Source organism: Cognaticolwellia mytili (assembly GCF_002104475.1).
GTDB classification, from domain to species: Bacteria; Pseudomonadota; Gammaproteobacteria; order Enterobacterales; family Alteromonadaceae; genus Cognaticolwellia; species Cognaticolwellia mytili.
On the sequence record NZ_NBOF01000004.1, the window covers coordinates 288,358 to 346,028 of the forward strand.

The following is a 57,671-nucleotide window of genomic DNA, read 5'->3' on the forward strand; positions in this document are numbered from 1 at the left end:
AATGCTTTAGTGCTACACAGGAGGTTGTAGAGAGAATTCAGAGTAGGTTGTTTACTGATTTGAAATATAGCGTATTTAATAATTGTGAGCATTTGGTGAATGAGGTTCTTACTGGTCTCCCAACAAGCGAACAATTAAAAACATCGTTAACTGTATCACTGGTTGGAACGGCCGTAGTTGCATGTAAAGCTGCGAATCGTAATGCAACAACCCTAATAATCGCAGCGTTAGTATTTGGAGGGCTAGGACTTTATTTAGAGAAACAAAACCAGTTGTCTTCGTAATAAAATGAATAACGAATTTTGTGAGGTTTTGCTGAAACTACCAAAGTTTCATAATTCTAGGCAGTTATGATACAAGGTGTTGATTTTTCTTGGGTTTCCTCGTAAGTTATTGAAAGTCCAATCGTTAAAGGTGTGTGCATCACAGAGTGCATCATGCCTGGCTTTAATTATATTTAATTACTATTAATCAACTGCTTATTTTTCAAAGCTCATAATCGTGCCAGAGGATTGTTGCTTGGTTATTTTTATCCATAACTGTCTGTTTTTGTCTTTAGCTAGTTGTTTTTATCGTAAAAATAAAATTTTCGATGATTGTTTTATTCAGTTTAATACAAAGTTGTTTAGCTTTGTCTATCAAATCTGTACACATAAAAGTGTCCAGAAAAAATGAGTTTAACAAAAACGAAATTCAATAAGATATTTGATGGTTATCATGATAAAGCTTTTGAGCTTGTAGATCGAGACACTTTAAGTGTGCTCGTTTTTGTAAAGGAAACATTCATTAGCGGTTTGTTGCGCCCAGGCACTGTATGCCAGTTCAGAAGGGTGAATACCGTCTTTTGCTAGATACTCAGGCTTAAAGGGCAAGTCAAATTTCAGTATCGTATTCTTCTGTTCACACGCTAGCGCCGTTATCATTAACTCATTGAGTTTATTAGCTTGCTTACCTAAGAAGAAGTTCAAAGGGAAAGGGATTGCCTTAAACTTTTCCATTGGCGGTACACCGGAAAATATCACATTAGGAGCGCCGAATTTAGTTTTTAATATATGCGCGATCGTGGTTATATTTTTTGACCACTGTTTGGCTCGTGTTAAGCCAGTTACATCATTCACGCCAACAGAAATCAGTACATAGTTGAATTGTTGTGAAGGTAGTGCGTTAAGCTCGGCGATAAGGTCAGATGAAGTGAAACCGGTACGGGCAACTAATAACCAATTTACTCGGTGTTTTTCAGCAAGACTTGTAGTTAATTGCCCACTTATTGCTTGCGCTTGTTTTGTTACTCCAACGCCTGCTGCGGCAGAGTCCCCAACAATCAGTAAACGCAATTCACTTCCGTCACCACAATATCCTGAGCGTTCGCCGTCCGGCTCAGGTAAGCGCAGTACGGTTAACCTTACTGCAATGGCTTGCAGCAATAATAAAGGGAATATTAATGCTGTAACCATAACGTTGCAGAATAAGTTTAGCTTCAACTTTAAACTCAATCTCATTTGCCTAGCCTAATATAAATATTGTACCCGCTGACACTTTAGCTACTTTTATTCATAAAATGAAGCTTAGTGCTTATTCTTTGATATTTTGTACCAATTACTGCCTGTTGACTTTTGAATAGTGTGCAAAAGTGAAATATTTGAGTAGATCATCACGAGTCAATAATGCTGAGTTATTTGGCTTAACCCGTGTTGATATTATTTATAATACAGCGTTGTAATTTTTAGTGACTTGATCAATTAAGTTATTGTAACTGGGAATATTATTATGTGATTGGACAATAAAACAATGTGAATTTAAATCCAAGCTTGAAGCTAACAATGTTTAGGTGACGCTGATGTTATGGCAGAATAAGACGCTAAATGTGCAACTTAACAAAGAACACTTGTTGCTGCGATGTAGTATACGAATAACATTGAAAAGTACTTTGTATAAGAGCGAACTGATTTATTTTCATCTAATCGCTTGGGTTTCAGCATATAACAAATTGAAATTTTTAAATGTTGAAGTTGGAGATGTGTGTCGATGAATAAGCTACGTGCTAGGTTCAGTGTTTATATTCTGTTTCCACATGGACTATTGGGAATAGAATGCGATCAAAAAAGCCAATTAATTGAATGTTAATTGGCTTTAAATATTAAGTTTTATGTAGGCGTTAATATGTTCTTTTGTTACGACGTTTTATCGTAGTGAAACCTAGAGCTGCTAGCATTAAAAGCACTAAAGAAGAAGGCTCTGGTACATTAATTACAGCAGGTAAGTTCGATACATTCGTTACTGTTAAAGACGCATCACGTATATGTAATCTATGACCACCACCACCACCTACAACATAACCGATTTCAAGAGTTGTTGGCGAAGAGGGAGCAAGAGATAATGTATTGACGGCTATTAATTCAGCACGTGTGATAGTAACTGATTCACTGAGCAAACGATGGTTAGCCAGAAGGCCTGAAGAAAGCCAATCAAAATTGTTTAGGCGAAAATTTATTTGGCCTTTTCTATTGCCCCAACCTTGGTCATACCAATCAAGAGATAAGGTCAGGGAATAAAAATCATCAGTAACATTAACAGTAAACCAACTTTGGGTATTATTACTTACAATTGAGGAATTAACATCCAATATATCATAGTTTTCTATTAGACCAGCTTGTGCGTTATTGATAAAACCAATAAGCAAAATTAGTGGGCAGAGTATCTTCTTAAGTAAATGGTTCAATTTTATTCCTATTTATAACTTAGACAACATATACTGAACGTGCAAAGCATTAAGTATGCCAATATTTTATTTTTGTTGCAATTCATATCACTAAGTCATGTTGACAGGTCAACCAGGTATGAAGTGTTAAAAAATATGACAACGGAATTATGGTGACATTAACTGATTGATTTTTAAGTGAAAATTTGGTTTTATGCTTGTTTTTGTTGTTAAGGCAGAAAAATGACATTAGCGTGCATATAAAGTAATAAAACTTTGTATGGAAAGGGCATAAGGCTGTAGTTAAATTGTTTATAAACCGAATGTCATGGCTAGTTTGTTGAGAAGAGATTATAGGCTACGAGTGGTAGTTCCTAGCCTATACTTTTTATTTTTTAATCCACTTTCCTGAAGTGTTTTTGATAAAGTGCCCAGATTGAGTTTTTGCTAAGGCTTTTTTACCTGCTAACGCAGTAACTTGCTGTATGGTAATTTTGTTTTTACGCGCTAAATTAATATAAATGCTTTTGCGTTTTTTATTAACACTCTCCACCAAGCTTTTAGCTTCAGCACTTTCAACAACCATGCCTAAGTAACCATTTTGCATTTCACCAACTAGACCTTGTTTTTTTGCGTCGCCAAGTGAAATTGCCCAAGCTGAAAAAGTCATTGCTGAGACTAAAACAGCACAGGTTAGTTTTTTTATAAATTTTTTGGTTAAATTATTCATTACATCTCCTTAAAATACGTCGCTTTCGTCACTAAATATGTCGTCTAGTTCTTTATCTACTTTGACCTTTATTTCATGATCAATTTTTAAATTTAAATTAATCGTGATTGGCTCTTTTGCGCTAACTTCTATTTTATGTGTGCAGGCACTCATTATAAAAATAGCTAATACTGCGGTTAGTATTTTACTCATACTTACTCCTTATTTTTTTGTAAACCTTTGATAATACTTTCTTCAAAACGTTGTGTTATTGACAAGGATTCAAGTAATCCTAGCAAGTCGTAACTTAAATTCAAATTGAGATTAACATCGTTATCGATATCGGGATTGCGACCTTTTATTACTGTTTCCAAAAGCATATAACCGTCGTCCGCCATAGAAACCTCAGAAGAAAGCTGATGGTAGTGCAAATTTTGCAGTGCATCAAACGCCAATTGCAGCTGACTATTACTCGCTTTTAGCTCGGCTACCGCAGGGTTGTTAATGACCTGAATTAAGCCATTACTAATATTGTGTAGTTCACCGTCTACAATAATATATTTTTCACCATCAAATGTAACGGGTAGTTGTCCTGAAATATCCCCAGTAACAACAATACCTTGCTTCTTGTCTAATGCTAATACTTGCTCTAAGTCTATACTTTCAAGCTGAACGTTTACTGAATGGCCGTGCTCAAAAGGCCATTGTAATTTTGTAATGGAAAAACTGCCACCTAAAACATCTGCTTTAAGTTTACTGGCTGAAAACGCAAAGCTTTTATTAAAAGTCCAACTAGTATTAATGGAAAGCTTTGAAATTGGCGTTGCAGTTTCAATTAACTCAACGGTTAAGTTTTCTTCTGTATTAGGTGTCGTGGTTATTTTTCCGGCCAGTAAGGTGAAATGTTGTTGCCAATTCAGCTCTTGCAGCCAAATACCATCAATATCACCACTGAGCGATGTCACTGCGACAGAGGTACTAAGTGGTGTGTTTTTAATGTCATTAAAGTTTGTTATTTGGCCGGATACGCTGTAATCCAATAAGCCGTCAACTAGTTCAATTTTAGTTGGCAGCTGTATATTTAATGACAATAAATTAGTTAGTTGCAAACCCTTGGCAGCGACTTGTACTTTAGGCGCTAGCACAGGACCAGAAATGACAATAGTGCCAAGGTTAACGCCGTCAGCATTGGCAGTGGCATCAATTTTAATGTCATCGAGATTACCTTTAATTTCACTAACAAGTTCAAATGATTTTATTTGTAGTGTTTTTGGGACCTTGATTTGTGATGCTTGGCTGCGTGCTTTTACATTCATGCTAAGTATATTATTCTCTAGCAGTTGCAAATTTCCCTCAAGCGTTGATGACAACGTTTTCAGGCTAATTAACATATTGGATTTTTCGATTGCACTAAGGCTTGCCTGCACATACTCTTTTTTATTGTTAACTTCCTGCTTAGCTTTTGGTTTAGTTTTCGACTTAGCTTTGGACTTATTTTTTTGCTTGGCGTTCTTCGTTGCCAAAGTAATATTTTTCGCAGTAATGATGGAGTTTTTAGTTAAGTTAAGCGCTATTTTTTGTTCGCTCTTTTGTAGTCCCCCTTCTAAATGCACAGAAACGGGGGCAGTGGTAAATGACGCTATATCAGCTAATCTAATTTCGCTATCGACAATAAAGCTTTCTATCGCTAAGTCACTACTAGGCAGTGAGAAAGTCACCTTGTTAAGCTCAACAAGGTGAGCCCGTTCATCACCGCTAGCCTTAACTTTAACACCGCTAAGGCTTACTTGCTTGTTGTCTAGGCTAACCGCTGTGCTGTCTGCTAGCGTCAACTTGAGGTTACCCAAGGGGTTATCTTTAAGTATTGCTATTAATGTTGGAGATATTTCATGGTCTTCTAACATTGAAATAAGGTGGGTTTGGCTATAATCCAATGCAAGAGTATTTGCTTCTATAAAGCTTAGTGTTATTTCAATATTAGGGCTGCTTAACTTTTCGTTAGCAGACAACTGTAATTGACTCCTGAAATTCAATGTACTAGTTAGTTTGAATGGCCCACTATTATTTATGCCACTTTTTGAAATGATTGCTAGTTTAGCAATTCTATTATGTACACTAAGTTTATTATTTTGATATGTTATTACTGTATTGATATCACCCGATATTTCACTATTGCTTAAGGTATTTTGTAGCGTAGGCGCTAAAGGGAGTTGGTGTGTATTGAGGAATTTTTTCAGTAAATTTAGCTTGCCGCTTAAATCGATGGCGAAACCTTCTTCATATTTTATTTTTTTACTGTCGATATTACTATTGTCTAATTTAGCGTTAATAAACTCAATGTTATCGGCATTTCTTAACGAAAAATAAATCATATCGCCTATAGCTGACAAATTGGCTGTGTAACTGCTTACCTGGTGCTCTTGGTTAGATGTACTTGAACTACTGATTGCATTAAAAGGCAAGTATTCAAGTTGAGTTACATTGAGATTAACAGGTAACTTTAATTGACTAATTTGATTAATATAAGACTGTAATGTTGACGATATTTGACTGTTTTTGTTCGTCTTGTCGTTTTGATTAGCATTATTTTGGTTGGAAAATAGGTGCTCAGTGCCTATTATTTGAGCCTGCCTGATATCAACATCTGTTACTTTAAATGTTGACGAATATTGCCATTGCACTGTGGTTTCGAGTATTTCAATATCCGCTTTAGGGCTGTTTAAACATAATCTTTCGATCATGATGTTCATATTGCTAGCAAGGCTAAAGTCTAAGCAGGTGACTTTCATATCAACTAAACTTAATTGCTCTGTCGCTACACTGTTTATAAGTGTTATACGAGCGATATAAGCGGTGGTCAGAATAATGAGCGATAGTAAAACAGCAATTAAAAAAACTTTGAAAAATCGCACCTAGGCTCCCTTGCCTGACATACTTTGCATATTAGGCAAAGTTAATGAGAATAAGCTAATGGTTATAATATTTATGATAATTGATTTATAAAAAACGATAAAATCATACACGATAGAGTAGCTTAATTTTACTCTATCGAATATACCTAGTGGCTAATTGGTTGATAAGGTTATTTCAGTAGTGTTCTTATCTTACGCTATAGGAAGGGCTGAAATATAAACAAAGATTAATAACATCAAAACAATAGATTAAAGTTGTTGTATGAGCTTCTTGAACAACGTTATTATATCGGCAATTTTACAGTAACAAATATTAAGAGATAAGCATGTCTTCAGCTCCGCTAGATCGTATTACTATTGAACCTAATGTACCTGCAACATCATGTGTTGTTTGGCTTCATGGCTTAGGTGACTCAGGTGATGGCTTTGCACCGATTGTACCTGAATTAAAACTCCCCCAAAATCACGCTGTTCGCTTTGTTTTTCCGCATGCTCCTCAACAGGCTGTAACGATTAACCAAGGCTATGTAATGCGTTCGTGGTATGATATTAAAAGTATGGATTTGCATAGCCGTGCTGATATGGACGGCGTATTAGAATCGGAAGTTAAAGTTAAGGCTTTAATAAAAGAGCAAATAGACAGTGGTATCCCTGCCTGCAATATCATTTTAGCCGGTTTTAGCCAAGGTGGAGTCGTGGGGATGTTTACTGGTTTACGCTATCCGGAAAAGCTTGCTGGTATTATGGCGCTATCTTGTTATTTACCTAATGCTGATGCTTTGCCTGAGCAATTGAGTGAGGCCAATAGTGATACAGCTATTTTACAGCAGCATGGCGATAATGATGAAGTTGTGCCGCTGAGCGCAGGTAAAATGGCTAATAGTTTGTTGAAAAAGAAAAACTATCCTGTTAAATGGCAAACATACCCGATGGCGCATAGTGTTCATCCAACGCAAGTTCGTGATATAGCCACTTGGTTAGTAGCTCAGTTAAAGCTTGCTTAAGTCATAGGATTCATTTTGTTATAGGAAAATACTATGTCAGAAGTTAGCGTTAAATTAGTTTTTGAAAAAGAAAATAAAAATAGCATTCGATTCAAAGAAGCCTCAGAGCCAGGCAAAGCTGAAGTATTAGGCAGTGTGTATCTACAAAAATGGGTTGCAGGCAAGGCTAAAGCTATTGAAATAACAGTAAAAGTAGCTGATGAATAACTTCTTAGCTTGAGCTGAGCTTCCTTAATCCCCAAGCAGCTTGAATATGCGGAATCCTGCACTTTCAGGCAACCGGTGGTATTGCATAAAAGTATGTGAGTTTCTCGACTAGCCTACTTTTTATTTTGCTTACCCCGGGCTCGGGTTACTTTGATTTCAGCTAAGCTTTGTAAACACTAATAAGCGATTATTAGCAGGCATTTCATGATCTTTGTCTAGCGATAATCCAGCGTTTTTTGCCAATGTTGTTATTGCCTCAATATCACGAATACCACTTTCGCTATCGCGCTCTTTTAGCCACTCATTAAAGTTAGCGTTGCTTTTGCTAGTAAATTTTCCCTGATAATTAAATGGTCCATAAATACAACATTTCCCCGCAGTGGCTAAGTGTTGCGATACACCTTGGAAAAATGCTTGTACTAAAGGCCAACTAATAATATGTAAGGTATTTGCGCTGTAAATGGCGTCAACTTGTGTAATTGGCCAAGGATTATTTAAATCGAGTTCGATGGGAGTAAATAAATTAACTGATGGATATTCGTTCAGCCATTGATGTATACCTTGATGATTGTTAATAACGTCACTGGTTTGCCATGATAACCACGGCATATTTTCAGCAAAATGTACCGCATGTTGGCCAGTACCTGAGCCAACTTCTAATAAATTTCTACTATTTGTAAAACTATCTGCTAAGAACGGCAAAATAAAGGCTTTGTTATTCTCGCAGGCCTGTGAATAGGGTTTGTTCATACGTTAATTACTCTTGAATGTGGCTGTTTTGTTTATTTACTATCTTTTTGACTGTGCCTAAAAGGCAATTGTTTCTGGCATTGCTGTAGATAGTTACGCATTTGCTCTTGCTCTTGTAAACAATAGGCTTTAATTGCGGGCCTAAATGCTTCATGTTTAATCCAATGATAAGAAGTTGTTAATTTTGGTTCAAAACCGCGTTGAATCTTATGCTCTCCCTGAGTACCAGGGTGAAATAAGCTCAGACTATTTTCAATACAAAACTCGATGCCTTGGTAGTAACACAATTCGAAATGTAGATTGCTATAGGGCTTCGTGCAACCCCAATAACGACCGTACAAGCAGTCGTTATCATAAAAAAACCAAGCACATGCGACATCTTCTCCATTACAGTTGGCGACGATTAATAAGATATTATCTGGTAGCTGCTTAATGACGGCTTGAAAAAATTGCAAGGTTAAATGCGGTGTGTGACCACGCTTCAAATAAGTTAGCTGATAGGCTAAGTAAAAAAAGGCTAACTCTTTTTCATTAATATCAGCGCCTTTAATACGTCTAACGTTAATACCTTGCAGGCCAATAGAAAGGCGTTCTTTGCGAGTGTTTTTTCTTTTTCTGGCGGTAAAGCTAGCTAAAAAGTCATCAAAGTCTCGATAACCATTATTAAGCCAGTGAAATTGTACGGTATTACGTTGGTAGACATTTTCAGGACTGTGCTGTGGTGATTGTTCAAGCTGATCTTCAGCTTGGCAATATAATAAATGCCAACTATTAATCTCTGATTGCTGACAATGCTCGCTCAAATAGGGAAATAGATCATTAACCCTAAGGTTTTGAGATAATAATTTATCGCTAGTTACGGGGGTAAAAGGCGCGGTAGCAACTAATTTAGGGTAGTAGGGCACATTGTGTTGTTGATAAGCATCGGCCCATGCCCAGTCAAAAACATATTCACCCCAGGAATGTGATTTGATGTACATCGGTAATATAGCGTCAACTTTATTAGTCTTTTTGTTGTTATGATCACTATTTAATTGCAGGTGGTGAGGTTGCCAGCCTTTAGCTTTAGAAACTGAACTACTGCATTCCAAGCATTTGAAAAATTGATAACTTGAAAATACCGATGACTCTCTGTTTAGTCTTTGCCAATCCTGTTCATTAATATCAGCAATGCTGCTTGCAATTTCAATTTTCAAACGAGTTTTCTATTACTTAACCGAAGAGTAATTGAAGCTTAACAGATGATTTGGATAATTTTAGTGTTTATATTGTCTAACTTTTGCCTTTATACGTTCTTAGAGTTGCCATAGAAGCGGTAAATATTGAAACTTAAATATTTAATTAAAGCTTAGAGTAAAGGTTTTTAATTACTATAAAGCCACTGGTGATTGTCCAGCGGCTTTATTAGTTAATATGTTTTTAGAACGAGTGGCCTTATGCTCTACTGCATATTAATGTTACAGCATTAAAAGTCGTAATTTACTTTTACATATCCCCGACGACCAATGGTATCGTAAGTAAATACGTCAGTATTAGCGTCATTCGTTGAAGTTAAAAATGGTGGTTGTTTGTCAAAAATATTATCAATACCAGCTGAAAATATTAAATCGTTGGACATGGCATAGCTTGCTTGGATGTCATGGTAGAAGACACTCGGTACTGAACTACCGATAGGACCACCACCATTTTCATCGTCAGCTTTGCCGATATAGCGAATGCTATAGTTAAACTTATAGTCTTGCGTTGCTACTGATATTTGGATATTACTTTTCCATTTAGAAAAACTGCCGCGGTCAGCGGTTATTTTACCTAAAAGTACTTCAGTTTCTGCGCCATCAAAAGCGGTATTTTCATGGTTTAATAAACGCGTTACGTCCCAGTTTAGTGCTAATTGATAACTGTTATACTCAGTTTTATATTTTACATTAACGTCAATACCTGCAACCTTTTCATTAGCGGCATTCATTGGACGCTTTTCAATTTCTGTCACTTGATATGTATTCTCATCACGGACAATATTATTACAGTATTCAGCATAAGCAACGGGGTCTGAATAACATAAACGTAGCATGTTTGACCCAGCAACTGAATTAATGGCGTTGTCTATTTCAATATCAAAATAATCTACTGTAACGGCTAAATCGTCGGCATATGGGCTTTGCCATACAGCACCTAATGTTAAAGTATTTGCTCGTTCTGGCGCTACACTAGGGTTGCCACCGACGCTGGTTTTAACCGTTGAACCATCTTGTGTAAAATTAACCGGAACACCGGCAGCAACACAATTGTTTTTAATTGCACCTGTAGCGCCCGCACAGGGGTCAACAGTAATAAGGTTTTCAGTATTTGTGCCACCAAATAACTCTGTAATAGTGGGTGTTCTAAATGCTGAAGAGCGCACACCTCTAAGCATGAACGTGTCGTTAATACGCCATGTTAAGCCGAGTTTAAACGTTGTATCAGAGTCAAATGTTGAATAATCTGAATAACGTAATGCAACGTCAGCTGCTAAATTTTCTGCCCAAGTAGTATTGCGTGCAAGCGGTACTGCAAACTCAATATAAGCTTCTTTTACTTGATAAGCGCCGGAAATAGCGTCCTCATCGCCATTTTGCTGGGCAACGGTGTCGGGCTTACGCCAGCCTTTTTCGTCGCGTTGCTCGATACCTGCAGCAAAAGCTAAAGTTCCGGTATCAAGCTCCATTAGGTCTCCGGTTAATTGGCCAGTCCAAGCGCGTAATTCGTTACCGCCACTACCCTCTCGTCGATAAGTGACATAATCGATCACTTCTTGAGAAAGTTCTCCAATACCAAAGTAGTCACCACATGGAATCGCTGCATCAACCTCAGTGCTACATACTGAACTGTCTAATGTCTGTGCCACGCGAGCATCATTAAAGTCATAGCTCCAACCATCAGTACCAGTATTTCGGCCATAGCTATAACTTAGCTGCCACTGCCAATCGTTAGCTAATTCACCATTAAGCATAAAGTTTGTTTGTAAAGTATTGGTTTCTTGAAAGAATTCAGGATTGTTAACTTCAACATTACGACGATTTTTTAAGGTTAAATCTTGGCCTGTTGGGTTGTAAATAAAATCACTGGCAACGTTCACTTTTGCAAAGCCACGTGGAGTAACAATTTGGCTAGAGCGACGATTTGCATAAATAAGTTCGGTACTTAATTGCACATCTTCGTTTACTTCGTAGTTCAGCAAAGTTGCAATGTTAAAGCGTTTCATCGGGCTATATGAGTTTAATGACTCGAACCAATTATAACCGTGTTCGCTATTATTATAAGTTGAATAGCTATTACCGTCAGCCATCGGGTTTTGATTAAATTGTACTTCACTTCCGTCAGAAAGTGTTGCGCGGCCACCAATCGTTGAACCTGAATAGAAGCACTCGAGCTTGCCGTCAACTTCTGTTAATGGGCAAGAGTTACGTTCTGACTGTAGCGCATTGCCAGTGTTAACATAGTTGGCATTCACTACTATGTTACCGCGGTCAAAGTTACCACCTAAAGTTAAGTTTACTTCTTGGTTTTCCGCATCACCTTTATCGCTAGCCCCCGTTTTTATCGTCAACTGCGCACCAGAGAAATCGTCTTTAGTAATAATGTTAACGACGCCAGCAATAGCGTCTGCTCCATATATCGCTGAGGCGCCATCTTTTAAAACTTCAACGCGTTTGATTAAGTTAATAGGGATCATATTCAGATCTGGGCTATCGTTTGCACCAGTGCCGCCAGCAACAATACGGCGGCCATTTAATAATACTAAAGTACGTTTAATACCAAGCCCGCGTAAATTTATTTGTGCGGTTGCATAGCCGTTGCTGGTCCAATAAGCATTGGTTGCGTTGCCTGCGGGGCCAGCGGCGGCCGTCATTTCTTGTAACAATTCTTCTACGCTAGAAATTCCAGAAAAAGCAATTTGTTTGGCATCAATAACGGTAACTGGGCTAGCAGATTCAAGATCAACTTGTTTGATATGCGAGCCAGTGATCTCGATTCGTTCGGTGGTTTGGCTATCTATTTCTTCGGCATTAACGTTAAAAGCAGAGATAAAAGCGATCGAGCAGCAAACACTTAAATAAGATTTTTTTAATAACATGGATAAACTCTATGGTAACAAATAATAATTGCGGCAACTATATCCGAAAAGTTCAACTTTTTACTGCGACATAATGTCGCACTTGTTATTGATTTATAACGTTAATTGCCTTTATTTGATTTGAAATAAGTTATTGAGTCGGTTGATGGAATTAGCAGCAGAAATTATTAAAATAAATGCTTGTTAATATTTATTAATGCTGGCTAAAGCTGCGTTGAGTAATATGATTTCCCCCCGTATAATAATGACAAAACTTTTAAGGTAACCTGATATTATGTCAACAGTAAGTGTACTTAGTACTTTTATAAAGCAAATTAAAGAAATACAAACTTTTTGGGCATTACAAGATAAAAGTAGTGAAGATTGGGTTGTTCTTGATTCTGTTAACTTTGAAAATACTGAAGTTATGCCCCTTTGGTCAACTGAAGCTTTAGCTAAAAAACATTGTGTAGAAGAATGGGCTGACTATGTTCCGGCGGCTATTAGTGTTGCTGATTGGATGGAGTTTTGGGTCGAAGACTTACTTGAAGATGGAGTTATTATTGGACTTGATTGGCAAGAAAGTGCAGATTGTTTTGAATTAGAGTTACCTGAATTTACCCAAGCACTAGCAGAAATTGAAACATTATAATTTAGTTAAAGTTTAGTAACTGACGACAAATCCTGCTCCATAAGGTATTAGCAATGAGCCGATGTTAATGATTAGTCTTCATTATTTTCGGCTTATTTTAATTACTTTTTATTTACACTCTAGAAAACTTCCCACCCTTAATACTGTTTATAATTGATTATCTACGTATAAACTGCAGAAATTTTCGACGTTTTTAAATTAAATTTAATTAAATTTATTTAGAAATATTTAATTATTTCACTGTATTTTCATCAAGCTTTCCTGAACCATTATTATTTATATAATTTCCTGATATTCACACCTTGTTTTTTTATTTCTTTAAATTCAATTGACTAAGTTTTTTTTTGCGAGCGTTTATACATAATGTTTGCATCTGTTTTTTTATCGAATTGCTATGAACTGTTAAGAGCGGTTTATATTTCAAATATTTTTTTTTGATATATTTTTCGATGATTTCTAAATAAAGTGATGAAATTACTCAATAACTTGTCGGGTCAAATTAAGCAGTTACCATGAGTGTCTTGTCATATTATTTAGTAGACTAGTGACAAATTGGGCTAAAGTTAAACTTAACGTTTTAAAAGAACAGGAATAAACATGGTTAAAACAATATTGGAAAAAGGCTACGGCTTACTAAATTCGAGCAAAAAATTGGATTTTCTTGCACCGTTATTGATGCGTTTGTATTTAGTACCTATTTTTTGGATGGCGGGAACACATAAGATTGAAGGTTTTGACAATATTGTGCAGTGGTTTGGCAATGATGATTGGGGCTTAGGGCTACCATTCCCATTTCTTTTAGCCATTTTAGCTATTGGTGCTGAAGTTGTTGGTGCTATCGCTTTATTATTGGGTTTTGGCGTACGTTTGATGGCAGTTCCTATGATGTTTACGATGATTATAGCGATGACTTCAGTTCATGGACAATATGGTTGGCAAGCGATTGCAGATGCTAATGCCCCGTTTTCTACTGAACGTGTACAGGCATCGGTTGAGAAAAAAGAAATTATTATTTCTATTTTACAAGAGCATGGTAACTACGAGTGGCTAACTAGCAGCGGTAATATTACTATTTTAAATAATGGTATTGAGTTTGCTGCGACTTATTTCATTATGTTATTGGCATTATTTTTTATCGGCGGTGGACGCTATGTCAGCCTCGACTACTGGTTTAAACGAAAAGTATTGCCAAAGGCATAAGAACGTATCACTTGAAGTAGTATAAACAAGCGATACGGACACAACTAACTTACAAAGATAATAATTCAATAGAACAATCGGAGAATATGATGAACCACAACACTAAAACTAAATTTCAAGGTGCTGCTGTTGCACTTGCTGTAGCTGGCTTAATGGGCTGTTCAGCTGTTTCAGCTGATTCATCTAGTAAAACTGCTGCATCAGGTAGTAATACTGCTGAACTAGCACATTGTTACGGCGTTAATAAATGTAACGGTCACAATGACTGTAAAACTGCTGAAAATGCCTGTAAAGGCCAAGCTGCTTGTAAAGGTCATGGTTTTGTTGCTATGGATACCAAAACTTGTGGTGACATTGGTGGTAAAGTAAAGGACGATTGGCGTGGAGACGTTAACACAGCTGAATTAACACATTGTTACGGTGTTAATGTTTGTAAAGGCCACAATGACTGTAAAACGGCTGAAAATGCTTGTAAAGGTCAAGCTGCATGTAAAGGACATGGCTTTGTCGCTCTTTCAGCGCAAACTTGTGACGATGTTGGAGGCACAGTTGGCGAATAAGCAAACTGCCAGCAACATGGAAGGAGAGCATTCGCTCTCCTTTTCTAAAGCTTGTGTGCCTGATCATTTTCTAGGATTTGGCTTAGGTCTTAGAACTGAACATTTTCAAGATGTTATTGACAACAAACCGGCAATTGATTGGTTTGAAGTTGTGTCTGAAAACTTTATGGTTGATGGCGGTAAACCTAAACATTATTTACATAGTATTCGCGAACATTACCCTATGGTGATGCATGGCGTGTCTTTGTCGATAGGGTCAACTGATCCTATTAATTTTGATTATTTACGTAAGTTAAAAGTGCTGACCAATGAGCTACAACCAGAATGGATTTCAGATCATTTATGTTGGACAGGCGCCCATGAAAAAAATAGTCATGACTTACTGCCATTACCCTATAATGATGAAGCGTTAACACATGTTTGTCAGCGTATTGAGCAAGTGCAAGAGTTTCTAGGCCGACCAATATTACTTGAGAATGTTTCAAGCTATTTGACTTACAAAAGCTCTGAAATGACCGAATGGCAGTTTTTCAATGAAGTTGCTCGCCGCTCAGGCTGTGAAATATTATTAGATATCAATAATATTTATGTCAGTGCTCGTAATCATGATTTCAATGCTGAAGATTACCTTAATGGTATTACTAAGGAAAAAGTGAAACAGTTCCATCTGGCTGGGCATAGTGATTATGGTGATTACGTTATTGATACCCATGATCACCCTGTTGCGGATCCTGTTTGGCTGCTTTATCAAAAAGCGTTGCAACGTTTTGGCTGGATAAGCACCATGATAGAACGTGATGACAACATCCCACCATTAGCAGAATTATTAGCGGAAGTAGATACTGCGCGAGCGATTGCGACAAAAACCTTAGGCTCACTTACTTAATTCATAGATAATTTTGTTATCAACAGCAAAATAACGAGTACGTTTCTTGTAAGTGAGTGGTTGAGCCACTAAAAATAAAAAGATGAGTGAAAAATAACGTGAGCGAACTTTCATTACACACGCTACAGCAACAAATGATAAACTACTTAATTGATGATGAATTAACCATTACCCATCAAGTTGAAGAGCATGGTGGTATTAGCCGCGATGCCCGTTTACATATCTATAAAAACGCTTATCAAATGCGGTTAAAAGAAACTATTGATAACGATCATGAACAATTAGGTATTTACCTAGGTGATGACTTGTTTGATCAAATGGTTGATGGTTACATTAAAGCTTATCCATCCAATAACACCTCATTACGTAATTTTGCAGATGCGTTACCTGAGTTTCTAGCTAATCATGCACCATTTAATGGCTATCCATTAATCAGCGAATTAGCACACTTTGAACGTTTACTGATGGTGGCATTTGACGCCGCTGACACCGAACGTTTTACCCGAGAACTGCTAATAGAAATTCCGCATGAGCAATGGCCAACGTTAGTTTTTCGCTTTCATCCTAGTTTACAAATTTGTCACTTTAATTTTAACACTGTGGAAACTTGGCAAGCATTAAAGCAAGAAAAGGCACCACAACCTGCAACTAAAATAGCAAATACTTGGTTGTTGTGGCGAAATAAGCAGCGTTTAACTCAATTTAGATCAATCTCTCAAGTAGAATTTTCATTATTAGAAATGATACTAAAGGGGAGTGACTTCTCTAGCTTATGTGATTATTTACTCACGCAAAACCTCGAAGAAGACGTTAGCCAAGTTGCACTGAACTATTTATTAGCGTGGATTGACGACGGCATTTTAGCTAACCGCTAGAGATGTATTTTTCTAACGGTAGCAATTAACATTTATTTCTGACTTAAAATAGAACCAGTTGATTGCTTTTCCCCTTCAACAGATAATATTTCTTACGCTTTTCTTACAATTTCTCAACAAAGTATCTATTGCCCTTACGTGCAAATAAGCTTAATTTAACCTTAGATTTAAGTCGTTAGCTTTATGGCTTTAAGCGGAGACTAATTTAGTTTTGTTGTTTAAAAGTGACAGTATTAAAGAACCTTTGGGAAATAGTATTATTCAGATGAACAAACACATTTCAACCAATGTCTTGGTGACCGTGCTAATTACTGTATTGTCTGGTTGTGCCTCATTACAATTTGCTGACATTTTTCAAGGCTACACTAGTCAAATGAAGCCAGTAAAAGCGGCGCAGAGACAAGGTGAGTTTGTTAAGGCGCAAAGCATTTTGGGGCAACGCTCGGCAAGTAACGGCAGTTATGTACTTAGTTTACTTGAACGAGCACGTTTACAGTTTTTAGCGTCTGACTTTCAGGCCAGCCAAAAAAACTTTGCTCAAGCTTATGTGTTAATAGAGCAGCAACGAAATAAAGCAAAAATACAAATTAGTAAAGGCATAGAAAAACTTGGAGCAGTAGTTAGCAACGACAATGCTATTTCTTATCAAGTGCCTTACTACGAGCAAGGTATGTTACATAGTTACCAAGCGCTAAATTACTTATTTCAACATGACTTTGAAGGCGCATTAGTCGAAATTCGCCGAGCAAACCTGGTACAAGAAAATGCCTTGAAAGCTTATCAAGACGAAATTTACAAAGCTGAAAGTGAGTTGGCTAATTCAGGTATGAGCTCTGGTAGTTTGGATGGTACTTATCCTAGCATGGCTGAAAGCATTGGAGAGGTGAAAAATGGTTTCCAAAATGCTTTTACTTTTTACCTTTCAGGCATTTTATATGAAGCAAGCGGCGAGCTAAATGATGCATACATCGACTACAAACGAGCAATAGAAATATATCCGGAGAATCATTACTTACAGCAGGATGTTTTACGATTAGCAACAAAGCTAGGTATGCAAGATGACTTAGACGAATTTGAACAACGCTTTGGCTCATATCAATCAGAAAAATCTGAAAGTGAAGGGCAGGTGGTTATACTTTTCGAGCAAGACATTGTTAATAGTAAGCAAGACGTAGGCTTAAATTTACCCATTGGTAGAAGCAATAGAGGTTTAAAGTTTTTTAGTTTCTCTTTGCCTGTTTATCGCGGAGCATTGCCACAACACAGTAATTTAACGGTAAGTAATGCGGGTGAAAGCTACGAGTCAAACGAATTGGTGCGTATTCAATCGTTAGCGGCAAAAGATTTACAAGACCAATTACCGTCATTATTAACCCGACAAGTTGTTCGAGTTGTTGCCAAAGAGCAAATGAGACAAAAACTTAGCCGTGAAGCTGGTGATGTTGGCAATATATTAGCAAGTATTTATAACATCGCTTCTGAAAGAGCTGATACACGTAGTTGGTCAACCTTGCCAGATGAAGTTGATATTGTGCGAATGAATGTACCAACAGGCAAACAATTATTGCAAGTACAGGTGCATGGGCAAATGCAAAATATTGAAGTAAATGTGCAGCCAAATAGAATTACCTTAATCAATTTTTCTGCTATCGGTAACTATACTGGTTATCAGAGCATTAATTTATAAAACAATGAAATCCACACAGCAAAACTGTGGCGGTAAAGTGACTAAACCAGGAGGAAGCATGTTGAATAGCAAGAAGAGTAAAACAACGAGTCAAAAATTTGCATGTAGTTTAAGTGTGATACTACTCAGTGCTTTTGTTATTACCGGGTGTGCGAATAGCAAGCCTCCTGTGACATCAGGCACGGGAACAAGCCCAATGACCCACGGTGACGACTTTAATAAACACCTTGAAATACATAACGATGAACTTGCAGAACGTTTATATATTAGCGATGTAAAGTCACGTAAAAATAATGGCTTATTAGAAGTAAATTTAGAACTTATAAGCCGCTACGAAAAGTCGCAAAAATTGCAATATCATTTTAATTGGTTTGATAGTGACGGCTTTGTTATCGAATCAAGAAAAACATCCTGGAAGCCTTTAGATTTACATGGTTTACAGTCAACAACATTACGAGGTTTAGCACCTAATATAAATGTTAGTACGTTTAATGTTTATGTTCGTGAAATCCCTGAAAAAGCATACGAATATTAATAGTTAAGGAAAAGAATTATGAACAAACTAGCACTGATAACAACCCTAGGCTTAACACTAACGCTTGCCGTTGGTTGTGCTAATAAATCTGTTGTACGTTATGGCGATGCCACGGCAGTAGAAACGACAGATATTAACTTTGGTTCAACAGACTTACAAAAAGTTGCTGCTGAAATGACTGACTCATTATTGCTTTCACCAGTAGTAGGTACCTTAACGCAAAATAAACGCCCAGTGATGTTCGTTGAACGCCTGAAAAACAAAACTAGCGAGCATATTGATACGGAATCTATTACCGACTCTATTTCAACTAAATTATTACGCTCAGGCAAGTTCCGTTTTGTTGATATGGGCCGAGTAGAGGCGGCACGTGAACAGCTGAAATTTCAACATGAAGGGGGTATGGTTGATCCAAATAAAGCTTTACAGTTTGGCCGTCAAATTGGCGCACAATATATGTTGTACGGTAACTTATCGAGTATCGTAAAAAGTAATCAAGATAAATCAGACGTTTACTATAAATTTACTTTACGCTTAATGGACCTTGAAAGCGGCCTTGTTGAATGGGCTGACGAAACCGAAATTCGTAAAACTAAAGTGAAAGAATCTGTCGGTTGGTAAGCCTATTAAACTGAATCTAGTAAGTTGAATTTAGATAGCTTCACAGTGTTTGACGTTATCTAATTAATGAATAAGGAGAACGATATGAAAGCTATTTACTTATCGTTGATGTGTTGGCTGGCGCTAATACCTTTTGCCCAAGCTGACTATGATAGAAATAAAGCCGTACCAGTAGAAAAAGTGCTATTTGGTCAAGTGTTGTCAGTACGTAACATTACCGAACAAGAATTGATTCAAGATAAAAACCAAGGTTGGAAAACTTTTGGCGGTGCACTTATTGGCGGCGCTATTGGTAATCAATTTGGCAGTGGCAGTGGTCGTGATGTTGCCACTATTCTCGGTGCGCTTGTTGGTGGCTCTATTGCACATAATAGAAACCCACAATACCGCGAAAAAACGCTACATTTAGTAGAGTTGATGATCAAAGTCGACAATGGCGATGAATACATGGTGGTGCAAGATTTAGATCGCCGAATGGTATTTCAGGCAAGAGATGAAATTCGCATGATTTACCTAGCTAATGGCTCTGTGCGTATTGATAAACAAATGTAGCTTCGCAGTATTAATTTTTTAGTTAAGGTTTCAGATAAAAGGCTTAGTAGAGATTCTAGGCCTGTATATTTTTAGTATCGTGATTATCACACGAGCATATGAAACTTAAACCGCAGTTACAATTTTATCAAGCATTCTGTTTTTCTGTTAGGCTAAAACGATTGGCACGGACGAGGCTATGAAAATCATTAAATCTGATCCCTTGTTCACGCATGACCTGATGTACTTCTTTCGCTATCAATTGTCTGATATAAAAAGGCTGACGGACATAATAATGATGAATGATGTGGGTGCTACCGAAATTACAGCATAATAACTGTATTGGGAACAACGCCCAGTGATTGAGTACTTGGCATTGTTTATTTAAGTGATCAACATCGCCATAGTAATGCAAGGTAGCGCTGATACCGTGAAGACAAAGTGCGCGTAAGGCATTGGGTAATAACCAAACAACGGCCAAAATATTTAAAAACTCAATCACCGCTAATAGCTTGTATGAATAATCTACCGATAAACTCAATACTGGCGCAGCAGCTTGATAACTATGAAAAATTAAAAAACTGTATAAGGCCAATAAGTAAATATAAGCCAGTGGAGCCCCCTTCAGAGTAAAGTCAAAATAATTAAACTGCTTTAGTCGACTTAATTCTTTTGCTCTAAGCGTGATCGAAATAAAAGTATCGAGAGAAATAAGTAACCGATAAAACCCAAACTTCATGCCGTTACCCAAAATACGCTCTTCTAAATCATTTTCAGTTCCGGATGTTTTGTGGTGGTTTAAATGCATTTTCTGGCGATACCAGGGGTTGACTGTGTTAGGGCGCATTAACCAAACGAGTGACATCATCATGTGGTAGGCAATTTTATTTTTGCGAAAATATAATCGATGGATTAAATCATGCTCAAGTTCGTGCGAAAGTGCAGCAAAAAAGGTGCTAAGTATAATCGTTAACCAAGCAGGAAAGCCCCATAAAATATATCCTAATGCAGAAGTTACCATACCTAAGAGTGCTATTGTCAATATGATTAAACCGATAGTGTTTTGATGTTCTAGTAATGACCAACGAGCTCGGCAATGGCCATCAGCTGTTGCTATCGCTTGCTGAATGATTTCTGCTGTCTGACTATCATTATAATTTTGATGCATAGGGATGGTTGATTAGCTTAATGATTGGTAGATGATGCTTATAACAAGTTGTAAGAGTTTACACGTAGCTATTATTTGCACTTAACTCACTACTATTTTATTTCTTTGCAATAAGATAGTAGTGATGCTTAAAACTTGAGTAATGTTAAACAGTGCAAGCTTGACATATTACTAGCCACAACACTTTTTATACTTTTTGTTACTGCCACATGAACAAGGATCATTACGGTTTGGCGTTTTTTCGAACGTCGTGGTAACAGGCTTGTTTAATACAGCATTAAGCTCATCGATATTTTCATCATTGGCACTATCTAGCGTGATCTCGGCAAATAGCTGATTATCGGCAACTAAGGTTGCGACGGCTAATTTTCTCTCTTCGCTAGTAACTGTTAGCGTTAATGGGTTTTTTTCAGTGCCAAGTTTAACGGTTCGTTTAGTGTTATAACCTGTTTTTACATGATTTTCTCTGGTGTGAATACGGCCTTTGTAATACAGATCGTGCATAATGAACTCCGCTAATTAAATACTTAATTTTAGCGCGGCAGTATAACGTAAAAAGTTAAATAGTCGACAGCTGAATTGAATAACTCAATTTTTATTTACTTGTATCAATGACAATATTAAAAGCCTTTATATTGTAATTGATGGCTTTTGCGAAAATGCTTTTGAGGTATCGTAGAGGCGAGGGCTTTTTTTAGCTAGCAAAAACCTGACTTGTGAAGGCATTCATTCTAAAAAAATAGTAGCGACTTATCCTCATGTAAATTTGATTCAGAAAAGCAAGTTTAATTATTTAGGACTAATATAATGTTATGTAATGTTATTTTGGCTTTTATAGACAATGAAATCATCCCAAATGAGTGATGCATTAATTCATCAATATATTATTAATGATCCTCTTCATCAATTATTTGATGCGGTGGATGCTATTTCTGTGCAAGGGTACGATGAAAAGCGTAGGGTTATTTATTGGAATGTCGGTAGTGAATTACTATATGGCTACTCTAAAAAAGAGGCGTTGGGAAAAAAATTAGAAGAGCTTATTATTCCTGAACCCATGTGTGATTTGGTGGTTGCTGCACATAGTGATTGGATAAATCAGGGGATAGAAATTCCAGCATCAGAAGTGACTTTACGGCATAAAAATGGTCATGAAGTTAATGTTTTTTCAAGCCATGTCATGTTTACCAATCAATATAATCGACAACAAATGTATTGTATTGATATTGATTTAACCGATGTGAGATATGCCCAAAACCAAGTTATATTGAAGGAAAACATGCTTGAGGCCGTATTTGAAGCAATTCCAGACTTGTTTTTTTTGATGAAAGAAGATGGCACTATCGTTGATTATCATGCGGGTAATAAGAATAATCTTTTTATTTCGCCAGAGCAGTTTATTGGCAAACTTATGGGCGATATATTACCAAGCGAAGTTGCGAAAAAATTCCGAATTCATATTGAAAAGGCATTACAAACAGAAGAATTTTCAAGTTTTGAATACGAATTAACTCTACCGCACGGTGCGGCTTATTTTGAAGCCAGAATTAGGCACTTACCTGAACATAATCAAGTGATAACTATTGTTAGAGATATTACTGAGCAACATAAGTCAGCTGAAATTATACGACAGCAGGCTTATTTTGATACGTTAACCTCATTACCTAATCGTTTTTTGGCGCTGGATCGTTTGTCCCAGATGCTTAATGAAGCTCAAAGGAAAAATGATAAAACAGCTGTACTTTTTCTCGACTTAGATGATTTCAAAAAAGTTAATGATTCATTAGGTCACGAAGTAGGTGATAAGTTGCTAATAGAGTCAGCTCATCGGTTAAATAAAGTTGTACGTCAAGAAGATACTGTAGGGCGCCTAGGTGGTGATGAATTTATTGTATTGCTACGCAGTATAGCTGATGATCATAATGCATTAGTTATTGCTGAAAACTTACTTACCACTTTCAGAAAGCCTTTTGAAATAGATGGACGAGAATTAATCCTGACATTGAGTATTGGTATTGCTATATCGCCTGAAAATGGTCGCTGTGCTTCTGATTTATTACGCAATGCAGATACGGCAATGTATCAAGCAAAAGCGCTTGGGCGGAATGCATATTCGTTTTTCACCAAAGAAATGAACATAACGATGATACGTCGTTTTGAAATTGAAGAACAAATGCGTAGTGCTATAGAACATGATGAATTTGATGTCTATTATCAGCCTCAATTTGATGCCAATAATGAAAGGATTATTGGTGCAGAAGCCTTGCTTCGTTGGCATAACCCGATGTTAGGTCATATAACACCAAATGAATTTATTCCAATTGCTGAAAATACTGGGTTAATTGTACCTATTGGACGATATGTCATTATGCAAGCACTTAAGTTTTTAAATAGATGGCAAAATATTGATCAACGAAAGTATACAATGGCGATTAACTTGTCCCCACGTCAATTTAGAGATGTCGATCTTCTTAGCTTTATTAAAAAATTCCTTACTCAGGAAAATATTAGTGCGAAAAGCTTGGAGCTTGAAATAACTGAAGGTGTATTAATGACTGGGCAATCATATATTGAAGATGTGTTAACAGAAATCCACCGTTTAGGAATAAAGTTATCAATGGATGATTTTGGCACAGGATATTCATCGTTGAGCTATTTGAGGCAATATGACTTTAATGTATTGAAAATTGATCGAAGTTTTATTAATGGCATAACATTAAATAAGGCTGATTATGACCTTGTTAAAGCTACCATTGCAATGGCGCATAGTTTGGGGCTAACTGTTGTTGCGGAAGGAGTCGAGAAACGAGAACAAATGAAACTATTGAAAGAACTAATGTGTGATCATGTTCAAGGTTTTTACTTTAGCAAACCTTTGCCAACTGAAGAGTTAATCGAGTTTTCAGCACACTATAAGTAACAAAAAAATCAGCTGTTAAGCACTCTTAAAATACTTTTAAATAGAACAGTTCTTAGCCCTAAAAGATAGACAGAGCTAATCTTCCTATAATTTTCTAATAAGAGTGTCTTGTTATTAATGAGCTTGAAAATAAACTATGCGATAATTCAATCGTATTTATTAAAGTTATTGAAAAGGAAGCGTTAGTGTTAGCTAGCTCGATAGTCGTACTCGATTTTGAAACTACGGGGTTATCTCCAGACCAAGGAGACCGAGCCATTGAAATAGGGGCGGTGAAATTAGAAAACGGTATTGAAGTTGATAAGTTTCAAGCCTTGATGAATCCAGGCCGTCGCATTAACAGTTTTATTGAAAACTATACTGGCATTACTAATCGTATGTTAGCGCCTGCGCCATCTTGTGCAAAAGTTATGGCGGAGTTTGCCGATTTTATTGGCGATAGTAACTTGCTTGCTCATAATGCATCATTTGATAGTCGCTTTTTAAACGCAGAATTGGCTCGTATTGATCGAGAAGTGCTCGGTGAATTTACCTGTTCGCTATTAGTGTCACGCCGTATTTATCAAGATGCGCCAAATCACAAGTTGGGCACCTTGATTAATTACAAAAACATTGCTGCTGATGGCAGCTTTCATAGAGCGTTATTTGATGCACAGATGACTGCTAAGCTTTGGTTGAAGTTACTTGATGATATTCGCGAACGTCATGATATTGAGGAAATACCGTTTAGTTTAATTAAGCGTTTGGCTAAAACACCAAAAGCACAGGTAGCAAAATTATTATCAAACTATGCGACTAAAATACGCAGCTAAAGCTTTTCACTGTCTAATAATAATTCTACAAAATAAACTAGAAATATATGAAAAAAAGGGTGAAGTATTACGCAACGTAAATTAACTTCACCCTAGTTTTATTCACAATTTTTGATGTTTAACTATTTACATCAACTCCTGCTGTATTCATGGTTATTCAACACCGGTAATGACGCCGTTTTCAAGTAATTGCACATCATTTGCTGCAGGGCGTTTTGGTAGCCCTGGCATACGCATGATATTCCCCGTCAACACTACTAAAAATCCAGCACCAGCGTTAATTTGAATTGAGCTTACGGTAACTTCAAAATCACGTGGTCGACCGTGTAATAAAGGGTCATCAGAAAGCGAACTCGGCGCTTTAGCAATACAAATAGGCAAGTGCGTTAAGCCAAGTTGTTCAACATGCTTTAAATCTTTTTCAGCTTGCTTTGAAAAGGCTACATCGTCAGCGCCGTACATAGCTCGGCTAACTAATCGCACTTTTTCTAAAACCGGTTCGTCTAATTGATATAACGGAATAAAAGGTTTACTTTTATCGACCGCAGACATCACCATTTTTGCTAAATCAATCGCACCTTTACCGCCTTCTGCGTGATGGCGAGTCTCAGCAAATGAAACGCCTAATTCAATGCAACGGTTACGAATAATACCAACTTCGTCGTCGGTGTCGGTCGCAAAGCGATTTAATGCAACTACTGCATGTTTATTAAAAAGTGCAACACTTTCGATATGTTTATCTAAGTTTTCCAAACCTCGTTGAACAGCGGTAATATCCTCTTCAACTAAATTGTTTTTGTCTTTCCCACCATGCATTTTTAACGCGCGTACGGTTGTTACTAAGACCACAACATCAGGGTCTAAGTCGGCAATGCGGCATTTAATATCAAAGAATTTTTCGGCGCCTAAATCAAAACCAAAACCTGCCTCGGTAATCGCCCAATCCGCATGGTGCATCGCCATTTTAGTGGCGATAACACTATTACAACCATGAGCGATATTGGCAAATGGACCACCATGAACAAAAGCTGGTGTGCCTTCAAAACTTTGCACTAAGTTAGGTTGTAAAGCGTCACGTAATAGCGCCATCATCGCGCCCGTAATTTCAAGTTGTTTAGCGACTACTGGCTCACCGTCGTAGGTATAGCCGATAAGTGTTCGGTCTAATCGTTCTTTTAAATCTTTTGCGTCATTTGCTAAACAAAGCATGGCCATTACTTCAGAGGCAGCGGTTATATCAAAGCCACCTTCACGTGGTATACCCTGCATTTTTCCGCCTAAACCTAAGACTATTTTTCGTAAACTACGATCGTTCATATCCATCACGCGACGCCAGACGATTTGTCGTGGGTCAATGTGCAGAATATTGCCTTGATAAATATGATTGTCGATAGCCGCTGATAGTAAGTTGTTGGCGCTAGTAATGGCGTGAAAATCGCCAGTAAAGTGTAAGTTTATACGATCGCCCGGCATTATTTGGCTATAGCCGCCGCCGGTAGCACCACCTTTCATTCCTAAGCATGGGCCTAAAGAAGGCTCGCGTAAGGCTAAACATACCGATTCATTTAACTGGGTGAATGCTTGCCCTAAACCAATAGTTGTGGTGGTTTTCCCTTCACCTGATGGTGTTGGTGTTGTCGCCGATACTAGGATAAGTCGACCTTGCTTACCTTGAGGTTTCTTTAAAGCATTAACATCAACTTTTGCAATATCACGCCCATAAGGGTTTAAATCTTCAGGTGATATATTAAGTGCAGTACTAATTTCTGAAATTGGACGTGGAGTGAACTGCTGTGCTATTTCTACATCGGTGGCCATATGCATTCCTAATTCTTGTTTAGTTTTTGTCTGATTATGGTATTAGTTATTTGCGTTAGAAAAGTTAATCTAACCTTAATTTACCGAGCATTAGTTGATTTGCAACAAAAGCTATACGTTTTGTTGTTTTAATAATGTCACTAACAGTAGCGTCTGCTTTCCACGTTGATAGTTAAGCGGTATTATTAAATGAGATTTTTATTTTTGTTAGTAGTTTATAGCCATTTATGAGTAGTAAAGTATCAGTACCTAGAGCTGAGTTGAAAGACCCTGCAATCACTGAGCTAGCGAAGTTTCGTTACCAAGCTCATGGACGAAAATTGCAATATGATCAGGTCATTGCTGAGCAGCCATTGCAAATACGTTTAAGCTGGCAAGTAAGCGAAAGCAGTAAATGCGAAAGCCAAATATTTTCGATTACCATGCGCACGCCAGGTGACGACAAAGCGTTAATTGTCGGGCTTTTATTATCAGAAGGTATTATTAAACAGTTTTCAGAGCTAGAAAGTATTCGCTCGGAAACAGGGTTAGATGATGAAGAGCTAGAACACTTGCAAGGGCAAGGCTCGAATTCATCAAGCCAACCTGAAGACAATAATCAGTGGGAAGTGAAGCTTAATACCGGTGTTATTCCTGATATTAAATCGCTTGAGCGTTTTCAAGTCACTTATAGCAGTTGTGGTTTATGTGGAACGACTTCATTAAAGTCGTTGGAAATGAAAAGTCCACCAGTGTTGAGCCAAGATAAACATTGGCTAGCATTTAGCGTCATTTGCGCAATGCCTGATATTATGCGCGCTGCGCAAGCACAGTTTGTTCAAACCGGTGGTTCACATGCCGCAGCATTATTTGATGCTACTGGCAATATTATTGATGTTAAAGAAGATATTGGCCGACATAACGCCCTTGATAAACTTTTAGGTAATAGTTTAATAGTTGGCAATATTAGCCAGGCACAATATTGCGTTGCTGTGAGTGGGCGCATAAGCTTTGAAATAGTGCAAAAAACGGTAATGGCCGGAGTTGCCGTACTTATTGCGGTTGGTGCTCCGTCTGATTTAGCAATACATGCAGCGAAACGATTCAATTTAACCTTAATTGGCTTTACGACAAAAAGCGGATTTAATTTATACCATGGTGATTGGCGATTATTGCCATTGGAGGAAACATGTCAAAAAATTTAACGGCACTGGCGAAACGCCAAGGTATTGATCAGACATTATTTCAAGAACTTGCTATTGGCGAAGACTCCAAGTCAAAAGCACAACGCAAAGCATTAGCTAAAGAGTTGCTTATCGGTGAAGCGGTTGTGCATGGTGCGGCTAGTTTTTATGATTTTATTGATGGTGATAACGCCAATAAAAAAGCTTACGTTTGTAATGGCTCTTCCTGTTTATGCGCTGATACTCAGCACAATGTAAAAGCAAAATTAACGCAGCACTTTGCTGCTGATGACATTGGTCACGTCACCTGTTTAGGGCGCTGTGCGCAAAATAGTGCCTTTCAAATAAATAAAGAAAATTATTCCGGTAATGATATTGAAAATCTTGCTGAAATTATTAACGCGGACAATGCTAAATCGTCAGAGCACTACTATGTTGAATCGAATTTAGCACAACCGATATTAACCGCCGAAATTAACGATGTTGCGCAGTACTATCAAGTGTTTTCAAACGCAATTGCACAGTTTACGGTTGATGAGTTGTTACAACAAATAACAGACTCTGGCTTACGTGGCCGTGGCGGCGCAGGTTTTCCAACGGGCTTTAAATGGCGTTCATGTCGTGATGTGGTTGGCGATGAAAAATACATCGTTTGTAATGCTGATGAAGGTGACGCTGGTGCTTATAGCGACCGATACCTATTAGAGCAACGTCCGCATGCTGTATTGTTCGGTATGTTGATGGCAGGTTACTTATCCGGCGCTGAAACTGGCGTACTTTATATTCGTGATGAATATCCTCAAGCCATTCGAACAACTGAAGCGGCCATTGCTGAATTTGAAGCCTTAGGCTTACTAAAAGGTATGGCTTTCAAGTTTAGTTTTAAAATTATTCGTGGTGCCGGTGCTTATATATGCGGTGAAGAAACTGCCTTATTGCGCTCAATTGAAGGACAACGTCCTTTAGTGTCAGTAAGACCGCCATTTCCAACCCAAAGCGGCTTGTTTGGTTGTCCAACCATATTGAACAATGTTGAAACGTTTGCACCAATTAACTTTATTCTTAGCGAAGGCGCGCAGCAGTACTTTGCTTTAGGTAACGGCAAATCAACGGGGAGCAAACTGGTGTCATTAGACAGTAGTTTTGCTAAGCCGGGAATATATGAAGTCGCGATGGGCATGCCAATGCTTGATTTATTTGCCATGGCTGGCGGTTTCTCAAAGCCGTTAAAAGCTTTGCATATTGGTGGGCCATTAGGCGGTGTAGTACCAATTTCAGCACTAGAAAAGTTAACGTTAGATTTTGAATCGTTTGCCGAAAGTGGCTTTTTATTGGGCCATGCCAGTGTTATTGGCTTACCTGAGCCGCTGTCGATGATTGACTATATTGAGCATTTATTTGAATTTACTGCTGCAGAATCGTGCGGTAAATGTTATCCGTGTAAATTGGGCTCAGTACGAGGTCAAGAAATGGTGCAAGATGCCATTGATGGTAAACAGTTATTGAACCGAGAGTTGCTTGATGACTTGTTAGAAACCATGCAACTAGGCTCACTATGCGCACTAGGGGGCGGTGTCCCTTTACCCATTCAAAATATCTTGCAGTATTTTGCTGATGAATTGAAACCATTTATTGCTGCAAAAAAGCCTGAGTCAGAACAATCAACATCGGAGCAAGCTAATGTCTAATTTAACCGCTGATATGATGACCAACAAAGTTGCTTTTTTAAATGGTGTTGCCCACAACATTATTGCTGATGAATCGGTGTTAGATTTTAGCCGTCGATTAGAGCAAAACAAGCAATATGATATACCAACCTTATGCGATGACAATCGCCTTGATGCCTATGGTAGCTGCCGTGTGTGTTCAGTTGATATTGCTTTATCTGCCGATGGCCCGCGAAAAGTGATGGCATCGTGTCATACGCCAATTGCAGACGGTATGCATATTTTTACTAACTCAACGCGAGTAGAAAAACTACGTAAAAATATTGTTGAATTAGTGCTCAGCGATCACCCTGATAATTGTGAAGAATGTCCATCAAATAATTACTGTGAGTTACAAGACGTCGCCGTTGCCACCGGTGTAAGAGAAATACGCTTTGGCAACGCAGAAAGTCGAGGAAAACAGAGTCGAGATACCTTACCGGAAGTGAGTAAAGACGACGCTCATCCCTATATGCGTATGGACTTATCGCTATGTATTGACTGTAATCGCTGTGTGCGAGCTTGCGACGAAATTCAAGGTGAGCAGGTATTATCTGCTGTTGGACGTGGTTTTGATAGCCGTATTATAAAAGGTCAAGACGTGAGTTTTGATGACTCTGACTGTGTTTCATGTGGTGCTTGTGCACAAACTTGTCCTACCGGGGCAATAAGTGATGTATTTCGCGCCAACCGCATGGCCGATGCCGAAAAAATTCGCACCATATGTTCATACTGTGGCGTGGGTTGTAACTTAGAAGTTTCGGTAAAAGATAACAAAATACTATCGATAGAAGCGCCAAAAGATGCGGCAGTAAATGCTGGCCATACGTGTTTGAAAGGACGATATGCATGGCGCTTTTATAATCATCCTGACCGTTTAACGACACCGTTAATTCGCATTAATGATGAACTAACGCCCGTATCTTGGGCGCGAGCATTTGAGTACTTAGCCGAGCGTTTACTCTCGATTAAAAATCAGCATGGCAGTGATGCGATTGCTGGTATTTCTTCAGCGCGTTGTACTAATGAAGAAAACTACTTATTACAGAAAATGATCCGTGTAGTGCTAGGCACTAACAATATTGATTGCTGTGCGCGGGTTTGTCATTCACCCACGGCTTACGGCATGCAAAAAAGTTTTGGTACCGGTGCGGCAACCAACTCAATTGATGATATTAAGCATACTGAGTTTATTATGCTTATTGGCGCGAACCCAACCGCAGCACATCCGGTAACGGGCGCTAAAATCAAGCAAAAGGTTATGAAAGGTACGCCATTAATTGTTATTGATCCGGTGGAAACGGAACTGGCTCGATACGCTCAATGGCATATTCAATTACGCCCGGGTACTAACGTTGCTGTGCTCAATATGATGGCTTATTACATTATTGATGAAGGCTTGGTGGATATGAGCTTTGTTGATAACCGCACTGAAGAGTATCAAAGTTATCATGATGCGATTATGGCGCTAAATATTGACCAACTTGCTGATATTTCAGGAGTTGATAAAGCCTTAGTGCGAGATGCGGCAATGGCCTATGCAAAAGCCAACAATGCCATGAGCTTTCATGGTTTGGGGGTGACTGAGCATTCACAAGGTAGCCGAGCTATTATGTGTATTGCCGACTTAACCATGTTAACAGGTAATATAGGGCGCAGTGGTGTTGGTATGAACCCATTACGTGGCCAGAACAATGTTCAAGGTGCCGCTGACATGGGTTGTCAGCCACATCAAGGCGCGGGGTACTTCCCGGTTGATACTGATGAGAATCATCGATATTACCAAGAACATTACAAAGCCGAAATGCCAAAAGAGGTGGGGTATAAAATTCCTGAAATGTTTAATGCTGCCTTGGCGGGAGATTTAAAAGCCTTATGGATTTTAGGTGAAGACGTGGTGCAAACCGATCCAAATCAGCAGCATGTTGTTGCTAGTCTTTCAAACCTTGAGCTATTAATTGTACAAGAAATCTTTTTATCCGAAACGGCAAAAATGGCAGATGTTGTCTTACCAGGCACTTCATTTTTAGAAAAAAGCGGCACCTTTACCAATGGCGAACGCCGTGTACAAAAAGTAAATGCTGCAGTAACGCCAAAAGTTGGTTGCAAAACTGATGGACAAATTATTGTCGAAATGATGAATGCTTTAGGCTATCAACAGGCTGATTATCAAGCAGATACTATGCTAGAGGAGATAGCACAAGTGGTGCCATTTTTTGCTGGTATAACCTGGGATAATTTAGGTGAGAACGGTTTACAATGGCCAGTTGCGAAAAATGGTAAAGATACGCAAATATTGCATCTTGAATCATTCAAGCGTGGCTTAGGACGTTTTCATTTTTATCCTTTTGAAGAAAGTGTTGAAATTGAAAAAAATGGTGCAGCATTTCCTTATATTCTGACCACTAGCCGAAACTTAGAGCATTACAATTGTGGCACTATGACTCGTCGTACTGGCAATGGTGATATTGTTAACGAAGATGTGTTGTTGGTTAACCATATTGACGCTCAAGAGAAAAATATCACCAATGATAGCCAAGTACGCTTATTTTCAGCGCGTGGTGAAATTGTGCTAAAAGCGCAGATAAGTGACAAAGTGAATCAAGGTATTTTGTTTACCACTTTTCACTTTCCTGAGTTGATGATCAACCGTGTTACTGGTGATGTTACTGATAAGCATACCAAGTGCCCAGAATATAAAGTGGTATCAGTTGGTATAGAAGCGGTTTAATAGCGAAATTTGAGTAGCCTTAATTAGCTAACTTTATTTGTTGTTGAACGGGTACTTACATTAAGCGCGATGACTATTTAATCATCGCGCTTTTTCCCTCAACTAGGCTCGATAATAGTATTGTGTAATTGTGCTTCAAGCCACTCAATAGCACTCTCACGGCCTAGCTCTAACCCTGAAAACTCCCTAATAATTAGTTTATCTACCTGGTGAACTGATTGTAAGCCTTTAGCCTGCTGTGCAGTGACTGCAGCGTAATTAATAATTGCTGCGGCTTTTAAGTTTTGAGTAGAGCCAACACAAAGCAGTGCTTCGTAAGTGTAGCTATAGCTATTGATTCGGTTAACTAAAACGGCGTAAGGCTCGTGAAAGTGCTTTTTTATGATCGCGTCGTACTCTTCAACCAATTCAATAGATACTTCAACACCTTGATTGATAATGACTTCTGCAAGCCTTGAAGAAATAAATCTAATTTGACCAAAACTAGTGATGAGATGCATATGTTTTTAGCTCCTAGATTGTTAAGTACACCTGGCAAAGTGTACTTTTAAATAGGGATTTAACTTATTCTTGTTGAATACAAGTTAAATTGTACTTATATACAAAATATTGTATGTGGTTACTGATAGCAAGGTAGTGTGCCGCATTTTTGTTGGCGATCTGTTTCTAAAATTAAAATATATACAATGCTATATGGTCTGAGGTTATCTCCAGGTAATGCTTTTAGTTATTTAATGAAATATTATGCTGATATTTATGTCTCTACTTTCACATTGTAAAGCGTGATTAAAGTAATTGATTATAACTTTATCAGAGTTATATAGTTAACGGTAACCTGATAATAAAGTTAGTTTATGAATTAGCTATTTCTCATTGCTATGTTCTTCGCTATATTGTGTTGTATTGAGATGATAAATAATAAAAACAGGAGCTTAGTTTGTCTGAATTGGCCATGGAAGTAGTAAAAGGTTTCGCATTAAAGCTGAGTGATGATAATGAATTAACATCATCACAACGGATTAAACTAACAGAAAAATCGCTGCCAAAATTACGTAAAGGGCAAGTGTTAGTGAAAATGTTGGCTGCACCTGTAAACCCATCTGATCTTGTCTACTTATTAGGTAAATATGGCTTAGCGCCGAACAATGGGGCATTTGTCGGATTTGAAGGTTGTGGTGTTGTTGTTGAGGCGAATGCTGGGCTTTATGGTGCATGGTTAAAAGGCAAACGCGTAGCATTATCAGCACAACCTGGCAGCGATGGTGTTTGGGCCGAATATGCTATTACCAAAGCAAATTTTTGTTTACCTGTGCGCAAAGAGTTAAGTGATGAACAAGCTGCAACTATTATTGTCAATCCCTGCACATCAGTATGCTTGGTCGAACGTGCGATTGAGTTGGGTGCTAAAGCGATTGTGATTAATGCGGCAGCGAGCCAAGTGGGTAAGGGGGTAATTCGTTATGCAAAACTCAAAGGCCTAAAAACGATTGCGACAGTACGCAGTGAAACTAATGTAACCGCATTGGAGAAACTGGGTGCTACTTCCGTGCTTTTAACCTCGAAGGAAACATTTGTTGAAAGCTTAAAGCAACAGGCTAAAACATTTAACGCGACTGTGTTAGTCGATGCCGTGGCAGCAAAAGATACGCCTATGTTGTTAAAGGCAATGCCGAATAGTTCAACGGCAATAGTGTATGGGCGTTTAACTGAAACATTTGATCCCTTTGGCGGCCTATTCAGTGTTGCTGATTTGATCTTTAGAGATATTCGCATTGAGGGGTTTTGGTTAGCCAAATATATTGGTGATGCATCGCCATTAAAAGTATTGGCATTAAGCTCAAAAGTGCAGAAACTATTTGCGCAAGGAATATTCAAAACAGACATTTATGCTAGTGTTGGCTTTGATGATTTTTCTCAAGCACTTGATCATTACGCGAAAAACAAGAGTGATGGTAAAGTTATTTTGTTACCAAATCAGAACTAAGTTTAGTTGAAATTATACTTTTTTATTAACTCTCGATAATTTACAGAACGTTTAAACTCAGTAAGTGCTTGGTTAAATTCAATTACATCAGCCTGTTTTTTAAAGGCAACTTTATAAGGGCTAATAGGAAAAATATGATGAAATTTAATTTTTGATTTTTCGGGTGAAATTTTAAGTTTATTTAAGTAATAGAGAAAAATTTTAATGTCCATCACCAGAACATCTATACGACCTAATAGTAATAATTCGAGTTGTTTCTCTTGATCAGAAACTTGAGTGAATACAGGACTGCTCGCTACGGCATTGGCAAACTCTTGCCCTAAAACTTTGTGAGCTAGTTGAAAAGAGGCAATTGAATAATTGGCTAAATCGGCAATAGTTGGCAGTAGAATGTTATTTATCTCTAAGCTAATTGCGACGTTCTGATAATTAATATAATTGCTACTAAGTAAAGTGTTATTTGGAAAGATTTGTTCATTTACCGTCATTATTGCATTGATGTCGTCTAATTCCAGCATTTTTTCAGAACGACCATAAGGTGCAAAAATAAACTCTACTGTTTTTCCTGATATTTTAAATAATTGCTCAATAAGCTCTAATTCAAAGCCCGACATACTTTCCTTTATGACATAGGGAGGTTTTGATAGTCCAACAACAACTTTTACTATTTGTTGGCTATAGCTGTTATTTGAGATAAAGATTAAAAAAACAAGAACAATAAATTTTTTTAACATAAAAATCTTATCTTAGCCGTTATTAACAAAGCTAATGACTATAAACTGTTGCTTACGATTTATTTGTTATTTCAGCATAGTCAGCCTGTAGAGAGAGTGCAAGGTGCTCAGGAGATAGCTCTATTTCTAGGCCACGCTTACCACCACTAATGTAGAATGTTTTCAATGTCTTTGCACTGCTATCTAGTAAGGTTTTTAAGGTCTTTTTCTGACCTATTGGGCTAACACCACCGAGCACATACCCGGTCGAGCTTTGTACTTTATTAGCATCGGCCATTTTTACTTTTTTAGCACTAAGGGCTTTGGCTACTTTTTTTAAACTAAGAGAGAGGGCAACAGGAATAATTGCAACGGCAAGATAGGAGTTGTCTACATCTACAACTAAGGTTTTAAATACGCATTCTTCGGCAACATTAAGCTTTTCAACTGCCTCAAGTCCAAATGACTTACAATTTGCATCATGCTGGTATTGGTGCAATTGAAAAGGTAGAGATAACTTATTTAATTGTGCAATGGCTGGCGTCATTTTTACCCCCGTATACTCATTGATTACTTTCTATGTTTTTTGATATCTTTTGTGCTAAATGCAAAACGACTTCACGCATTTTTTTAACGGCGTGAGGATAGCCATCATCGTTGAGTTCAATGGCGAACTTAAAATGATTTTCTTGGCTCTTTGCTGTGTTTTTAAACCTTAGAACTGAAGGTTTTAAGGTATAGTTCCCGACCAATATTACTTGTGATTGGTGCGTGGCTTGAAATGCTGTTATTTTAATCACAACGTCGGCTGGTGTTGCAGAGCTTACTTCTGGTGTGACAGAAACGTTATAGCGGCTATTTATTGTGTTTAAATCATGTGTCAAGGCTTGTGCTAATCCCAGGTTTAAAGGCTCTGCCCACATATGAAAGTTTGAGTAATGTAGTTGATGGTTAGACAACTGTAGTACTAAATTAGGCTGCGCTAAATAATTAGGTAACTCCAATAATGTTATCGATAGCGTCGATTTTTTTTCATCAGCTGATTTTACCGTAGCCGGCTCAACTGATATGGCTTTCGTTGGGCTATTTAGTAAATAGTACTGAGTTTTTGGTGTGTTATTTGAGCTACAAGCCGTAATTGTCATAACAGACAATAGCATGATGATTAACGCTGTTTTCATTGTTGTGCTCCACTACGTTTTGTTGGTGTTGGTTCAATTGTTTCACCGTCGTTGAATATCAAACTATTAGGCTTGTGCTTTAGCTGATTCAGTAATGGTTTTAACTCATTCATTGTCGCGGTTAGTGTTTTTAAAGTAACGCGCAAGTCTTCGTAGCCTTTTGAGCCTGATGATAGGTCGCTTGTTAAGGCATTTATGCCTGCTAAAGTAGTCGTTAATTGACTAGAAATTTGTTCTTGCTCAACTTGATTAAGTAATGAGTTCAAGCTTTTACTCACACCTTGTAATTCTAGTGCTGTTTGACTGACTTCTAGCATTAGTTGATTGGCATTTTCGCCTAAATGCTCAAGTGGAAGGCTGTTTAAATTATCCATAAACTGTTCTGCTTTGGCTGTGATTTGTGCGAAATCATCAGAACTAGTAGGAATAATGGCGTACTCGTCGTATTTAGCGAGTTCACTAATTGGTTGTTCTTTTTGGTGTTGAAGGTCAACAAATAAACTACCGGTTAAAATATTACCTGTGCGTAAAACAGCTTTTAGCCCTTGTTTAATCCAGTGGATATTCTGCTCCATCATTAAATTTGCGCCATCATCATTATCAGGTAGTCCAACTCTTCCTGGCTGCAAGCTTATCAATACCGGAATTTTAAAATCATCTTTTATTAGTTTATCTTGAGCACGAGACAGAATGAGGTTGGTTGAACGTACTTTACCTATTTGTACTCCGCGATATTCGACTGGAGCGCCAACGGTTAATCCTCGAATGGAGTCACTCACAAGTACAACAAATTCAATGGAGCTACGATATCTTTCATCATCAGCCGCTTCATAGTTTGCATAAATATCATAATAAGAGCGCTCACCAATTTTTTCACCGACATCCATTCCTTCAGGGATGCCAAAAGTCACCCCATTGGTTAACATGGTTTCAAAGTTGCCAGTTTTAACTGAAATACCATCGGCGTTTAAATCTAAACTTATACCGCTAACATCCCAAAACTTAGTGTTGCTGGTAATTAACTGGTGATAAGGCGCTTTTATAAAAGCATTGTAGTAAACAACGCGCTCTTCGAAGTTGAAATAAATATCTTCAAATTGCCCAACCGTTAAGCCTTTATAAATAATGGGGTCGCCTTTTGAGTAGGCAAATTGGTCATCACTATTAAGCGTTATATGTAAACCAGGTGTGCCAACCGGCGTAATTGGAGGGGATTTTAATGCGATATATTCATATGTTTCAATATCACTTTTACCGGGAGATATTTCAATATAGACACCGGATATTAATGTACTAAGTCCCGAAATTCCTGCATGAGATATTTGTGGTGAAACTACCCAAAACATACTGTCATCAACTAGAAAGCGTTCTGCTGATTTTTTGACTTTTGCGGTGACGATAACACCGCTGCCGTTTTCATCAAGCTGAATCTTACTGACTTCGCCAATATCAACATTGCGTGATTTTATTTTAGTTTTACCTGCTTCCATACCTTCGGCAGTTGCAAAGTTTATGGTTATTTCAGCGCCTTCATTGCTCCATTGGTAATATAGCATCCAACAGCCAATAAAGACCGCAATTAAGGGAATAAACCAAACTGTTGATATGGTTTTAATGGGTTTTACCGTTGCAGTTGATGTTTGCTTATCATTCATAATTGTTTGTATTCTTCCAAATTAATTTTGGTTCAAAGCTCATTGCAGCAAGCATAGTTACGATCACCACACCAGAAAAAGCTAAGGTGGCTGCGCCAGGAGTAATACTCATTGTCGGGCCTAGTTGTATTAAACTTGCTAAAACAATAACGACAAAAACATCGATCATTGACCAACGTCCGACAAATTCAGCTAATCTATACCATTTAACTCTTTCTAAGCTTAAGCTATCACTTTGTTTTTGAACACTATAATTTAGCCAAGCTAAAATCAGTATTTTAGCTACCGGAACAATGACACTGGCAATAAAAATAATGATGGCAATGGGGTACGAGCCTAAACTCCACAATAAAATAACCCCCCCAATGATTGTGCTTGGGTCATCTTGACCAAAGAGCCGTGTCGTCATTATCGGCAGTGTATTCGCCGGTATATATAGAACGACAGCAGTAATTAATAATGCCCAGGTTTTTTGTACGCTCAGCGCATGTGAGCTGGGATCTTCTTGTGCAACATGGTGCTGACTTAAAACAATATCGATATTGTGTGCTTTTTCAACTTTAGCGAGTAATGTGTAAAGCTGATTTTTATCAAGGTGTAATGCGACTAGTGTCATTGATAAAGAAAATAAAATAAAGGCATAAAATGACAAGCCAATTTCAATATCTGCCATGGAAATTATTTTAATTAAGCTAACCAAGGCGCCAATAAGAAATATCTCTACCATGCTCCATGGCAGCAATTTAAATACTAAATTAAGTAGCGAACGACCATGTTTTGGATATAGCCCTTTATTCATCGGAATTAACAAGTAAATAACCGTTAAAAGAATAATGGTTGGAATGGCAAATATAGTGAGAAATTCGATTATTGCTAATAACTGATAGTTATTGTTTATCAGAATAAAAAAACTGGCGCTGATATTGAATTTGTTTTCTAAGCCATTAGTACTAAATGACAAAAACTCAAAGGGCAAAGATGCAATTAAGAAAATTAATGCGGTAATGGCAAAGGCTACTATTCTCTCATTTGCGTTGCGATGAATTGCACTTAAGGTAAAGCCACAGCGCGGGCACTGTGCTTTTTGATTTTCTGCTAGTTTTGGCAGTTTTATGCTTAAGGCGCATTCATGGCATTGAATGTCATCTAATTGAGTTTCTTGGTTTTGCAAATTTCTTTGGCTTACTTGCAGCCAGCTCCGTCACAATAATCGTGGTGGGGTTAAACTAGCATAGATTGTCGATGATTTAATTAACAATTTTAGCTGTATTAGCTCGGTTTTGAGATGGCTAGCATTTATTTGAGCAAAATGAGTGCGAAAATTGGTAAAAAAAATATATTTAGCTATATTAATTTAATAAATTCAAACGTTTAATTGAGCCGGCTTTATGGATAAGAATAATTTTATTGAATTTTGTTTTTTGGCGGAACCAACTGATGTTAACTTTGGCGGTAAGGTTCATGGTGGTATGGTCATGAAGTGGATTGATCAAGCTTCGTATGCCTGCGCTGCTAAATGGAGCAAACGATATTGTGTGACTGTATCTGCCAATGGCATTCGATTTATTAGGCCTATTCTCGTTGGACAAATGGTGGTAGTGAAAGCACAAATTGTTCATACTGGAAAAACAAGTATGCATATATACGTGGCTGTTAGAGCTGGAGATCCTAAAGAGAGTGGCTCTGTTGTCACTAATCGTTGTTTTATTACTTTTATGGCAATTGATGAATCAGGCTTCCCAATTAAAGTGCCATCATTTACACCAAAAAATGAAGAGCAAAGGTTATTAGAAGAGGTTGCTATTGAAGCAAAACAATTTGCTAAAACACTTGATAATGATTTTGTTGAAAAATTGGGCTGGAAATAACATTATTGTTTGTCATTAAGTAAGGCTATTTGTTTATTATTTTATGAACATGTGCTTGTAGCGTCGGAACAACGTCCTGCTCAAACCAAGTATTTTTCTTTAACCAAATATTGTTTCTTGGGCTAGGGTGTGGAATCGGTATTATCGTAGGGGTAGTTTCATTATAAAAGTATTGCCAATTTTTAACTGTCTCTGTTAAAGTTTTTTCTTTTTTATCTGGTAAATGCCAATTCTGCGCGTAAGTTCCAATGGTAATGATTAATTCAATATCTGGTAATTGTTGAAGTAGCCGAACACGCCATTTTTCTGCACACTCTGATCTTGGCGGTAAATCGCCTGATTTTCCCTTACCGGGATAGCAAAATGCCATTGGTAAAATGGCGAAAATATTCTTATCGTAAAAAGTTGCCTTATCAATATCTAACCACTGTCTCAATCGCTCACCACTTTTATCATCGAATGGAACACCTGATTGATGTACTTTTATACCTGGGGCTTGGCCAGCAATAATAATTTTGGCTGTAGGCGATATTTGTAATACAGGATTTATTCCCAGCGGTAAAAACTCTTGGCAAAGTGTACACTGGCGTATGTCATTTAATAGCTGTATAAATATTTCTGACATTAACGATAACCTTAAGACAACTTTATAGGTGTTCTAGTTTTAGCTTAAAAATATGACTGATAGCAAATTTTTGAAATAAAAAAACGCTGTTATCAAATAATGATATCAGCGTTTTGAATTTAAATTTTTTACAATTAACGTTGAACAGCCACTTTAGTTTTTACACCAACTTTTGCCTCTATACGTCTATTTTCAGCATGTGCAGCAGCATTGTTAGCCATATTTAATAGCGCTTCTTCACCCATGCCCTGTGCTGTTAAACGTGAAGCATCAATACCAAATTTGTCAGTTAAAACAGCAACTATTGCATCAGCACGTTGTTGCGAAAGTGTTTTATTAAAAGCTGCAGGGCCTTGGCTAGATGTGTGCCCTTTAATAGCTAAAGAGGTATGTGGATACTTTGCTAAAAAGTCAGCAGCAACTTTAATTTTGTCTAAGTATTCTGCTTTCACCACGGCTTTAGCATTATCAAAGTTAACTTGTAAATGTAATTCATCATTTTCTTCAGTGAAAATTGTACAACCTTTGTGGTCAACTTTATTCATTGCAGGAGTCGACTTACACTGATCTTTACTATCAATGATTCCATCATTGTCGCTATCCGCCACAGCAGAAGTTGTTTGCTCGGGTGTTACCGGTTCTTTGGTTGGTGCAGAACGAACAACTTTCTTAGCACTATCACCAAAGAAGTACATAAAACCAATTTGAGCGCTTAGATCTGTGTATTTATTATCGAATTGATAATGACCATTACCTTCAAAATATACGGCACTGCGTTCACTAAGGTAATGACGATAGCCAGCACCAACGTTTGCGGATAAATCAGAGTCGATCACGTCAATAACACTTGCGCCAGCCATAACATAAAAGTTTTGTTTTGTTGGGAAGTATAAATAATTTGCTGCAATATTTTTTCCCGACGGAGTGCTAGGAGCCCAACCTGTTCTGGTTAAATTAAGGTGGGTATAAGAAAGTCTTAACTCTGAAAATTCAGATAAACGATGACCGAACTCAAGGCCATACCCGTTGGCGTGTTTAATAAAGTCGACGTCGTTTGGTGCTAATCTATCATCATCAGTGTTTATTCTCGTGCCATGAATACCAAGGTAATTTTTTCCGACCAGATCTTCTGCTTTCGGTTGTTCTTGTGCATTTATCGCAAAAGTACAAAATAAACTTGAAATTAATAGAAGGGATAGTTTTTGTTGGCGCACAATAAAAGTCCTTTTGATATTTTTGTTAATAAATTTATTTAATTGTAACTATTTTATGACAAATTCTTTATTTTTGCAGCATTTATCTAAAGTATCGTTAGATGTATTAATGAAGTGTAATTAACACAGAGCATAAATTACGCTGGAAATATTTGATTTTTGATTAATGAGGAGATATCTCAGATGAAAGCTTGCTCTTAATCAAGCTGACATTGGATTTTTTCCTTAACTTATATTTGAATGTTGTGTCCTCTAGGTATAATAGTCACATCAATAAAAACTCTGCCCGTGCGTTTTATGTCGTGCGAGTAACTAGGTAATGTTATGAAAAAAAAAGAAACTTATCCAATAGGTACACAAGGTGAAAAATGGACTGAAGTCGAAAAAAAACTGTGGTTTAATCAGCAAAATGTAAAACGCAGTTATTTGGCTGAAGTGGTTAGTAAGGTTACGGCACTAGAGCCTAATTTTACTATTGAACAGTATGGTTTATTAAACTATGCCAATGGAAAATACCCGCTATACGCCATAAAATCAGCTAATTGGCAGGCAAATAAACCTTCTGTTTTAATCACTGGCGGCGTTCATGGCTATGAAACTAGTGGTGTGCAAGGCGCGATTCGCTTTGTTCAGTCCAGTGCAGAAGAATTTCAAGATGAATTTAACTTTGTTGTTTTGCCATGTATTAGTCCATGGGGTTACGAAACAATTAATCGGTGGAATCCATTAACTATTGACCCTAATCGCTCCTTTTATACTGGTAGCCCTGCTGACGAGTCAGCTGCGGTGATGAAGTATGTTGAGTCACTTGCTATTGATTTTGTTGCTCATATTGATTTACATGAAACAACCGATAGTGACAACAGTGATTTTAGACCCGCACTTGCAGCAAGAGACGCAATAGAGCAGAAAAACTGGAATATACCTGATGGCTTTTATTTAGTTGGAGACAGCACTAAACCTGAAGATAAATTTCAAAAGGCAATTATTGATTCAGTTGAAAAAATTACCCATATTGCACCTGCTGACAATGACAATCAATTAATTGGTGTTCCTTTGCAGCAATTCGGTGTGATTAATTACGCTGCACGTAAATTAGGCTTATGCATGGGTTTGACCAACGCTCCTTTTGTTACAACTACAGAGGTTTATCCTGACAGTCCGTTAGTTGATGATGAAAATTGTATTGTTGCCCAAGTAGCGGTTATTACCGGGGCGTTGAATTATTTATTAATGGACTGAATTTACCAAGCTATGATCGCTCTATTATCGGAAGGGGGCCAAATTACGAATTAAGAGACTTGATGTTACTGTTATTACCGTAATAAAAAATTACTTTATCATGGCAACTCAATCTGGCCGTTAAAATGAAGAAAATCAAAACTGAAAAATAGCTTAATAGCCTCTAATTAGCTAAAGAATTTTCAAGCCAATCTATGCTCTAGCACAGTATAGCGCGCTATTTAGCATATATTCTCTTGCATAATCAGCAATACATGCTATTTTTCCTGCATTAATTAATTTAGGATGATTTTTAATGCCAAAAGCGAGTGATATAAAAAAGAATGCTGCGATAGAATATAACGGTAAAGTAATGATAGTTCGAGACATCGAACGTTCAGTTCCACAAGGTCGAGCAGGCGGTAGTTTGTATAGAATGCGTATGTACGATGTGGTTACCGGTGGCAAAGTTGACGAAACTTTTAAAGCAGAAGAAATGTTAAGTTTTGCAGACTTAACTCGCCGACCATCAATGTTTTCATACATTGATGGTGATGAGTATGTTTTCATGGATAATGAAGATTACACACCTTACAACCTGAATAAATCTTCTATTGAAGAAGAAGTTCTATTTATCAATGAAGATACACAAGGCATTCAAATTATCATCGTTGATGGCGTGCCTGTCGGGGTTGATTTACCCTCAAGTGTTGAACTTGTGATCACTGAAACTGATCCATCAATTAAGGGTGGGTCTGCTACGGCAAGAACAAAGCCTGCAATTTTATCAACGGGTTTAACAGTTCAAGTACCTGAACACATTTCTACTGGTGATAAAATTAAAGTGAATACTGAAGAACGAAAATTTATGGGGCGCGCTGACAAGTAACGTTTTCCTGTTATAGAAAATTAAAAGCCAATGATGAAAGTCGTTGGCTTTTTTATTGTTTTAAACTGATTATCAGTTGAAGGTTATCGACAAATGTAGCTGAGGATAATTGTACTCTATGGTGTATATTCGTTATTCTCTGATTTCTTTTACGTAGTATTTTTTGAGTAACAAATTTTACTCAAAGCTGATAATCGGACAAGGTTGATTCCATATTACTGAAATACCACCATGCTTGGAGCACTTTAGAAACCTATTTATAGTTGATTTTCTGATGACTCACTCAGTGTTAAATTAGTAAGTGAGAAAACCGTGTTTTTACGAAGTTAAGCCTCTTTGTTAGGACTTTAGTAATACCAGTGTATATCGTTAAAACATAAGAAGTGCTTTTGCTTCAATGCAAATATACGCTAGTTTTTCGACAGTAGCGGTATCGACGGCTTTTATCAAAAAATTAATATAAATTAGGCTCAATATTGGAGAAATATAACAAAATTAATTTGTTTTTATACTTGAAATGATCTTGTTGCATTTTTTTTCGCGTGTAAAATACGGCCATTATTTCTTTCTATTTTTATATAGCAAAACCTATCTATGTTCGAATTAAAATATCAAACACCAAAAGAGTGGGCAGACGTTGCCCTTAGTGACTTCGATGCCTTCTTAGTTGACCATGCTGCGGCCGAGAAAAAAGCCTCAGGGATGGCAATGTCAATGATCTCTCATTATCCTGACCGTAAGTCAGTAGTGAAGGCTATGGCAGACCTAGCTATTGAAGAGTTGATCCATTTTAAGCAAGTATTAAAGCTCATTAATGCTCGTGGAGGGCAGTTAGGTGCCGATGAAAAAGATCCATATATTAACCAGATACGAAAAGTATTTCGCAGCGGTAGTGATGTGTTTTTTATGGATAGATTAATTGTTGCTGGTGTTATTGAAGCGCGTGGTTATGAGCGTTTTTCATTAATCGCTGAAGCTTTGCCCGCAGGCAAAGACAAAGACTTATATCAAAGCATTGCCAAATCTGAAGAAAAGCATAAGAACTTATTTATTGAACTTGCTTATGAATATTTTCCACAAGCAGATGTTAATCAACGTTTAGATGAAATCTTAGATATTGAAGCGGATATTTGTTCTGCGTTACCCTTTAGAGCGGCATTACATTAATATGCTGCGAGCTTTAGCGAGTAAGCGATAGTATGGCTAATGTGAACATCGCTGCACAGTTAGAAAAAACTTGTAGTAAGTACTTAGCCCATTATGCCGAGCAGGAAGTGGCCTCATTGGTTTCATTTCCTAAACAGTTTGACTATCAACATGTACTCGTTATTCCTGCCTTTCAAGAGTCAGTACAATTTATTGAGCGTTTTATTGCTTCTTCGCTTGCCGAGCAACAGTGTTTATTGATTGTGGTTGTTAATCAACCTGATAGTGATTTCGGTCAGCAGCATTCACAAGTACAAGTAGATCTAGAGAGAGACATTTTAGCGTTAGGCTTGATGCTTTGGCAACAGGATAACTTACGTTTAGTTAGCTTAGTAAATAGCAGTATAAATCCGCAATCTAATAGCGCTGTACTTCTAGTTAACCGTTATACTCAGCCCATTCCTGCAGAGCAAGGTGTCGGGTTGGCAAGGAAAATTGGTGCTGATCTCGCTGCTGATTTGTTTCTTCGTGGCCGTATTGTGTCGCCATGGATCCACTCAAGTGATGCTGATGCCCATTTGCCTGATAATTATTTTAGTGCGCATTCAACTGAAAATATAGCGGTTACTCACTTAGTTGAAGCTAAAATTGCAGTTGCGACTTGCTGTAATTTTTACCACCACAGTGAACAACCTAAAATTCACCAGGCAAATAAATTATATGAAACTGCGTTACGTTATTATGTCGCAGGCTTACATTTTGCCCAATCACCATATGCGTACTTTACTATCGGCAGTATTTTATCTTTTGATATTTATGCTTATTGCCAGGTTCGTGGTTTTCCAAAACGTAGCGCAGGCGAAGACTTTTATTTATTAAATAAACTGGCGAAATTGGGTACTGTGCTTTATATACCCGAAGTGACGATTAAGCTTGATGCTCGTCCGTCTGAACGCGTGCCATTTGGCACAGGACCAGCAGTAAAGAGCATTATTACGCTAACAGAACAAGCGCGAGATTATACTTACTATAATCCAAAGGTGTTTATTGAACTAAAGACTTGTTTGCTCGCTTTTGATAGCTTATGGCAATATCGTGATGAGCCACAAATATGGCTTAAATTTTTACCTACTATTACGCAGCAAGCACTAGAAAACATTGGTGTGTTGTCATTTATTACAAAACAGCAGAAAGCGAGTAAAGCTCAATTTGATAAACAGCTTATTGTTTGGTTTGACAGTTTTAAAACCTTAAAGTTTATCCATGCTTTACGAGAATTAGGGTTAAATAACATTCCACTCGAACAAGCACTTGCTAAGGCGCCGTTTTAGCGCAGCATAATGAGAAACTACTTAGTCTAACCTTATAATATATAAATAACTAGATATCATAAGGCGAGAACCGTTACCTAGTTATAAGTGGTTGTTAACATTGTTAACAACATAAAATAAGCAGTCAGAGCGGGCAATATCGCGTTGGTTTGATGCCATAAATATTTTTAGTCCGGTGTTACATACTAATTTATCATCAACTAACTTAAAGTAATTATCGATAACATTCACACCTTGATCGTTGATCATTTCTAAGTTTTCTAAACCATTATCATCAAGCCAACCTAACAATAAATCCTCGCAGCAACCACCGTAGTTAAATTGCTCAATATTACTTCGTAAGGTAACTCCACTATAGTTTTCATCGTGCTCGCTAAAGGACAATTTTCGGTCAGGTTTAATCACTAAGCGTAATGGTTTATAAAGTATTTGCACCGCTTTATCTTGCGGTAAGGCGCAACTGCTGTCACATTTGGCAAATTGCTTAATACCATTATAAGCAACCTCATGAGCTTGATCATCATTGCTACCACCACATTCAATAGTCACTACAGGGCAAGAAAAATCGAGTTCCATCATCGCGCCAATGTTGATGTCAGACAATATTAAAGTATCGCAAAAATATGATGAGATCGATAAAACATTAGGGCTGATTAAGGTAGTAACAGCAAATGCTGGGCCGTTACCTGATGTATTATGCAAGTCGATAATTGCAGTAGGATCAACCTCACGTATTGCTTTTTCAATTAATTTTGCACGCTGAATGTAGCCATCAACATGTTTGCCTTTGTCATCTTTACTACTTTTAATGCCTTTTTCATTAAAACAACGGTTTAAGTCAACACCATCAGGTAGGTGTCGACTGCTGAATAGATGTTGATGAGTCGCTGCTTCGACAGATGAAATAATGATGCGAATATTCGTTTTGGGCTTTGGTAATTCATTTTCACTGGTAAGCCAACGATGAAGCGCAATCAGTCCTGAAGGTTCATTTCCATGTAGTAGAGTTGATATTACTCGCCATTCATCCGTGTTCTCACCAGTAATGTCAATAACAGTAAGCCCAATCAGAGAAAGCAGGAATTGCTGATAGTCAGCATGTAAAGTACGACTGCATGGGTTTACTAAATAACTAATTTCGCTAAAATCTATGTCCATAACTTGCCCCAGAGCGCGATAGTGACGTCGCGAGTTATATTAAATTAGTCGCGCTTGCTCGTTAAATCCTTTTCAGAATAAAGCGCTACTTGTCTTTATGTGTAAAAACGATATCGAAATTTAATTTCGTCAATGCATCGATTTAATACATTTACCTAGCATGACACAGAGTATTATTTAAGGTTGTTGACTAAGGTCAAGTAACTGTAATTTTTTCAACTTTTAATCGTGTGTTTTAATACTTTTTTGATCTCAAATTATTTTCTAACAAAGCTTTATTTTATAAGGACTTGTTTACGAATTTTTATCTTTTAGTAAATGTGACATATAGCACTTTTTTTTGTGATTTTTTGTACGAGTTTTTAGCAATAATAACGCGCATGATAATGTGCAATTGATGTGGTGTTCAGGGAGGGGTGTTTAAAATTTCGAGTCGTTAGCAATGCTGATAGGCTTAATATATTTTTATGCGCAAGTCTGAGAATGTTAATTTTTATTTGTGTGCTTACGTTATTAATTCTGTAGGTTTTGTGTTGTCGTACTCAAGTGCTGAATTAAGTGTGATATTCAACACCTTTAACTGTATAGTTTTTAGGTAATTCACTATATTTTTCTTAGCTTCGAGCTATCTCTTAAGTTTTAGTTGAAAAGAATCCACTGTTTTTGCTTACTATCTTCGTATAAAATTCACTTCATTATTTTATTAGGTAATCGGTTCTTTACAATGAAAGATTTACCTGATGATACCCTTCCTTTTTTCTAAAGCGACATAAAAAATTAATGAATGATATAACGATAGTAACGCACAATGGTAATTTTCACGCGGATGATGTTTTTAGTATCGCTGCACTTAAATATATATTCCCAGCTTTTAAACTTATACGTACACGTGATTTAGCTGTAATAGCCGAGGCGGATATTGTTATTGATGTTGGTGGTGAGTATGATGCTGATGCAGGCCGTTTTGATCATCACCAGCGTGGTGGTGCAGGTGAGCGAGATAATGGTATTCCATACTCTTCGTTCGGGCTAATTTGGCAAAAATATGGTGTAGAAATCTGTCAGGGAAATACAGAAATCGCGCAGTCTGTTGATAGAGGTTTAGTTTCAACTATTGATGCTGTTGATTGTGGCCATGTTGAAGGTATTGCGCAAGGTATTAGCCTGAGCCAAACTATTTCAATGTTTAACCCTACTTGGCAAGAAGATAGCCATTTTGATAGCTGTTTTGATGAAGCAGTTGATTTCGCATCACGCATCTTAGCTCGCTTTATTGCTTCTGCAAGCGGTGGCATTAATGCAAAAGATATCGTCGTTAAAGCCATTGAAAGCGCAGCAGACCCAAGAGTCATTGTATTGGAAAAGTATACGCCGTGGAAAACAACAGTGCATACCTTATCTAAGAAAGCTCTATACGTGATTTATCCATCAGGCTCTGGCCAGTGGAGAATTCAAACCGTTCCAGTTGAGCTTGGTTCGTTTGAAGATAGAAAGTCACTACCTAAATCTTGGGCTGGTTTATCTAATAAAGAACTACAAGACGTAACAAGTATTGAAGATGCTATGTTTTGTCACAATGGATTATTTATTGCTGGGGCAGAATCATTTGAAAGCACCATGAAAATGGCGACCATCGCACTAAAAGAATAATATTACTTTATAAGAAAGCTAGAAATCGTGCAAAATAAATTAACGCATGATTTTTAGCTGTCTTAGGGGATAGGTAACAAAAATAATGACCTCAGGTACACAAGGCTATGAAAGGTTCATTCCCTTATTTATAGCGAGCAGCCAAGCTTTAGATTTTCATATCGTTTGCAAAGATTTTGTTAACTTCTTGCCAGTAAAGTATTCTCATGTTCTTGATTTAGGCTCTGGCGCAGGTCAAAACGCCGCGGCACTAGATAAACTCGGATTTAAGGTTACGGCAGTAGAGCCAATGGGCGCTTTTTTAAATGCGGCTATCAATACTTATAAAAGTACTTCGATAATATGGCTTAACGATAGCCTTCCCGATCTTGTATGTTTAGATTCACATGAAAAGAAATTTGATTTTGTGCTAATTGATGCGGTTTGGCATCACCTTAGTGAAGAGGAGAGAGTAAAAGCGGCGAGTAAAATTTCTAGGGTAATAAAAAATAATGGCCGGTGTGCTCTTTCTTTAAGAAATGGCCCGCCCGGTATCGGTAGTAAGGTTCTTCCAACCGACAGTCATGATACCATTGAGCTTTTTGAACGCTATGGCTTTAAATGTATATTCAAACGATGTAATCAAGCGAGTGTTTTACCTAATAAAGAAAAAGTTAAGTGGGCACGTATCGTGTTAGAAAAGTCATCTAATGCCAATTGAGTTAAGTTGTTATAAAACATATTTAGTTAAAAAAGGAATTTAAGCTATTAACGCTAGCATGAAAAATAAGTTGGTAAATGGCCAGCATTTATCACTGGCTAATCAAACTGAGCTGTTGTCAGAGTTTGTTATGACAATTAACGGTATTCCTAAAGTGCTCGATGAAATATCTACGTTACCCAATGCTTGGCTTGGTGCAGGTACAATATTTCAAAATGTGTGGAATGTACTACATGACTATGAGCTTAATGCTTATATAAAAGATATTGATATCCTCTATTGGGATGACAGCGATTTAACTTGGCAGTCAGAGAATCGCTATATTAGTACACTCACCGAAGCGATTACAGATATCAAAATCCCTTTTGATGTTAAAAATGTTGCTAGAATACACTTATGGTATGAAGAGCGATTTGGCATACCAAAGGCTGAATATCTTAGTGTTGAAGAATCTATCGCTACCTGGCCAGTTATCGGCGCGTGTATGGCAATGCGCATGAAAGGTGGCAAGCTAGAATTTATTGCGCCTTATGGATTTCAAGATATGTTTGCTCTGCGTGTTAGGCCAAATAAAGTCTTGGTAAACCAAACGATTTATGAAAACAAAGCATTGAAGTGGCAAGAGCAATGGCCAATGTTGTCAGTTGAGAGCTGGTAATTGTTCATAGCTTAATCTATTGGCTTCTTACGTTAATGTTATTAATGCAATACTTAATTTTAGCCTATATGCTTTAACTCATGTTTTTCTGCTGATAGTTTATGCTTTGCTAGCTATTATGTGTCATAAATATTAGTAATATTCCTTCAAAATACAGTAAAATAAGCTTGTCGATTATCATAAAACAAAAACCTACTCGATAAGTGGTAATGTTTCGCATTACCTATTTCAAACACTCATTAGTTTCATGGAAATATAAATCATGCGAGTAGCCGTTACTCAGTTTGCCACCTCTATTAATGTTCAAGAAAACCTAGCAACCTGTATCCGTATGATAAATGAAGCCGCCGTGTGTCAGCCATCACTCATTGTTTTGCCTGAATATGCTAATACTCAACCTAGCTATGTTGATCATCAGCAAGCATGGGATGAAGCATTAGTTATTGACGGTGAGTTTTTACAAAGTATCGCAGCGCAAGCGAAAAAGTATGACTGTTATATCGTGATTAATGTGACTTTGCGACGAGACGGCTCTTCGTTGAAAAGTAAAGCCAATATTAGCGTAACTAGCTGTCTGTTTTCTCCACAAGGCGAGCTTATTCACCAAGCGAATAAACAAGCGTTAGTCGGGCATGAAAGTGAATTTTTTACTTATAAAGCTAGTGATGCTGAACTTGTTAATACTGTAACAACACCATTTGGAAAAATGGGTTTGTTGACTGATAGTGCCAGCTTTGAAAGCTCACGTTTATTAACCTTAAGTGGCGCGCAATTATTGTCTCATTCGTTAAGTACATTTGCGATGGACCAGAGCACTTTGCATAGTCCTGCTCGCGCTTGTGAAAACAAAGTGTTTTTAGCGCAAGCCAATAAAGTAGGAGCACTAGTTACTCAGAATAACGAGTATCAAGAACATCTTATAGGGTCAGGCCAAAGCCAAATTGTTGCACCTACGGGTAAAGTGTTAGCAAAATTAGCAAACAATGAAGAAGGCTTTATTTTTGCTGATATTGATTTATCTGAATGTATTGACAGTAAAAAAAATCGCCCAGACAGCACTAATATTATTGAACAACGTCGTCCAGCGCTTTATCAAAAATTAAGTGAACAAGTGAATTCAACCGTTAAGCATGAAACCAATGAGGCTCCAGAAACAGCTAATATCGCGATATTTGCAACTTATAAGTCGAATGAAGAAGCGATTGAAGATGTTTGTTATTACATTGAAAATAATCTTAGTGATATTACTCAATTACCTGAACTGTTCTTTGTTGCCGATAAAACTATCACCAATAACAATGAGCAATTAGTTGAAATAGAACGCTTAAGTAAGCAACTTATTGAACAGGTCAGTGCAATGTTACGACCTTTTCAATACGTTTGTACAAGTTTAGTGCTTGATGGCATGCATCAAGCGGTGATCATTAGTGAGCAAGGCTTATTTGCTGCGCAACAGCAATTACACTTTTGCCAACGTTATCAATGGACAACACTAGGAGACAGTTTAAATATTGTTGAATTGCCATTAGAGCAAGGCAATATTACTGTTGCCATGCTAGCGGCTGATGATGCAAATATCCCTGAAATGATTAAAGTTGCGGCGTTGAATAATATTCACTTATTGTTAGTACCTTTTGATATACAAGAGTCATGCGAAGTTGATTATAGTTTGATCTCTCGCGCTGCTGAACACCGAATTTGTATTGTTGCTGCAAGTCGTGAGAAAAGCTTTACAGCTGAATTAGTAAAAGATAACGGCGCGGTAAATACTGGTAATAAGAAAAAAGTAAGAGCACAAAAATCGGTAGGATTTATTGCTAACTTAGCTAAAAACTTTGTTATACCTATTCGGAATAATTCACCGAAGTTTGACGGTTATATCAATAAACCGTTAGTTAAAAATCAGCATGGAAAAATAACTAAAGCATTGATTTTCCCCATTGCAGCATGTAATAAAAGTTTGTATTAAGTTTGTATTATGTTTGAAATAGCTAAAATCACGACTAATAAAGCGTCAAGCATGATTAATACTAGCTTTTGAGTATGTTATATCGATAGACGGCTTTGGCCGCCTTACTTAGAGTAGAGTATCTAACTCAGGCATAGGATAATTCCTCAGTTGTGATTTGATAGGAAATCAGAGCGGGAACTATTATTGAGCATGATGATGTTAGCACAATTGCAAAATTCATCTGTGTCCCCTAATCTTTTATATATTGCTTTTTTGTCTTTCAGTTATTTTATAAATTATGTAGGTTTAAATTAAAGTTTTATAAAAATTGGTCGATAATAGTCTAATTACTGTTGTTAATTTACTTCGGAGTCTCCTTATGTCAATCAGTATCAATAACACCCCAAGTTTTGCCCCTGAAAATGGTGGTAATGGCACAATTTTAAAAGTGGCAGTTAAAGCAAAAGAGCTTGCTGAAGAAGAAGGGAAAATGGCATTGAAGTTGATTGAAAGTGCTGGCCCTGCTACGAGCTCAAGCGCACCAGTTGGCAGTGCGGGGCACAACATCAACATAAAAGCTTAAATAGATTAAAAAATAAATGTTTTATGATATTTTCATAGAGATCATAACTCGAGCATTTTTAATAACATTTATATAACCTGTGATAGTGCAAAAAATAAATTGTTCTTGATCAGGTTTTATCGTTATACCGTCGTTATAGTTTTCAGATTAGCCATAATAACTTGTGCACATTTTAATCACTAAACTTTATTTATATTTTAAGGGTAAAACCTAACCCACAATAAATCATTTTGTTTGATATGCCTCATTATCATATTTGCAGTCGTACGGTAAAAGAGACTTTTTTGTGCCATGTTATTCTCTTACTAATTACTTGATATTGAAGCTAAAATTTTAAGTGCCTTATTAAATTCGATATCTAGCAGACTTAATTCATCTGTTATTGAAAAGTTGATGTTTATTTTATCTTTTATGGCAATGTTCTTTACTATGGTATGCATATTTTCGTAAGATTTTACTAATGCATTAATCCATGCATCTTCAAACAACTGTTCTTCTTCTAAGCGTCTAAGCCATTTGGAAAAGTGATTATCCATCTCCGTTAAATTAATTTGTTTTTTTAAGTCGTCAAGTATCCATTGATTGATATTTTTAAACCAATGTTTGAGTATCAATTCAAATTGCTTTGCTCTTCTAATTTGTTGTGTTATTTCTTCCTGTTTACTCTCTAGCCATACTTGATTAGGGTGATAATTTTCAATCCATTTAACGAGACTCTCAGCTGGCATTGGTTTTGATACGGCGTAGCCTTGAACATTATCACAGCCCATTAAAAGTAACATTAGACCATGCTCTGTTGTTTCTACGCCTTCGGCAATAATATTTCGATTAAATGATTTAGCCAAGCCTATCACGCCATCAATAATTGCAAAGTCACTAGGGTCTATTAACACATCTCGCACAAAGCTTTGATCAATTTTGATTGTATCAGCAGGAAGTTGACGAAGGTGAGAGAGCGATGAATACCCGGTACCAAAATCATCCAATGCGATACTAACACCTAACTCATCACGGCAAGCGCTGATGATATTTCGAATCTTATCTAAATTTCCTAAGGTACTATTTTCTAAAACTTCTAAGTTGAAGTAATGAGCGTTGATACTAGGATGGCGGTTGATCGCATTATTAAGACTTTCAAAGAAGTTGTCGTTTAAAAACTGTAAAGAAGAGACATTAACGCTCATTTCGATATTAATGCCTTTATCATTCATTTGCTTGAGTTGTGTCATGCTGCTATTAATCACCCATTCTCCAACTTGAATTTCTATTTCTGTGCCTTCAATAAAAGGTAAGAATTCAATAGGTGAAATAAGCCCTTTACTGGGATGTTGCCAACGAATTAAAGCCTCAACACCTATGACTTTTCCAGAAGCCATATTAACTTTAGGTTGGTAATAAAGACAAAGCTCTTGGTTAGCTAAAGCGTGCTGAATTTCTTTTGTTTTTTTGTGTTGTAGGGTTGTGACTTGCAGTTGTTCTCTATCAAAAAACTGGAAGCTATTTTTTCCTTTTTGTTTTGCTTGGTACATAGCGTGATCAGCATGGCGTAATAAAGAGTCTAGCTCTATCCCGTCTGACGGAGATAGGCTAACACCGATTGAGGCGCTAATATTGATAGCGTGATCGTCGATGAAGTAAGTAGCGCTGATCGGATGAATAATTCTTTCCAGTAGTTCATAACACTGAGTTGTTGATTTTATTTCTCCAAGCAGCATTGAAAATTCGTCGCCACCGAGACGGCAAACCGTATCTTCAGATCTAACGGCTAGTTCAAGACGGTGCGCTACTTCTATCAGCAATTTATCACCAATTTCATGACCAAAGGTATCATTAACGGGTTTGAAGTTATCTAAATCGAGAAAACAGACGGCGAGCATTGTGTTTGAACGTATAGAATGGGCAATAGCTTGGTTAAAGCGATCAAGTAAAAGTGCTCGATTAGGCAAGCCAGTTAGAGTATCAAAGTGAGCCATTCGACGCATTCTTTCTTGCTGTCGTTTATTATTTGTTATATCAGTGAACATACCTAAATAATTGACTATGTGGTTATCTGAATCATTCAACGAAGAGATAGTCAGTAATTCAGCATAAATTTCGCCGCTTTTTCTACGGTTCCAAATTTCACCTTGCCAATGTCCTTGGTCATTAATTTCTTGCCACATCGCGTTATAAAATTCAATTTGATGCCTGCCAGAACTTAGTACACTCGGCTTTTTACCAATAACATCACCATGGTTATAGCCTGTGATGTCAGAGAAAGCAGGATTTACATCGACAATGACTCTATTTTCATCGGTGATCATTATGCCTTCATGAGTATCACTAAATACTCTTGATGAAAGTTTAAGCTTTTTTTCATTTCTTTTATGTTCAGAAATATCAACGATACTAATTGGAATATTGTGAAAATTATTGCTTGATGAAGGTGGTTGAAATGATATTAGAGCTTCTATTTCTTTTCCGTCCAATGTTTGAAGAGTAGCTTCAGAAAGAAATGTTTCTTGATTAGTCCAAATAGCACATAGTTCATTAATGAAAACGTCAATAGCATTCGAGCCAAAAGTTCGTTCAATGTTATGAATAAATTCTGTTTGATTTTTTGCGCCAAAAAGTTTTAATGTTGCATTGTTGACAGAATTAACTTTAACCATAGAGACTAAGTCCCAAGCAAAATCAATGTGTGCGTGAAGATACTTCTTTAGATCTAAAATGCCTTGTTGTCTTAAAGTATCTAGTGCGGTGATAACCGCTGAAAAATCCTCACTCCAAATGGAAACTTCGGCGTTATTAAAAAGTGTCTCAAAGCGTTCTTCGCTTTCTTTACGAGCATACTCAGCTTTTCTAACCAGAAGAATAACAAAAATAGCGGTAATGGCACCTAGTAATATGGTGAAAATAAGTAAAAAATAAAAGTAAGATTTACTTAAATCATAAGACTGTTGACTACTATTTTTAAACTCAAGGGCTTTATTACGAGCAAAATCGATTAACCCCCCCATCTTTTCATTTAATTTTTTGACATGCGCAGCGCCTTTTCCTGTTGTAATATCAGCCGCAAGTTGATGCTGACTGTTACGCTTTAAAGCGATGACCTCGTCACGAATAGACTTCCAATTAACAAATGCTCGATAAGCAAAATTGATTTTATCTTTGTCGCCAAGAAAACGTTTTTTAATCAATTCAAAATGACGATATACTTCTAACTCATGTTGTTCTACTAAAGAAATAGCTGTATTTAAAGCATCTTTATTCTGAGCGAGTACCACATCTTTCATATACCTATGCATGGAAATAATATTTCCATTTGCTTCTAATACAGCATTGCTAACAGAAAATGGGTGCCAGTACATTTTATCATTGAGATCAGCGTGTTTTTTGTTTTCATATAACGCCATAAGAGCAAATAATATTACAAACAGCATCATGATTATAAACCCTGCTGAAATTATCTGCGTTGAGGACTTCTTCTGCGATGTTCCATCATCTTTCATAGTAAGCTCTACTTTGCTAATAAAGGTGTTTTTTATAGGCCAATAGTTTTATTTTTCAGGACTTATCATTATATACCATTAAAGTTAAGGTTAGCCTATGGGTTGTTTGATATTAATACAATTAAAGCTTTATTAGTGTACAGGTGAATGAGTGGTAATATTTTTTATCTATAACATAATTCGTTTTTTATTGATCTTAAGTACTATTTCGTAGTTATTACTTAGAATTTTATATCAATTTGCGTTTTTCAACTTATTCACATAGTCGTTAAAAGTTAATTTTTGAGAGCGAACTAGAGATGATAGCCATCAATCCTAGTGTTATTGAGCTTGGTGTGGTTAAATTTAGCCATAAGAAAAAATGGCTAAAAAGGCACGCACTTGTTCTACCTTTACCCAGCTAACAAAATGGAAAGTTTGTTAGTGTTGCTCGATAAAATTCAGCAAATTTCTCCTCTTCCTGTTTTCGCTCAAGATACCGTTATTGTGCAAAATTCTGGTATGCAGCATTGGCTCAATATGTCGTTAGCAGAGCAGCGGGGTATTAGCATGAATATGCGCTATGCCTTGCCGTCGCAATATTTGTGGAATTTGATCCGTAACTTAGCCAGTGACGAAGATGTGCCAGAACAGTCGCCTTACTCGCGTGAAGTTTTAGCTTGGCGTATAGATACGTTGCTGGCGTCGAATGAAGTGATCAATGATACAACTTACCAAGTGGCCACTACTTATTGGTGTGTAAATCATTCAGGTAGTGAACAAAGTGAAACTTGTCGCGAAAATCATAGCGAAGCTGAGCAATTAAAGCGTTACCAATTAGCCTGTCAGTTAGCTGATTTATATGAACAATATTTAATATTCCGCCCAGAATGGATACACGCTTGGCATCAAGGCGAATTTATCGCTTATGACCAAGCTGATCAAGTTGACGAGCCTTCCACTGGCATGGAAAGCAGCGCTATTTGGCAAGGCAAGCTTTGGCACTTGTTGGTTAGTGAACAGCCTTATGATCCCCACGAACTGGTCGCGCTAGCCATTAGTAATCTTAATAATATCGACTTAACTGATAAAACAAATCCCAGCTCGAAGTTACTCCCTCAGCGTTTATCATTCTTCGGCATCAATGCCATGGCGCCATTATGGCTTGAATTTATTAATGCATTAAGTGAAAAAATAGACGTACACTTCTTCCATTTAAACCCCTGTTACGCGTACTGGGGCGATGTGGTGACTGAGAAACGTGCTATTGAAGCTTGGATAAAAGGCCAAGACTTTACCGTCGACGCTGATGAAGACGAAAGCTTAACATCAATGGAGAATTTGGCCGATATTAATCGCCAAGTGGGTAATCCACTGCTGGCAAACTTAGGCCAGCAAGGCCGAGAGTTTATGGCCTTGCTGTACCAATACAGTAC

Annotated in this window: 50 protein-coding genes (2 of these 50 only partly in view); 29 read left to right on the forward strand and 21 right to left on the reverse strand. The window is 37.3% G+C overall.

Annotated elements, in window-relative coordinates:
• A protein-coding gene (locus B7C41_RS14835; RefSeq protein ID WP_085299728.1) for a C40 family peptidase crosses the window boundary here: on the forward strand, positions 1 to 284 show its 3' portion. The gene continues 211 nt to the left of window position 1, outside the view; only the last 284 of its 495 coding nucleotides appear in the window; its start codon lies off the left edge, out of view; the stop codon is at positions 282 to 284.
• 468 nt (positions 285 to 752) lie between these two features.
• Here the strand turns inward: B7C41_RS14835 and B7C41_RS14840 are convergent, their stop codons facing one another.
• From B7C41_RS14840 to B7C41_RS14865, 5 genes are all read right to left on the reverse strand, one after another.
• A complete protein-coding gene (locus B7C41_RS14840) occupies positions 753 to 1,454 on the reverse strand; it encodes an SGNH/GDSL hydrolase family protein (protein WP_158089142.1) in 702 nt (233 codons plus the stop codon).
• 701 nt (positions 1,455 to 2,155) lie between these two features.
• Positions 2,156 to 2,719, reverse strand: a complete 564-nt coding sequence (locus B7C41_RS14850) for a PEP-CTERM sorting domain-containing protein (RefSeq protein WP_085299731.1) — start codon at positions 2,717 to 2,719, stop codon at positions 2,156 to 2,158.
• 367 nt (positions 2,720 to 3,086) lie between these two features.
• The gene (locus tag B7C41_RS14855) at positions 3,087 to 3,428 is read right to left on the reverse strand and encodes a YdbL family protein (RefSeq protein WP_085299732.1); all 342 of its coding nucleotides are present in this window, start codon (positions 3,426 to 3,428) and stop codon (positions 3,087 to 3,089) included.
• A 9-nt stretch (positions 3,429 to 3,437) separates the two neighbouring features.
• Positions 3,438 to 3,620 carry a YnbE family lipoprotein gene (locus B7C41_RS14860; RefSeq protein WP_085299733.1) on the reverse strand — a complete coding sequence of 61 codons (183 nt, stop codon included), beginning with the start codon at positions 3,618 to 3,620 and terminating at the stop codon, positions 3,438 to 3,440.
• A gap of 2 nt (positions 3,621 to 3,622) precedes the next feature.
• The gene (locus B7C41_RS14865; RefSeq protein WP_085299734.1) at positions 3,623 to 6,319 is read right to left on the reverse strand and encodes an intermembrane phospholipid transport protein YdbH family protein; all 2,697 of its coding nucleotides are present in this window, start codon (positions 6,317 to 6,319) and stop codon (positions 3,623 to 3,625) included.
• 326 nt (positions 6,320 to 6,645) lie between these two features.
• Between B7C41_RS14865 and B7C41_RS14870 the strand changes: the two genes are divergently transcribed.
• On the forward strand, positions 6,646 to 7,323 hold the full coding sequence (locus B7C41_RS14870; RefSeq protein ID WP_085299735.1) for an alpha/beta hydrolase: 678 nt from the start codon (positions 6,646 to 6,648) through the stop codon (positions 7,321 to 7,323).
• A 33-nt stretch (positions 7,324 to 7,356) separates the two neighbouring features.
• Complete coding sequence (locus tag B7C41_RS20240) at positions 7,357 to 7,530, forward strand: hypothetical protein (RefSeq protein ID WP_169712442.1); 174 nt, start codon at positions 7,357 to 7,359, stop codon at positions 7,528 to 7,530.
• A 156-nt stretch (positions 7,531 to 7,686) separates the two neighbouring features.
• Here B7C41_RS20240 and B7C41_RS14875 read toward each other — a convergent pair whose 3' ends face one another.
• The 3 genes from B7C41_RS14875 to B7C41_RS14885 all read right to left on the reverse strand — a co-directional run bounded on the left by B7C41_RS14875 (position 7,687) and on the right by B7C41_RS14885 (position 12,394).
• Entirely contained in the window at positions 7,687 to 8,280 is a 594-nt protein-coding gene (locus tag B7C41_RS14875) for a DUF938 domain-containing protein (RefSeq protein ID WP_085299736.1), read from the reverse strand.
• A 32-nt stretch (positions 8,281 to 8,312) separates the two neighbouring features.
• Positions 8,313 to 9,476, reverse strand: coding sequence for a GNAT family N-acetyltransferase (locus B7C41_RS14880; RefSeq protein WP_085299737.1), 1,164 nt, complete (start codon positions 9,474 to 9,476; stop codon positions 8,313 to 8,315).
• A 269-nt stretch (positions 9,477 to 9,745) separates the two neighbouring features.
• A complete protein-coding gene (locus tag B7C41_RS14885; protein WP_085299738.1) occupies positions 9,746 to 12,394 on the reverse strand; it encodes a TonB-dependent receptor in 2,649 nt (882 codons plus the stop codon).
• 274 nt (positions 12,395 to 12,668) lie between these two features.
• On the opposite strand from B7C41_RS14885, the gene B7C41_RS14890 reads away from it, so the two are divergent.
• The 9 genes from B7C41_RS14890 (at position 12,669) to B7C41_RS14930 (ending at position 19,941) form a co-directional block, all read left to right on the forward strand.
• Positions 12,669 to 13,025: a DUF2750 domain-containing protein gene (locus B7C41_RS14890; protein ID WP_085299739.1), complete on the forward strand. Its 357-nt coding sequence runs from the start codon at positions 12,669 to 12,671 to the stop codon at positions 13,023 to 13,025.
• 597 nt (positions 13,026 to 13,622) lie between these two features.
• Positions 13,623 to 14,225, forward strand: a complete 603-nt coding sequence (locus B7C41_RS14895; RefSeq protein WP_085299740.1) for an HvfX family Cu-binding RiPP maturation protein — start codon at positions 13,623 to 13,625, stop codon at positions 14,223 to 14,225.
• Positions 14,226 to 14,314: 89 nt separating this feature from the next.
• Positions 14,315 to 14,785, forward strand: a complete 471-nt coding sequence (gene bufA2 / locus B7C41_RS14900) for a BufA2 family periplasmic bufferin-type metallophore (protein ID WP_085299741.1) — start codon at positions 14,315 to 14,317, stop codon at positions 14,783 to 14,785.
• Between the two features lie 16 nt (positions 14,786 to 14,801).
• Positions 14,802 to 15,671 carry an MNIO family bufferin maturase gene (gene bufB, locus B7C41_RS14905; RefSeq protein WP_235839743.1) on the forward strand — a complete coding sequence of 290 codons (870 nt, stop codon included), beginning with the start codon at positions 14,802 to 14,804 and terminating at the stop codon, positions 15,669 to 15,671.
• Positions 15,672 to 15,769: 98 nt separating this feature from the next.
• Positions 15,770 to 16,546 carry an HvfC/BufC N-terminal domain-containing protein gene (locus B7C41_RS14910; protein ID WP_143764412.1) on the forward strand — a complete coding sequence of 259 codons (777 nt, stop codon included), beginning with the start codon at positions 15,770 to 15,772 and terminating at the stop codon, positions 16,544 to 16,546.
• Positions 16,547 to 16,811: 265 nt separating this feature from the next.
• On the forward strand, positions 16,812 to 18,233 hold the full coding sequence (locus tag B7C41_RS14915; RefSeq protein WP_211279538.1) for a COG3014 family protein: 1,422 nt from the start codon (positions 16,812 to 16,814) through the stop codon (positions 18,231 to 18,233).
• 58 nt (positions 18,234 to 18,291) lie between these two features.
• On the forward strand, positions 18,292 to 18,768 hold the full coding sequence (locus tag B7C41_RS14920; RefSeq protein ID WP_085299744.1) for a YcfL family protein: 477 nt from the start codon (positions 18,292 to 18,294) through the stop codon (positions 18,766 to 18,768).
• A gap of 18 nt (positions 18,769 to 18,786) precedes the next feature.
• A complete protein-coding gene (gene lpoB, locus B7C41_RS14925; protein WP_085299745.1) occupies positions 18,787 to 19,389 on the forward strand; it encodes a penicillin-binding protein activator LpoB in 603 nt (200 codons plus the stop codon).
• A gap of 84 nt (positions 19,390 to 19,473) precedes the next feature.
• A complete protein-coding gene (locus B7C41_RS14930; protein WP_085299746.1) occupies positions 19,474 to 19,941 on the forward strand; it encodes an outer membrane lipoprotein in 468 nt (155 codons plus the stop codon).
• 127 nt (positions 19,942 to 20,068) lie between these two features.
• Here B7C41_RS14930 and B7C41_RS14935 read toward each other — a convergent pair whose 3' ends face one another.
• Together B7C41_RS14935 and B7C41_RS14940 are read right to left on the reverse strand one after the other, a co-directional pair.
• Positions 20,069 to 21,088, reverse strand: coding sequence for a fatty acid desaturase (locus B7C41_RS14935; protein ID WP_085299747.1), 1,020 nt, complete (start codon positions 21,086 to 21,088; stop codon positions 20,069 to 20,071).
• Between the two features lie 171 nt (positions 21,089 to 21,259).
• Positions 21,260 to 21,592 carry a PBPRA1643 family SWIM/SEC-C metal-binding motif protein gene (locus B7C41_RS14940; RefSeq protein ID WP_085299748.1) on the reverse strand — a complete coding sequence of 111 codons (333 nt, stop codon included), beginning with the start codon at positions 21,590 to 21,592 and terminating at the stop codon, positions 21,260 to 21,262.
• A 337-nt stretch (positions 21,593 to 21,929) separates the two neighbouring features.
• On the opposite strand from B7C41_RS14940, the gene B7C41_RS14945 reads away from it, so the two are divergent.
• A complete protein-coding gene (locus B7C41_RS14945; protein ID WP_085299749.1) occupies positions 21,930 to 24,008 on the forward strand; it encodes a sensor domain-containing protein in 2,079 nt (692 codons plus the stop codon).
• Positions 24,009 to 24,193: 185 nt separating this feature from the next.
• Positions 24,194 to 24,820 carry a 3'-5' exonuclease gene (locus B7C41_RS14950; protein ID WP_085299750.1) on the forward strand — a complete coding sequence of 209 codons (627 nt, stop codon included), beginning with the start codon at positions 24,194 to 24,196 and terminating at the stop codon, positions 24,818 to 24,820.
• A 153-nt stretch (positions 24,821 to 24,973) separates the two neighbouring features.
• On the opposite strand, the gene B7C41_RS14955 is transcribed toward B7C41_RS14950, so the two are convergent.
• Positions 24,974 to 26,638, reverse strand: a complete 1,665-nt coding sequence (locus B7C41_RS14955; protein WP_211279539.1) for a formate--tetrahydrofolate ligase — start codon at positions 26,636 to 26,638, stop codon at positions 24,974 to 24,976.
• Between the two features lie 227 nt (positions 26,639 to 26,865).
• Here B7C41_RS14955 and fdhD point away from each other — a divergent pair, with 227 nt between their 5' ends.
• From fdhD to fdhF, 3 genes are read left to right on the forward strand one after another with little or no spacing between them, the layout of a single operon-like run.
• Positions 26,866 to 27,822 (forward strand): formate dehydrogenase accessory sulfurtransferase FdhD, encoded by a 957-nt coding sequence (fdhD, locus tag B7C41_RS14960; protein ID WP_085299752.1) that lies wholly within the window; start codon positions 26,866 to 26,868, stop codon positions 27,820 to 27,822.
• A complete protein-coding gene (locus B7C41_RS14965) occupies positions 27,807 to 29,489 on the forward strand; it encodes an NADH-ubiquinone oxidoreductase-F iron-sulfur binding region domain-containing protein (protein WP_085299753.1) in 1,683 nt (560 codons plus the stop codon). Before fdhD ends, B7C41_RS14965 begins: the two co-directional genes overlap by 16 nt.
• Positions 29,482 to 32,238, forward strand: a complete 2,757-nt coding sequence (fdhF, locus tag B7C41_RS14970) for a formate dehydrogenase subunit alpha (RefSeq protein ID WP_211279540.1) — start codon at positions 29,482 to 29,484, stop codon at positions 32,236 to 32,238. Before B7C41_RS14965 ends, fdhF begins: the two co-directional genes overlap by 8 nt.
• Positions 32,239 to 32,336: 98 nt before the next feature.
• Here the strand turns inward: fdhF and B7C41_RS14975 are convergent, their stop codons facing one another.
• Positions 32,337 to 32,738 (reverse strand): hypothetical protein, encoded by a 402-nt coding sequence (locus tag B7C41_RS14975; protein WP_085299754.1) that lies wholly within the window; start codon positions 32,736 to 32,738, stop codon positions 32,337 to 32,339.
• A 437-nt stretch (positions 32,739 to 33,175) separates the two neighbouring features.
• Between B7C41_RS14975 and B7C41_RS14980 the strand changes: the two genes are divergently transcribed.
• Positions 33,176 to 34,222, forward strand: coding sequence for a zinc-binding dehydrogenase (locus tag B7C41_RS14980; protein WP_085299755.1), 1,047 nt, complete (start codon positions 33,176 to 33,178; stop codon positions 34,220 to 34,222).
• A 2-nt stretch (positions 34,223 to 34,224) separates the two neighbouring features.
• On the opposite strand, the gene B7C41_RS14985 is transcribed toward B7C41_RS14980, so the two are convergent.
• Genes B7C41_RS14985 through B7C41_RS15005 form a run of 5 tightly spaced genes read right to left on the reverse strand, consistent with a single transcriptional unit; the run spans position 34,225 to position 38,942 of the window.
• Positions 34,225 to 34,956 (reverse strand): substrate-binding periplasmic protein, encoded by a 732-nt coding sequence (locus tag B7C41_RS14985; protein ID WP_085299756.1) that lies wholly within the window; start codon positions 34,954 to 34,956, stop codon positions 34,225 to 34,227.
• A 52-nt stretch (positions 34,957 to 35,008) separates the two neighbouring features.
• A complete protein-coding gene (gene ybaK, locus B7C41_RS14990) occupies positions 35,009 to 35,482 on the reverse strand; it encodes a Cys-tRNA(Pro) deacylase (RefSeq protein WP_085299757.1) in 474 nt (157 codons plus the stop codon).
• 16 nt (positions 35,483 to 35,498) lie between these two features.
• Positions 35,499 to 36,116, reverse strand: a complete 618-nt coding sequence (locus B7C41_RS14995; protein ID WP_085299758.1) for a PqiC family protein — start codon at positions 36,114 to 36,116, stop codon at positions 35,499 to 35,501.
• Complete coding sequence (gene pqiB / locus B7C41_RS15000; protein ID WP_085299759.1) at positions 36,113 to 37,771, reverse strand: intermembrane transport protein PqiB; 1,659 nt, start codon at positions 37,769 to 37,771, stop codon at positions 36,113 to 36,115. Before pqiB ends, B7C41_RS14995 begins: the two co-directional genes overlap by 4 nt.
• On the reverse strand, positions 37,764 to 38,942 hold the full coding sequence (locus tag B7C41_RS15005) for a paraquat-inducible protein A (protein WP_169712443.1): 1,179 nt from the start codon (positions 38,940 to 38,942) through the stop codon (positions 37,764 to 37,766). The genes pqiB and B7C41_RS15005 overlap by 8 nt, the downstream gene beginning before the upstream one ends.
• Positions 38,943 to 39,159: 217 nt before the next feature.
• Here B7C41_RS15005 and B7C41_RS15010 point away from each other — a divergent pair, with 217 nt between their 5' ends.
• Positions 39,160 to 39,639, forward strand: a complete 480-nt coding sequence (locus B7C41_RS15010) for an acyl-CoA thioesterase (protein ID WP_085299761.1) — start codon at positions 39,160 to 39,162, stop codon at positions 39,637 to 39,639.
• A 25-nt stretch (positions 39,640 to 39,664) separates the two neighbouring features.
• Here B7C41_RS15010 and B7C41_RS15015 read toward each other — a convergent pair whose 3' ends face one another.
• Complete coding sequence (locus B7C41_RS15015) at positions 39,665 to 40,264, reverse strand: uracil-DNA glycosylase family protein (protein ID WP_085299762.1); 600 nt, start codon at positions 40,262 to 40,264, stop codon at positions 39,665 to 39,667.
• A gap of 134 nt (positions 40,265 to 40,398) precedes the next feature.
• Entirely contained in the window at positions 40,399 to 41,478 is a 1,080-nt protein-coding gene (locus tag B7C41_RS15020; protein ID WP_085299763.1) for an OmpA family protein, read from the reverse strand.
• A 324-nt stretch (positions 41,479 to 41,802) separates the two neighbouring features.
• Between B7C41_RS15020 and B7C41_RS15025 the strand changes: the two genes are divergently transcribed.
• The 4 genes from B7C41_RS15025 (at position 41,803) to B7C41_RS15040 (ending at position 46,065) form a co-directional block, all read left to right on the forward strand.
• Complete coding sequence (locus B7C41_RS15025) at positions 41,803 to 42,720, forward strand: M14 family metallopeptidase (protein WP_085299764.1); 918 nt, start codon at positions 41,803 to 41,805, stop codon at positions 42,718 to 42,720.
• Between the two features lie 295 nt (positions 42,721 to 43,015).
• The gene (gene efpL / locus B7C41_RS15030) at positions 43,016 to 43,588 is read left to right on the forward strand and encodes an elongation factor P-like protein EfpL (RefSeq protein WP_085299765.1); all 573 of its coding nucleotides are present in this window, start codon (positions 43,016 to 43,018) and stop codon (positions 43,586 to 43,588) included.
• Positions 43,589 to 44,182: 594 nt separating this feature from the next.
• Positions 44,183 to 44,755 (forward strand): tRNA-(ms[2]io[6]A)-hydroxylase, encoded by a 573-nt coding sequence (miaE, locus tag B7C41_RS15035; RefSeq protein WP_085299766.1) that lies wholly within the window; start codon positions 44,183 to 44,185, stop codon positions 44,753 to 44,755.
• Positions 44,756 to 44,787: 32 nt separating this feature from the next.
• The gene (locus B7C41_RS15040; RefSeq protein WP_085299767.1) at positions 44,788 to 46,065 is read left to right on the forward strand and encodes a glycosyltransferase family protein; all 1,278 of its coding nucleotides are present in this window, start codon (positions 44,788 to 44,790) and stop codon (positions 46,063 to 46,065) included.
• Positions 46,066 to 46,146: 81 nt separating this feature from the next.
• Here the strand turns inward: B7C41_RS15040 and B7C41_RS15045 are convergent, their stop codons facing one another.
• Entirely contained in the window at positions 46,147 to 47,223 is a 1,077-nt protein-coding gene (locus tag B7C41_RS15045) for a M14 family metallopeptidase (RefSeq protein ID WP_085299768.1), read from the reverse strand.
• 780 nt (positions 47,224 to 48,003) lie between these two features.
• Here B7C41_RS15045 and B7C41_RS15050 point away from each other — a divergent pair.
• From B7C41_RS15050 to B7C41_RS15070, 5 genes are all read left to right on the forward strand, one after another.
• Positions 48,004 to 48,873: an MYG1 family protein gene (locus tag B7C41_RS15050; protein WP_085299769.1), complete on the forward strand. Its 870-nt coding sequence runs from the start codon at positions 48,004 to 48,006 to the stop codon at positions 48,871 to 48,873.
• A gap of 85 nt (positions 48,874 to 48,958) precedes the next feature.
• Positions 48,959 to 49,573, forward strand: a complete 615-nt coding sequence (locus tag B7C41_RS15055; RefSeq protein ID WP_085299770.1) for a class I SAM-dependent methyltransferase — start codon at positions 48,959 to 48,961, stop codon at positions 49,571 to 49,573.
• Positions 49,574 to 49,631: 58 nt separating this feature from the next.
• Positions 49,632 to 50,231 (forward strand): nucleotidyltransferase family protein, encoded by a 600-nt coding sequence (locus B7C41_RS15060; RefSeq protein ID WP_085299771.1) that lies wholly within the window; start codon positions 49,632 to 49,634, stop codon positions 50,229 to 50,231.
• A gap of 262 nt (positions 50,232 to 50,493) precedes the next feature.
• Positions 50,494 to 52,200: a nitrilase-related carbon-nitrogen hydrolase gene (locus tag B7C41_RS15065; RefSeq protein WP_085299772.1), complete on the forward strand. Its 1,707-nt coding sequence runs from the start codon at positions 50,494 to 50,496 to the stop codon at positions 52,198 to 52,200.
• A 361-nt stretch (positions 52,201 to 52,561) separates the two neighbouring features.
• Positions 52,562 to 52,765: a hypothetical protein gene (locus B7C41_RS15070; RefSeq protein WP_085299773.1), complete on the forward strand. Its 204-nt coding sequence runs from the start codon at positions 52,562 to 52,564 to the stop codon at positions 52,763 to 52,765.
• 305 nt (positions 52,766 to 53,070) lie between these two features.
• On the opposite strand, the gene B7C41_RS15075 is transcribed toward B7C41_RS15070, so the two are convergent.
• A complete protein-coding gene (locus B7C41_RS15075; protein ID WP_085299774.1) occupies positions 53,071 to 56,256 on the reverse strand; it encodes an EAL domain-containing protein in 3,186 nt (1,061 codons plus the stop codon).
• 381 nt (positions 56,257 to 56,637) lie between these two features.
• Here B7C41_RS15075 and recC point away from each other — a divergent pair, with 381 nt between their 5' ends.
• Positions 56,638 to 57,671, forward strand: partial view of an exodeoxyribonuclease V subunit gamma gene (recC, locus tag B7C41_RS15080; protein ID WP_268875406.1) — the 5' end (the start) only. Its footprint extends 2,758 nt past the window's final position; only the first 1,034 of its 3,792 coding nucleotides appear in the window; the start codon lies at positions 56,638 to 56,640; its stop codon lies off the right edge, out of view.

Coding starts and splice junctions, on each gene's coding strand:
- B7C41_RS14840 (WP_158089142.1), bottom strand. CDS start 1,454: ATGGTTACAGCATTAATATTCCCTTTATTATTGCTGCAAGCCATTGCA.
- B7C41_RS14855 (WP_085299732.1), bottom strand. CDS start 3,428: ATGAATAATTTAACCAAAAAATTTATAAAAAAACTAACCTGTGCTGTT.
- B7C41_RS14860 (WP_085299733.1), bottom strand. CDS start 3,620: ATGAGTAAAATACTAACCGCAGTATTAGCTATTTTTATAATGAGTGCC.
- B7C41_RS14870 (WP_085299735.1), top strand. CDS start 6,646: ATGTCTTCAGCTCCGCTAGATCGTATTACTATTGAACCTAATGTACCT.
- B7C41_RS20240 (WP_169712442.1), top strand. CDS start 7,357: ATGTCAGAAGTTAGCGTTAAATTAGTTTTTGAAAAAGAAAATAAAAAT.
- B7C41_RS14875 (WP_085299736.1), bottom strand. CDS start 8,280: ATGAACAAACCCTATTCACAGGCCTGCGAGAATAACAAAGCCTTTATT.
- B7C41_RS14885 (WP_085299738.1), bottom strand. CDS start 12,394: ATGTTATTAAAAAAATCTTATTTAAGTGTTTGCTGCTCGATCGCTTTT.
- B7C41_RS14890 (WP_085299739.1), top strand. CDS start 12,669: ATGTCAACAGTAAGTGTACTTAGTACTTTTATAAAGCAAATTAAAGAA.
- B7C41_RS14895 (WP_085299740.1), top strand. CDS start 13,623: ATGGTTAAAACAATATTGGAAAAAGGCTACGGCTTACTAAATTCGAGC.
- bufA2 (WP_085299741.1), top strand. CDS start 14,315: ATGAACCACAACACTAAAACTAAATTTCAAGGTGCTGCTGTTGCACTT.
- bufB (WP_235839743.1), top strand. CDS start 14,802: ATGGAAGGAGAGCATTCGCTCTCCTTTTCTAAAGCTTGTGTGCCTGAT.
- B7C41_RS14915 (WP_211279538.1), top strand. CDS start 16,812: ATGAACAAACACATTTCAACCAATGTCTTGGTGACCGTGCTAATTACT.
- B7C41_RS14920 (WP_085299744.1), top strand. CDS start 18,292: ATGTTGAATAGCAAGAAGAGTAAAACAACGAGTCAAAAATTTGCATGT.
- lpoB (WP_085299745.1), top strand. CDS start 18,787: ATGAACAAACTAGCACTGATAACAACCCTAGGCTTAACACTAACGCTT.
- B7C41_RS14930 (WP_085299746.1), top strand. CDS start 19,474: ATGAAAGCTATTTACTTATCGTTGATGTGTTGGCTGGCGCTAATACCT.
- B7C41_RS14935 (WP_085299747.1), bottom strand. CDS start 21,088: ATGCATCAAAATTATAATGATAGTCAGACAGCAGAAATCATTCAGCAA.
- B7C41_RS14940 (WP_085299748.1), bottom strand. CDS start 21,592: ATGCACGATCTGTATTACAAAGGCCGTATTCACACCAGAGAAAATCAT.
- B7C41_RS14945 (WP_085299749.1), top strand. CDS start 21,930: ATGAAATCATCCCAAATGAGTGATGCATTAATTCATCAATATATTATT.
- B7C41_RS14955 (WP_211279539.1), bottom strand. CDS start 26,638: ATGGCCACCGATGTAGAAATAGCACAGCAGTTCACTCCACGTCCAATT.
- fdhD (WP_085299752.1), top strand. CDS start 26,866: ATGAGTAGTAAAGTATCAGTACCTAGAGCTGAGTTGAAAGACCCTGCA.
- B7C41_RS14965 (WP_085299753.1), top strand. CDS start 27,807: ATGTCAAAAAATTTAACGGCACTGGCGAAACGCCAAGGTATTGATCAG.
- fdhF (WP_211279540.1), top strand. CDS start 29,482: ATGTCTAATTTAACCGCTGATATGATGACCAACAAAGTTGCTTTTTTA.
- B7C41_RS14975 (WP_085299754.1), bottom strand. CDS start 32,738: ATGCATCTCATCACTAGTTTTGGTCAAATTAGATTTATTTCTTCAAGG.
- B7C41_RS14985 (WP_085299756.1), bottom strand. CDS start 34,956: ATGTTAAAAAAATTTATTGTTCTTGTTTTTTTAATCTTTATCTCAAAT.
- ybaK (WP_085299757.1), bottom strand. CDS start 35,482: ATGACGCCAGCCATTGCACAATTAAATAAGTTATCTCTACCTTTTCAA.
- B7C41_RS14995 (WP_085299758.1), bottom strand. CDS start 36,116: ATGAAAACAGCGTTAATCATCATGCTATTGTCTGTTATGACAATTACG.
- pqiB (WP_085299759.1), bottom strand. CDS start 37,771: ATGAATGATAAGCAAACATCAACTGCAACGGTAAAACCCATTAAAACC.
- B7C41_RS15010 (WP_085299761.1), top strand. CDS start 39,160: ATGGATAAGAATAATTTTATTGAATTTTGTTTTTTGGCGGAACCAACT.
- B7C41_RS15015 (WP_085299762.1), bottom strand. CDS start 40,264: ATGTCAGAAATATTTATACAGCTATTAAATGACATACGCCAGTGTACA.
- B7C41_RS15025 (WP_085299764.1), top strand. CDS start 41,803: ATGAAAAAAAAAGAAACTTATCCAATAGGTACACAAGGTGAAAAATGG.
- efpL (WP_085299765.1), top strand. CDS start 43,016: ATGCCAAAAGCGAGTGATATAAAAAAGAATGCTGCGATAGAATATAAC.
- miaE (WP_085299766.1), top strand. CDS start 44,183: ATGTTCGAATTAAAATATCAAACACCAAAAGAGTGGGCAGACGTTGCC.
- B7C41_RS15040 (WP_085299767.1), top strand. CDS start 44,788: ATGGCTAATGTGAACATCGCTGCACAGTTAGAAAAAACTTGTAGTAAG.
- B7C41_RS15045 (WP_085299768.1), bottom strand. CDS start 47,223: ATGGACATAGATTTTAGCGAAATTAGTTATTTAGTAAACCCATGCAGT.
- B7C41_RS15050 (WP_085299769.1), top strand. CDS start 48,004: ATGAATGATATAACGATAGTAACGCACAATGGTAATTTTCACGCGGAT.
- B7C41_RS15055 (WP_085299770.1), top strand. CDS start 48,959: ATGACCTCAGGTACACAAGGCTATGAAAGGTTCATTCCCTTATTTATA.
- B7C41_RS15060 (WP_085299771.1), top strand. CDS start 49,632: ATGAAAAATAAGTTGGTAAATGGCCAGCATTTATCACTGGCTAATCAA.
- B7C41_RS15065 (WP_085299772.1), top strand. CDS start 50,494: ATGCGAGTAGCCGTTACTCAGTTTGCCACCTCTATTAATGTTCAAGAA.
- B7C41_RS15070 (WP_085299773.1), top strand. CDS start 52,562: ATGTCAATCAGTATCAATAACACCCCAAGTTTTGCCCCTGAAAATGGT.
- B7C41_RS15075 (WP_085299774.1), bottom strand. CDS start 56,256: ATGAAAGATGATGGAACATCGCAGAAGAAGTCCTCAACGCAGATAATT.